The 57,671-nt window shown below is 46.0% G+C and carries 50 protein-coding genes, 2 tRNA genes and 1 pseudogene (2 of these 53 running past the window's edge); 25 read left to right on the top strand and 28 right to left on the bottom strand.

The window, feature by feature from the left end; translation table 11 throughout:
- From ICN16_RS07475 to ICN16_RS07460, 4 genes are all read left to right on the top strand, one after another.
- Positions 1-1,309: the 3' portion of an efflux RND transporter periplasmic adaptor subunit gene (locus ICN16_RS07475; RefSeq protein WP_216136200.1), read on the top strand. The gene continues 38 nt to the left of window position 1, outside the view; 1,309 of the gene's 1,347 nt are visible here — the last part of the coding sequence; the start codon falls outside the window, past its left edge; its stop codon occupies positions 1,307-1,309.
- Between the two features lie 5 nt (positions 1,310-1,314).
- Positions 1,315-4,410, top strand: coding sequence for an efflux RND transporter permease subunit (locus ICN16_RS07470; protein ID WP_216136198.1), 3,096 nt, complete (start codon positions 1,315-1,317; stop codon positions 4,408-4,410).
- Positions 4,407-4,730 (top strand): P-II family nitrogen regulator, encoded by a 324-nt coding sequence (locus ICN16_RS07465; RefSeq protein WP_216136197.1) that lies wholly within the window; start codon positions 4,407-4,409, stop codon positions 4,728-4,730. Before ICN16_RS07470 ends, ICN16_RS07465 begins: the two co-directional genes overlap by 4 nt.
- Before the next feature lie 74 nt (positions 4,731-4,804).
- Positions 4,805-5,203, top strand: coding sequence for a VOC family protein (locus ICN16_RS07460; RefSeq protein ID WP_216136196.1), 399 nt, complete (start codon positions 4,805-4,807; stop codon positions 5,201-5,203).
- 14 nt (positions 5,204-5,217) lie between these two features.
- Here ICN16_RS07460 and ICN16_RS07455 read toward each other — a convergent pair whose 3' ends face one another.
- Positions 5,218-5,919: a haloacid dehalogenase type II gene (locus ICN16_RS07455; RefSeq protein ID WP_216136195.1), complete on the bottom strand. Its 702-nt coding sequence runs from the start codon at positions 5,917-5,919 to the stop codon at positions 5,218-5,220.
- Positions 5,920-6,041: 122 nt separating this feature from the next.
- On the opposite strand from ICN16_RS07455, the gene ICN16_RS07450 reads away from it, so the two are divergent.
- Positions 6,042-8,951 carry an FAD-binding and (Fe-S)-binding domain-containing protein gene (locus ICN16_RS07450; protein ID WP_216136194.1) on the top strand — a complete coding sequence of 970 codons (2,910 nt, stop codon included), beginning with the start codon at positions 6,042-6,044 and terminating at the stop codon, positions 8,949-8,951.
- Between the two features lie 73 nt (positions 8,952-9,024).
- Here the strand turns inward: ICN16_RS07450 and ahpF are convergent, their stop codons facing one another.
- Both ahpF and ahpC read right to left on the bottom strand, forming a co-directional pair.
- Entirely contained in the window at positions 9,025-10,569 is a 1,545-nt protein-coding gene (gene ahpF / locus ICN16_RS07445; protein WP_216136193.1) for an alkyl hydroperoxide reductase subunit F, read from the bottom strand.
- 120 nt (positions 10,570-10,689) lie between these two features.
- Complete coding sequence (ahpC, locus tag ICN16_RS07440; RefSeq protein ID WP_216136191.1) at positions 10,690-11,253, bottom strand: alkyl hydroperoxide reductase subunit C; 564 nt, start codon at positions 11,251-11,253, stop codon at positions 10,690-10,692.
- A gap of 205 nt (positions 11,254-11,458) precedes the next feature.
- Between ahpC and ICN16_RS07435 the strand changes: the two genes are divergently transcribed.
- From ICN16_RS07435 to ICN16_RS07425, 3 genes are all read left to right on the top strand, one after another.
- Entirely contained in the window at positions 11,459-12,088 is a 630-nt protein-coding gene (locus tag ICN16_RS07435) for a glutathione S-transferase (protein WP_216136187.1), read from the top strand.
- Between the two features lie 163 nt (positions 12,089-12,251).
- Positions 12,252-12,782, top strand: a complete 531-nt coding sequence (locus tag ICN16_RS07430; protein ID WP_216136185.1) for a hypothetical protein — start codon at positions 12,252-12,254, stop codon at positions 12,780-12,782.
- Between the two features lie 222 nt (positions 12,783-13,004).
- On the top strand, positions 13,005-13,442 hold the full coding sequence (locus ICN16_RS07425; RefSeq protein ID WP_216136183.1) for a hypothetical protein: 438 nt from the start codon (positions 13,005-13,007) through the stop codon (positions 13,440-13,442).
- A gap of 298 nt (positions 13,443-13,740) precedes the next feature.
- Here ICN16_RS07425 and ICN16_RS07420 read toward each other — a convergent pair whose 3' ends face one another.
- The 5 genes from ICN16_RS07420 to ICN16_RS07400 form a co-directional block, all read right to left on the bottom strand.
- Positions 13,741-14,334, bottom strand: a complete 594-nt coding sequence (locus ICN16_RS07420; protein ID WP_216136180.1) for a Fic family protein — start codon at positions 14,332-14,334, stop codon at positions 13,741-13,743.
- Positions 14,312-14,509, bottom strand: a complete 198-nt coding sequence (locus ICN16_RS07415; RefSeq protein ID WP_216136177.1) for an antitoxin VbhA family protein — start codon at positions 14,507-14,509, stop codon at positions 14,312-14,314. The genes ICN16_RS07420 and ICN16_RS07415 overlap by 23 nt, the downstream gene beginning before the upstream one ends.
- Positions 14,510-14,612: 103 nt before the next feature.
- Positions 14,613-15,002, bottom strand: coding sequence for a 4-oxalocrotonate tautomerase family protein (locus tag ICN16_RS07410; RefSeq protein WP_216136174.1), 390 nt, complete (start codon positions 15,000-15,002; stop codon positions 14,613-14,615).
- Between the two features lie 75 nt (positions 15,003-15,077).
- A complete protein-coding gene (locus ICN16_RS07405; RefSeq protein ID WP_216136172.1) occupies positions 15,078-15,497 on the bottom strand; it encodes a MarR family winged helix-turn-helix transcriptional regulator in 420 nt (139 codons plus the stop codon).
- An 89-nt stretch (positions 15,498-15,586) separates the two neighbouring features.
- A complete protein-coding gene (locus ICN16_RS07400) occupies positions 15,587-16,339 on the bottom strand; it encodes a competence protein CoiA (protein WP_216136170.1) in 753 nt (250 codons plus the stop codon).
- A 152-nt stretch (positions 16,340-16,491) separates the two neighbouring features.
- On the opposite strand from ICN16_RS07400, the gene ICN16_RS07395 reads away from it, so the two are divergent.
- On the top strand, positions 16,492-17,679 hold the full coding sequence (locus ICN16_RS07395) for a hypothetical protein (RefSeq protein ID WP_216136169.1): 1,188 nt from the start codon (positions 16,492-16,494) through the stop codon (positions 17,677-17,679).
- Positions 17,680-17,769: 90 nt separating this feature from the next.
- The gene (locus tag ICN16_RS07390; protein ID WP_216136168.1) at positions 17,770-19,005 is read left to right on the top strand and encodes a hypothetical protein; all 1,236 of its coding nucleotides are present in this window, start codon (positions 17,770-17,772) and stop codon (positions 19,003-19,005) included.
- A gap of 263 nt (positions 19,006-19,268) precedes the next feature.
- Here ICN16_RS07390 and ICN16_RS07385 read toward each other — a convergent pair whose 3' ends face one another.
- Positions 19,269-20,117, bottom strand: coding sequence for an alpha/beta fold hydrolase (locus ICN16_RS07385; RefSeq protein ID WP_216136167.1), 849 nt, complete (start codon positions 20,115-20,117; stop codon positions 19,269-19,271).
- A gap of 225 nt (positions 20,118-20,342) precedes the next feature.
- Positions 20,343-21,488 (bottom strand): linear amide C-N hydrolase, encoded by a 1,146-nt coding sequence (locus tag ICN16_RS07380; protein ID WP_370625618.1) that lies wholly within the window; start codon positions 21,486-21,488, stop codon positions 20,343-20,345.
- A gap of 495 nt (positions 21,489-21,983) precedes the next feature.
- Here ICN16_RS07380 and ICN16_RS07375 point away from each other — a divergent pair, with 495 nt between their 5' ends.
- The 3 genes from ICN16_RS07375 (at position 21,984) to ICN16_RS07365 (ending at position 26,766) form a co-directional block, all read left to right on the top strand.
- The gene (locus ICN16_RS07375) at positions 21,984-23,327 is read left to right on the top strand and encodes an amidohydrolase family protein (RefSeq protein ID WP_216136166.1); all 1,344 of its coding nucleotides are present in this window, start codon (positions 21,984-21,986) and stop codon (positions 23,325-23,327) included.
- A gap of 146 nt (positions 23,328-23,473) precedes the next feature.
- Positions 23,474-25,516: an amidohydrolase gene (locus ICN16_RS07370; RefSeq protein ID WP_216136165.1), complete on the top strand. Its 2,043-nt coding sequence runs from the start codon at positions 23,474-23,476 to the stop codon at positions 25,514-25,516.
- Between the two features lie 125 nt (positions 25,517-25,641).
- Positions 25,642-26,766 carry a linear amide C-N hydrolase gene (locus ICN16_RS07365; protein WP_216136164.1) on the top strand — a complete coding sequence of 375 codons (1,125 nt, stop codon included), beginning with the start codon at positions 25,642-25,644 and terminating at the stop codon, positions 26,764-26,766.
- Positions 26,767-26,985: 219 nt separating this feature from the next.
- On the opposite strand, the gene ICN16_RS07360 is transcribed toward ICN16_RS07365, so the two are convergent.
- The 3 genes from ICN16_RS07360 to tsaE all read right to left on the bottom strand — a co-directional run bounded on the left by ICN16_RS07360 (position 26,986) and on the right by tsaE (position 29,014).
- Positions 26,986-27,061 (bottom strand) — tRNA-Lys (locus ICN16_RS07360).
- Positions 27,062-27,147: 86 nt separating this feature from the next.
- Positions 27,148-28,485: an N-acetylmuramoyl-L-alanine amidase gene (locus tag ICN16_RS07355; RefSeq protein WP_216136161.1), complete on the bottom strand. Its 1,338-nt coding sequence runs from the start codon at positions 28,483-28,485 to the stop codon at positions 27,148-27,150.
- Complete coding sequence (gene tsaE / locus ICN16_RS07350) at positions 28,478-29,014, bottom strand: tRNA (adenosine(37)-N6)-threonylcarbamoyltransferase complex ATPase subunit type 1 TsaE (protein WP_216136159.1); 537 nt, start codon at positions 29,012-29,014, stop codon at positions 28,478-28,480. Before tsaE ends, ICN16_RS07355 begins: the two co-directional genes overlap by 8 nt.
- Before the next feature lie 43 nt (positions 29,015-29,057).
- Between tsaE and queG the strand changes: the two genes are divergently transcribed.
- The 3 genes from queG to ICN16_RS07335 are packed head-to-tail and all read left to right on the top strand — an operon-like array spanning position 29,058 to position 31,323.
- A complete protein-coding gene (gene queG / locus ICN16_RS07345; protein WP_216136158.1) occupies positions 29,058-30,152 on the top strand; it encodes a tRNA epoxyqueuosine(34) reductase QueG in 1,095 nt (364 codons plus the stop codon).
- A 44-nt stretch (positions 30,153-30,196) separates the two neighbouring features.
- Positions 30,197-30,982, top strand: a complete 786-nt coding sequence (locus ICN16_RS07340) for an AzlC family ABC transporter permease (protein WP_216136157.1) — start codon at positions 30,197-30,199, stop codon at positions 30,980-30,982.
- Positions 30,982-31,323 (top strand): AzlD domain-containing protein, encoded by a 342-nt coding sequence (locus ICN16_RS07335; RefSeq protein WP_216136156.1) that lies wholly within the window; start codon positions 30,982-30,984, stop codon positions 31,321-31,323. The genes ICN16_RS07340 and ICN16_RS07335 overlap by 1 nt, the downstream gene beginning before the upstream one ends.
- Before the next feature lie 27 nt (positions 31,324-31,350).
- Here ICN16_RS07335 and ICN16_RS07330 read toward each other — a convergent pair whose 3' ends face one another.
- Together ICN16_RS07330 and ICN16_RS07325 are read right to left on the bottom strand one after the other, a co-directional pair.
- Positions 31,351-34,440 carry an FAD-binding and (Fe-S)-binding domain-containing protein gene (locus ICN16_RS07330; protein ID WP_216136155.1) on the bottom strand — a complete coding sequence of 1,030 codons (3,090 nt, stop codon included), beginning with the start codon at positions 34,438-34,440 and terminating at the stop codon, positions 31,351-31,353.
- Positions 34,437-35,120 carry a GntR family transcriptional regulator gene (locus tag ICN16_RS07325; protein ID WP_216136154.1) on the bottom strand — a complete coding sequence of 228 codons (684 nt, stop codon included), beginning with the start codon at positions 35,118-35,120 and terminating at the stop codon, positions 34,437-34,439. The genes ICN16_RS07330 and ICN16_RS07325 overlap by 4 nt, the downstream gene beginning before the upstream one ends.
- A 179-nt stretch (positions 35,121-35,299) precedes the next feature.
- Between ICN16_RS07325 and ICN16_RS07320 the strand changes: the two genes are divergently transcribed.
- The 3 genes from ICN16_RS07320 to ICN16_RS07310 all read left to right on the top strand — a co-directional run bounded on the left by ICN16_RS07320 (position 35,300) and on the right by ICN16_RS07310 (position 38,443).
- The gene (locus ICN16_RS07320) at positions 35,300-36,484 is read left to right on the top strand and encodes an alanine--glyoxylate aminotransferase family protein (RefSeq protein WP_216136152.1); all 1,185 of its coding nucleotides are present in this window, start codon (positions 35,300-35,302) and stop codon (positions 36,482-36,484) included.
- Between the two features lie 126 nt (positions 36,485-36,610).
- Complete coding sequence (locus ICN16_RS07315) at positions 36,611-37,018, top strand: heme-binding protein (RefSeq protein WP_216136151.1); 408 nt, start codon at positions 36,611-36,613, stop codon at positions 37,016-37,018.
- Between the two features lie 6 nt (positions 37,019-37,024).
- Positions 37,025-38,443 carry a DEAD/DEAH box helicase gene (locus ICN16_RS07310; protein ID WP_216136148.1) on the top strand — a complete coding sequence of 473 codons (1,419 nt, stop codon included), beginning with the start codon at positions 37,025-37,027 and terminating at the stop codon, positions 38,441-38,443.
- Here the strand turns inward: ICN16_RS07310 and gluQRS are convergent.
- The gene (gene gluQRS, locus ICN16_RS07305; protein WP_216136146.1) at positions 38,430-39,383 is read right to left on the bottom strand and encodes a tRNA glutamyl-Q(34) synthetase GluQRS; all 954 of its coding nucleotides are present in this window, start codon (positions 39,381-39,383) and stop codon (positions 38,430-38,432) included. The two genes, ICN16_RS07310 and gluQRS, sit on opposite strands and share 14 nt — an antisense overlap.
- 15 nt (positions 39,384-39,398) lie before the next feature.
- Here gluQRS and dnaE point away from each other — a divergent pair, with 15 nt between their 5' ends.
- Complete coding sequence (gene dnaE / locus ICN16_RS07300; protein WP_216136144.1) at positions 39,399-43,025, top strand: DNA polymerase III subunit alpha; 3,627 nt, start codon at positions 39,399-39,401, stop codon at positions 43,023-43,025.
- Between the two features lie 30 nt (positions 43,026-43,055).
- Here the strand turns inward: dnaE and ICN16_RS07295 are convergent, their stop codons facing one another.
- The 3 genes from ICN16_RS07295 to ICN16_RS07285 are packed head-to-tail and all read right to left on the bottom strand — an operon-like array spanning position 43,056 to position 45,789.
- The gene (locus ICN16_RS07295; protein ID WP_216136142.1) at positions 43,056-44,213 is read right to left on the bottom strand and encodes a glycosyltransferase family 9 protein; all 1,158 of its coding nucleotides are present in this window, start codon (positions 44,211-44,213) and stop codon (positions 43,056-43,058) included.
- A 20-nt stretch (positions 44,214-44,233) separates the two neighbouring features.
- Positions 44,234-45,013, bottom strand: coding sequence for a glycosyltransferase family 2 protein (locus ICN16_RS07290; RefSeq protein ID WP_216136140.1), 780 nt, complete (start codon positions 45,011-45,013; stop codon positions 44,234-44,236).
- The gene (locus ICN16_RS07285; RefSeq protein ID WP_216136138.1) at positions 45,010-45,789 is read right to left on the bottom strand and encodes a glycosyltransferase family 2 protein; all 780 of its coding nucleotides are present in this window, start codon (positions 45,787-45,789) and stop codon (positions 45,010-45,012) included. Before ICN16_RS07285 ends, ICN16_RS07290 begins: the two co-directional genes overlap by 4 nt.
- 10 nt (positions 45,790-45,799) lie before the next feature.
- On the opposite strand from ICN16_RS07285, the gene msbA reads away from it, so the two are divergent.
- A complete protein-coding gene (gene msbA / locus ICN16_RS07280) occupies positions 45,800-47,563 on the top strand; it encodes a lipid A export permease/ATP-binding protein MsbA (protein WP_216136136.1) in 1,764 nt (587 codons plus the stop codon).
- Between the two features lie 7 nt (positions 47,564-47,570).
- Here the strand turns inward: msbA and rng are convergent, their stop codons facing one another.
- The 8 genes and pseudogenes from rng to ICN16_RS07240 all read right to left on the bottom strand — a co-directional run bounded on the left by rng (position 47,571) and on the right by ICN16_RS07240 (position 54,303).
- Entirely contained in the window at positions 47,571-49,034 is a 1,464-nt protein-coding gene (rng, locus tag ICN16_RS07275; protein ID WP_216136133.1) for a ribonuclease G, read from the bottom strand.
- Entirely contained in the window at positions 49,031-49,654 is a 624-nt protein-coding gene (locus ICN16_RS07270) for a nucleoside triphosphate pyrophosphatase (RefSeq protein WP_216136131.1), read from the bottom strand. The genes rng and ICN16_RS07270 overlap by 4 nt, the downstream gene beginning before the upstream one ends.
- Before the next feature lie 7 nt (positions 49,655-49,661).
- Entirely contained in the window at positions 49,662-50,105 is a 444-nt protein-coding gene (gene rlmH / locus ICN16_RS07265) for a 23S rRNA (pseudouridine(1915)-N(3))-methyltransferase RlmH (protein WP_216136129.1), read from the bottom strand.
- Between the two features lie 13 nt (positions 50,106-50,118).
- Positions 50,119-50,505: pseudogene (rsfS, locus tag ICN16_RS07260) on the bottom strand (ribosome silencing factor); the annotation flags it as partial.
- Between the two features lie 54 nt (positions 50,506-50,559).
- Complete coding sequence (locus tag ICN16_RS07255) at positions 50,560-51,264, bottom strand: adenylyltransferase/cytidyltransferase family protein (protein WP_216136127.1); 705 nt, start codon at positions 51,262-51,264, stop codon at positions 50,560-50,562.
- Between the two features lies 1 nt (position 51,265).
- The gene (gene hemF, locus ICN16_RS07250; protein WP_216136857.1) at positions 51,266-52,177 is read right to left on the bottom strand and encodes an oxygen-dependent coproporphyrinogen oxidase; all 912 of its coding nucleotides are present in this window, start codon (positions 52,175-52,177) and stop codon (positions 51,266-51,268) included.
- A gap of 67 nt (positions 52,178-52,244) precedes the next feature.
- Positions 52,245-53,522, bottom strand: coding sequence for a phosphoribosylamine--glycine ligase (gene purD / locus ICN16_RS07245; RefSeq protein ID WP_216136126.1), 1,278 nt, complete (start codon positions 53,520-53,522; stop codon positions 52,245-52,247).
- 61 nt (positions 53,523-53,583) lie between these two features.
- The gene (locus ICN16_RS07240; protein WP_216136125.1) at positions 53,584-54,303 is read right to left on the bottom strand and encodes a YebC/PmpR family DNA-binding transcriptional regulator; all 720 of its coding nucleotides are present in this window, start codon (positions 54,301-54,303) and stop codon (positions 53,584-53,586) included.
- Positions 54,304-54,444: 141 nt separating this feature from the next.
- Between ICN16_RS07240 and ICN16_RS07235 the strand changes: the two genes are divergently transcribed.
- From ICN16_RS07235 to ICN16_RS07220, 4 genes are all read left to right on the top strand, one after another.
- Positions 54,445-54,529: transfer RNA gene (locus tag ICN16_RS07235), tRNA-Leu, on the top strand.
- Between the two features lie 115 nt (positions 54,530-54,644).
- Entirely contained in the window at positions 54,645-55,544 is a 900-nt protein-coding gene (ltnD, locus tag ICN16_RS07230) for an L-threonate dehydrogenase (protein ID WP_216136124.1), read from the top strand.
- Complete coding sequence (gene otnK / locus ICN16_RS07225; protein ID WP_216136123.1) at positions 55,541-56,803, top strand: 3-oxo-tetronate kinase; 1,263 nt, start codon at positions 55,541-55,543, stop codon at positions 56,801-56,803. The genes ltnD and otnK overlap by 4 nt, the downstream gene beginning before the upstream one ends.
- 8 nt (positions 56,804-56,811) lie before the next feature.
- Positions 56,812-57,495: an aldolase gene (locus tag ICN16_RS07220; RefSeq protein WP_216136854.1), complete on the top strand. Its 684-nt coding sequence runs from the start codon at positions 56,812-56,814 to the stop codon at positions 57,493-57,495.
- 19 nt (positions 57,496-57,514) lie between these two features.
- Here ICN16_RS07220 and ICN16_RS07215 read toward each other — a convergent pair whose 3' ends face one another.
- Positions 57,515-57,671, bottom strand: the 3' end of a protein-coding gene (locus ICN16_RS07215; RefSeq protein WP_216136122.1) for a tripartite tricarboxylate transporter substrate binding protein. 773 nt of this gene lie beyond the right edge of the window; 157 of the gene's 930 nt are visible here — the last part of the coding sequence; the start codon falls outside the window, past its right edge — the gene reads right to left on this strand; it ends in the stop codon at positions 57,515-57,517.

Here is a 57,671-nt window from a genome sequence, read left to right as displayed (position 1 = left end):
GAGTTTGTACTCTCACTACTTGGCGATTGCAAAAGTCTATGTGAAGGAGTGGGTCGCAATCGTCATTAAGGCACAGCATGATCTTTATTTGCTGACCCATGAGTGGTTTACCAATCACTTGCCTCGCGTAGCCCAGCAGTACGATAAGGCTCCTCCCTGGACGCAAAAAGGCCTTTTTTACTTTCCTTGGTTTTGTCTGTTCTTGATCATCTTGAATTATTTCAACGTATTTGATCGCAGTCCAGCCATTAAGTCTGTTCAAGATCCTAACGTCGTGATTGTGAACGAAGACCTGCGCAATATGATCACAGATGGCCGCATTTATACCGGCTCCTTTGTTGAGGAGTTGCGTGCATCTGGTCGTGTTGATTTCAATGAATTATTTTTGTCGCGAATTGGTGCCAACGTGACAGGTCGTGTTTCTGAGATCTTGGCAATACCAGGTCAAATTGTGAAGCAAGGCGACATTCTTGCGAAGATTACGTCAACTGAATTGACGCAATCACAGCTATCCTTCTTAAAGGCGAAGAGTGCAAGCCAGTTGGCTGATCAAGCAGCTAACCGTGCCAGAATTTTGTATAAAGAAGACGTGATTGCTTTAGCGGAATTACAAAAGCGCGAAGCAGAGGCTAGTAGCGCAAAAGCGGAGTATCGCGCCGCTAATGATCAGTTACGTGTTCAGGGTATGGATCAACCTAGTATTGATCGCTTAGCAAAATCAGGCGTCATTGAATCAACTAATAATGTGATCGCTACGATTCCAGGCGAAATTGTGGAGCGCAAGATTAACAAGGGTCAGGTGGTTCAGCCTGCTGATGCCTTATTTACGGTTGCTGACTTGAGCTCCTTGTGGGCTGTATCAGAAATTCCGGAGAGCAATGCATACTTAATTCGCAAGGGTCAAAAAGTAAATCTGATTATTCCGGCTTTAAGGAATGCTGAGATTGAAGGCGTAGTTGCACACGTAGATTCGATTGTGAATCCCCAAACTCGTACTGTGGTCGTCAGAATGGAAGTGCCGAATAAGGAAGGGCTGATTAAGCCTGGTATGTTGGCAACCATGATGATTGAAAGCCAGCCAACTGAGCGCTTGTTAGTTCCATCTAGCGCAGTGATTCGTGAAGACAATCATGATCACGTTTTCATTCGGGAAGATGAAGACACCTATCGCATGGTTACCGTTAAGTTGGGTCCTGAGGGCAAGGGTTATCGCCCCGTTATCTCAGGCCTGAAGGAAGATCAAGAAATCGCCATTAATGGTGCCTTCCACTTAAATACCGAGCGTAAGCGACAGTTAAGCGGCGGCTAGTCAATATGATTGAGAAAATTGTCCGCCTTTCACTGCAACAGCGTTTGCTGGTTGTCATCATTGCATTGGTTCTGTTTGTTGCAGGTTTACTGGCAACAAAGCGTCTATCAGTCGATGCATTTCCAGATGTAACTAACGTACAGATTCAGATTGCAGCTGAGGCACCAGGACGTTCCCCTGAAGAGGTGGAACGTTTTGTGACTGTGCCGATTGAACTGGGTATGACGGGTTTGCCAGGCTTAACTGAAATGCGCTCCCTCAATCGTAATGGCCTGTCTGTGATTACCTTGGTTTTTACTGAAAAAACTGATCTCTATTTTGCAAGACAGCTCGTTACTGAGCGCTTAATTGAAGTTGCGTCTGCGATGCCGGTTGGCATTACGCCTGTCATGGCTCCCCCGTCTACCGGATTGGGTGAAGTCTATCAATACACTCTTGATCATCCTTCTGATGGTGATCGTCAACTCACAATTGATGAGCTTGAGGAGCGCCGCACTATTCAGGACTGGGTTGTACGCCCGATGTTGCGCTCTATTCCTGGTGTTGCCGAGATTAATACGCAAGGTGGATACGCACGCGAGTACCAGGTTTTAGTAAATCCTGAAAGATTGCGTCACTACCAAGTCAGCCTCAGGGATATTTATGAAGCACTCGCCAGAAATAATGCGAATTCGGGTGGCGGACAGTTGCCTACTTATGCAGAGCGTTACCTCATTCGCGGTGTTGGTCTAATCACAAAGCCTGAAGATATTGGGAAAATTATTCTCAAGGAAGTAAAGGGTATTCCAGTCTATGTAAAGAATGTGGCTGAAGTCACCATTGGTAGCGAGATTCGGCAGGGTGCTGCGATCAAGAATGGTTATACCGAAAGTGTTGCCGGCATTATTCAGATGATTCGCGGAGGCAATGCGCGAGAGGTGGTTAATCGCATTAAGCTCAAAGTAGCTGAAATTAACGAGGGCAAACTACTGCCTGATGGTCTTCAGATCGTTCCTTTTTATGATCGTACGGATCTGGTCAATGCTGCCATGTACAACGTGGCCAAAGTGTTAATTGAAGGCGTCATACTGGTTGTCATCCTATTGTTTTTATTCTTAGGAGATGTTCGCTCATCCCTGATTGTGGTTGCGACCTTAATTCTGACGCCATTACTCACATTTTTAGTAATGAATCGTTATGGCATTTCTGCCAACCTCATGTCGCTTGGTGGTCTTGCGATTGCCATCGGCATTATGGTTGATGGATCTGTGGTGGTGGTGGAGAACACTTTTGCTAAGTTGGGTGAACGACTTAAAACTGGCGAGTCTAAGATCCGTATTATTTTGGAGGCTGCTACTGAGGTTGGCACTCCAGTGCTGTTTGGCGTGGGCATCATTATTTTGGTTTTCATGCCCTTGCTATCCTTAGAAGGCATGGAAGGAAAAATGTTTGCGCCAATGGCAATCACGATCGCTATTGCATTAACGATTTCTCTGATCCTTTCATTTACCTTGTCCCCAGTTCTGTGCTCTTATATTTTGAAGGGTGGAAGCGAAGACGATACAAAAATTGTGGCTCGTTTACGTGCTCCATATGACCGCTGGCTGCATTGGTGTCTTGCCAATCCTAAATTGGTGGTCAAAAGATCTTTAATCGGATTGGTTGCCAGCATCGTCGGATTTGCCTTGCTCGGGAAAGCCTTTATTCCAGTGATGCAAGAGGGCTCTATTACGCCCGTCATCGTCCGTGCCCCGAATATTTCTTTAGATGAATCTATTAAGTTGGAATTTGAGGCGATCAAACGCATCATGACCATTCCAGATGTGAAGATGGCAGTATCTCGTCTAGGTAAGGGTGAGTCTCCCGCGGATCCGGGGCAACCCAATGAGTCGGATCCTATCGTTACGTTGAAGCCTTTGGGCGATCGAAAATATAGTCAGGAAGAGATTGCACAGCAGATTCGTGACAAGTTAAAAACCCTGCCAGGTATTGAGCTATCGATCTCTCAGCCTATTGCTGCGCGTGTAGATGAAATGGTCTCTGGCGTCCGCTCACAGGTGGCGATCAAAATTTTTGGAGATGATCTAGTTACCCTGCAAAAGCTAGGGGGCCAGATTAGTCAGATCCTGACCAAAATGAAAGGTAGCAATGACTTGCGTATTGAGCAAGCCTCGGGACAAAACTATCTAAACATTAATATCAATCGCGATGCAATTGCACGCTACGGCATTAACGTTTCTGATGTGAATGAAGTGATTGAAACCGCTATTGGTGGTAAGCAAGCCAGTACTGTTTACGAGGGAGAAAGAAGATTCCCATTGTTATTACGTTATCCATCCCCTTATCGCGATAACGTAGATGCGATTAGTAACATCATTTTGCATTCTCCAGATGGAGCTCAGGTGCTATTGCGAGATTTAGCAGATATTTCAATAGTGGATGGTCCAGCACAGATCTCTAGAGAGTCTGGCAAGCGACGTTTAGTGGTTGGTGTGAACGTGGACGGGCGAGATCTCGGGGGCTTTGTTAAAGAGGCGCAAGAGTTGATTGCGAAACAAGTAGAGCTTCCGCAAGGATATTCATTGCAGTGGGGCGGTCAGTTTGAAAATATGCAACGCGCGATGGCGCGCTTGATGATCATCATTCCGCTAACGATTCTGGCAATCTATTTCTTGCTCTTTATGCTCTTCAAGTCACTGCGCTTGGCTGGACTGATTATCTTGGTCTTGCCTTTTGCCTCGATTGGCGGCGTATTTGGTTTGTTCATCACCGGTGAGTATTTATCTGTGCCAGCCGCAGTGGGCTTTATTAACCTCTGGGGTATCGCGGTCCTTAATGGCGTGGTGCTGATTTCATTTATTAAGCAGCTGCGAGAAGATGGCTACTCTATGGAAGATGCTTTATTACATGGCTGCGGACATCGCTTTAGGCCGGTTATGATGACCGCCTCAGTTGCGATGTTGGCTTTGGTGCCAATGCTATTTTCAGGTGGCCCTGGATCTGAGGTAACTCGTCCATTGGCGGCTGTGGTGATTTCAGGGTTGATTACCTCAACCGCATTAACATTGCTAGTACTCCCCGTCTTATATAGATGGTTTGAAGATAAAGAGGTGGAAGCATGATGGAAGTGAAGGCGGTTATTCGCCCAAATAAGTTGGCTGCTCTCAGAACGGCTTTACTGGAAACCCCAGGCTTTCCAGGAATGACCGTGACTAAAGTTGAGGGCTGTAGCGCTCCCAATCGAACAGCAAAGTTCAATATCAAGGATGAATTAACTGACTATTCAGCCAAGGTGAAGATTGAGATTGTATGTAATGATGAAATTGCCCCAGTCTTCATGGATCGTATTGTGACTATTTGTCAAACGGGTCAAGTGGGAGATGGTGTGGTGTGGTGCACCGAGGTGCCTAAGGCCTTCTTTATTTCCAAGACTTCGGTTTAGACGTATTCGTTCATTCTTCGGTATGATGGCTTGAGCGTTTTGCTACTTTGTTGCCAACATTCTTGGAGACTGCTTTGAAAAATATTATCGATCGCATTGACCACATTGTTTTGACGGTGACTGATATTGAGCTCACCACACAGTGGTATGAAAAAGCCTTGGGATTTGAGCGAGAGTTTTTTACTGGACCAGAAGGTCAACCTCGTTATTCATTGCGCTTTGGGCAGTTAAAAATCAATCTGCAAGATAAAGACACCGAGACGCCTACAAAAGCTAAAGTGCCAACGATTGGTTCAGGTGACTTTTGTTTGATTTCAGCAATTCCATTAGATGACTTTATTGCGCATCTTCAGAAAAATCATGTTGCTATTGATGTTGGCCCCGTACCTAGGCGTGGCGCTCTAGGGCCGATTCGCTCGGTCTACTTGCGCGACCCGGATAACAATCTGGTAGAGGTTGCTGAGTACGTCTAATGCTGAACTAGATCTTATGCGCTTAACTGGCGCGCAAGATCTAGAAAGTCTTTTGCATGGTAGTTGGTAAATTGCTCTACGTGGAGATCATCTCGTAGATGGTTCTTACCAAACTCCAAAGGGCGCTCAATAAAAGCGGTTTGTAATCCACAGGCATGAGCAGCCATTAAGTCATCCTTGTGTGCCGCAACGAGCATGACCTCTTCTGGTGAAATATTAAAAGTCTCCGCTACCCCTAGATAGGTTTCTGGATCCGGCTTGTAGTGACGGAAAACCTCAGCCGAGAGAATTAAGTCCCAAGGCAAGCCCGCATTTTTCGCCATATCAGCCAATAAGCCCAGGTTTCCATTAGACAGAGTGACGATCGTGAACTGACTTTTCAGCTTGTGGAGACCTTCGACAGTCTCTGACCAAGGCTTAAGACGGTGCCACACCAGATTGAGGTCTTGCACTTGAGCCTCAGATAGTGAGGTGATTTTGAAAGTTTTGAGAACATCATCCAGAATCATGCGATGTAGATCGTCAATCTTGGTCCAAGGCAATTCACCGGAGCGCACTCGAGCCATAGCCGGCTTGTAACCCTGCCGCCAGGCCGTAGCGAAAGCGTCCGGATCAACCTGTAAGCCCAGTCGAGTGACCTCGGCTGCTATGGAGCCATGCCAGTCAACTACTGTTCCGAATACATCGAATGCTAATACTTTGGGTGCTTTATTCATGAGCTTGATTCTTACGTGCTGTCGAGGTTTTGTCAAACATTTGGGTCATACGAGAATTCTCGGGAATTGATAAAATACTCAATGCCCTTGAAAGGGTCGGTGCATCTGATAAGGAATGAATAATGGGTGGTATTTCTCAGTGGGAGCAGCTCAATATAGAGCTAACAGCGGCTCTTGGAAGTTCTGTTCATTTTGATACGGCTCACCAGGCTGTATACGCCTCCGAAGCGTCAAATTATCGCCAAATCCCGATTGGAGTTGTTACCCCCAAAAATACTGAAGAATTTGTTAAGGGTATTGAGATCTGCCATCGCAATAAAGCGCCGGTTCTCATGCGTGGTGCTGGCACCTCCATGAATGGCCAAACAGTCAACAACGCTGTGGTGTTCGACATCTCAAAGTATTGCAACCATATTCTTGCTTTAGATCCCAATGCTGGCAATGCCATTGTTGAGCCGGGAGTGATTTGTGATTCATTGCGTGATGCCGCTGAACTACATGGTTTAACTTTTGCCCCAGACCCGTCTACCCATAGCCGTTGTACTTTAGGTGGCATGGTTGCCAATAATTCTTGTGGCGCCCATTCAGTGATGGCGGGTAAGACGCTAGAGAATACTGAGGCGCTAGAGATTTTGACCTATGACGGCGAACGTTTTTGGGTTGGCCCCACATCCGATCAGGAGTTGCAAGAAATTATTGCTGCTGGTGGACGTAAGGGTCAGATCTATCAAGATTTGCTGACTTTGCGTGATCGCTATGCTGATTTAATTCGTGCGCGCTTTCCGAATATTAAGCGCCGTGTTTCTGGTTACAACTTAGATCAACTATTGCCAGAGAATGGGTTTAACGTCGCACGTGCATTGGTAGGTACTGAGGGTACTTGTGCGCTCACTTTGGCTGCTAAAGTTCGGTTAGTCAAGAGTCCTGCCAAACGAGTGGTTCTGGTTTTAGGTTTTGATGATATTTATCTGGCGGGTGATGCCGTACCTGAATACCAATCCTTTAATCCAATTGCGATCGAAGGCTTGGATTACAAAATCATCCGTGGCTTACAAGAGCGTAATTTAGCTAAAGCAGAAATTGATTTACTTCCTCCTGGAAATGCTTGGGTAGTCGTTGAGTTTGGTGACGATACTATCGAAGGTGCAATAGCTCAGGCTGAAAAGGCGGAAGCGTACTTCAAGGCAAGAACAAAAGGCCCTAAGCCATCTACATGGCTTGAGCCAGATCCATTAGTGCAAAAACGGATTTGGTCGATTCGAGAAAATGGCGCCTCAGCTACCCATTTATCGATTGACCCAAACTCTCCAGACCCGGTAGTGGGTTGGGAAGATGCGGCGGTTGATCCAGCCCGCCTTGGCGAATACCTACGTGCCTTCCAGGCTCTAGTGGACTCATATGAATATGAAACTTCACTTTATGGCCACTTTGGCGACGGATGTATTCATGCGCGTATTACCTTTAACTTACGCTCTGCAGAGGGTGTTGCTAAATTCAGATCCTTTATTCGGGATGCGGCGACCTTAGTTGTTGAATTTGGTGGATCACTCACTGGCGAGCATGGCGACGGCCAAGCTAGAGCTGAATTCCTTCCCATTATGTTTGGCGAAGAATTGATGGGAGCGATGCATGAGTTCAAACGCATCTGGGATCCACAAAACAAACTCAATCCTGGCAAGGTAGTTCATCCCTATCGCGTAGATGAAAATCTTCGCATGGGCCCAGAGTACAAGGTCGTCAACATGAAGACGCGCCTGAATTTCTTGAGCCAAGAGGGTAATGGATTCCAAAGAGCTGTGGAGCGCTGTGTTGGCATGGGTAAGTGCCGTAGTGAAAAAGTCGGCACGATGTGCCCAAGTTACCGGGCTACTAAGGAAGAGCGTTTCTCCACTCGTGGACGCTCACGACTCTTTTGGGAAATGCTCCAGGGTGAGGTGATTAAGGATGGCTGGGAAAGCAAAGAGCTGAAAGAGGCTCTTGATACCTGCCTATCTTGCAAAGGTTGCAAGAGCGATTGTCCTGCCCACGTGGATATGGCCTCCTATAAAGCAGAGTTCCTATCCCACTATCACGAGACTAACAGTAGACCTCGCCAAGCTTTGACTATGGGGCGTATTGGTGATTGGGCACCGTTAGCGAGCAAGTTCTCTTGGCTCATTAATGGAGTCATGCAAACCCCCATCCTTTCTAGTTTCGCGAAATGGGTTGGTGGTGTAGCGCAAGAGCGCAGCCTGCCGAAGTTTGCAAGCCAATCTTTCAGAAAGCAATTTCAGCAATCGAAGAGTGCGAGCGTTGGTCAGAAGAAGGTCATTCTCTGGGTAGATACTTTCTGTGAGCACTTTCATCCTGAGGTTGCCAATGCAGCGGTTGAGGTACTGTCGCATGCTGGCTTTGAGGCGACATTACCGAAGACGCCGCTATGTTGTGGTCGCCCTTTGTATGACTTTGGTTATTTAGATCTTGCCAAGCAAAAGCTCGAGAAGATTTTGGATGCAATCGGAAGTGAAATTCAAGCAAATCCAAATGCACCTATCGCAGTCGTGGGTCTGGAGCCAGGCTGTATGTCAGTGTTTAAAGATGAGCTATTGAAATTCTTCCCCAATGACCCAAGAGCAAAACTTTTGGCATCTAGTACGTATTTGCTGGGAGACTTCTTGCACGAGCAGGGTTATACCCCGCCGCCTTTAGATTGCAATATCCTGGTGCATTCACACTGCCATCAGAAATCTTTATTCGGTACAAAGGGTGATGTGGCCTTATTGGCTGCTTTGGGTGCTAAGGCGAACTACATTGATAGTGGCTGCTGCGGTATGGCAGGATCGTTTGGCTTTAATCCTGAGCATATCGAGATATCTAAAGCGGTTGGCGAATTAGTATTGCTGCCAGCGATCCGAGCTGCTAACCAAGAAACGATCATTCTCACCAACGGCTTTAGTTGCAGAGAACAGATTGAGCAAGAGACTGGCCGCAAGGTAAAGCATCTAGCAGAGTTGTTGCAAATGGCTCATCAAGCCCAATCCCAAAAGGTGTAATTCAAGATCCTCTGTAACAGGAAAAAAAGCCCCGAGAGATCGGGGCTTTTTAACTTCAGAAGTTTTTAACTATTTATGACCGGATCAAATAGTCAAAGGCGGAGAGTGATGCTTTAGCGCCTTCACCCATAGCAATGATGATTTGCTTATAAGGTACGGTAGTGCAGTCACCTGCAGCAAATACGCCTGGCATAGAGGTCTCGCCTTTAGCGTCAATAATGACTTCACCGCGAGGAGATAAGTCAATCACACCTTTAAGCCAGTCTGTATTGGGTAACAATCCAATCTGAACAAAGATGCCTTCAAGCGCAATGTCATGCATTTGCTTATTAGCGCGATCTTCATATCTCAAGGTAGTGACCTTGCCATTAGCACCCAAAACCTCTTTACTCAAAGCATTGGTAATGATGGTGACGTTTGGCATGCTATTCAATTTCTTTTGTAGCACCGCATCGGCGCGTAACTTGGTATCGAATTCAACCAGGGTGACATGGCTCACAATACCTGCCAAATCAATTGCTGCCTCGACTCCAGAGTTGCCTCCGCCGATCACTGCAACGCGCTTGCCTTTATAAAGGGGGCCATCACAGTGCGGGCAGTAAGCCACGCCTTTGCCGCGGTACTCTTGCTCACCAGGTACATTCATCTCGCGCCAGCGTGCACCGGTACTCAAAATAACAGTTTTGCTTTTGAGAACAGCGCCATTTTCTAGGGTGATGGCAATTTCTTCGCCAGTCTTGCTCAAGCTCTTGGCAGTTTGCAGGTTCATGACATCAACGTCATATTCTTTTACGTGCTGCTCGAGTGCCATGACTAATTTAGGTCCCTCGGTCTCTTTAACCGAGATGAAGTTTTCAATTCCAACAGTATCGGCAACCTGACCGCCAAATCTTTGAGCCACTACACCGGTTCTAATGCCCTTACGAGCTGAGTAGATCGCTGCTGAAGCGCCTGCTGGACCGCCGCCAATAATTAAAGAGTCATAGGCATCTTTAGCGTTCAATTTTTCTGCATCGCGTGCTGAAGAGTTGGTATCGAGCTTGGCAGCAATCTCTTCAACGCTCATACGGCCTTGACCAAACACTTCACCATTCAGAATTACTGTAGGCACAGCCATGATTTGGTATTGATCTACCAAGCCTTGGAAGAGAGCGCCATCAATCATTTCATGCTCGATGTTCGGATTGAGGGCGGCCATGAGGTTCAGTGCCTGAACAACATCAGGGCAGTTGTGGCATGACAAAGAGATGAATGTCTGAAAGCGCTTCTTACCTTCCAGGCCTTTGATGCTTTCGATCACATCCTGCTCCACTTTTGGTGGATAGCCGCTGGTTTGCAAGATTGCCAGGATGAAAGAAGTCATTTCATGGCCCATTGGCAAGCCTGAGAATGCAATACGAGCCACATCATCCACCTTAGCTACGGTGAAGCTAGGAATATTTTTGCTGCTACCTGCAGTCTTTACAGTGATCTTGGTGGATTGCTCGGCAACTTCATTTAAGAGCTCCAGCATTTGAGCGGATTGAGGGCTGTCATCTAAAGTGGCTTCTAAAACAATCGGGCTCTCAATTTTTTCAAAATAGGCCTTGAGTTGAGCCTTGATATTTGCGTCTAACATGATGTATTCCTTGGTATTTAATCTTGATGAGTCTATTGGGCAGGGCTTCTGCTGCTCATCCTGCCCAATAGACTCTCCGAAGAGAGTCTATTGATTACTAGTTACTGCTGACTTCGATTATTAGATCTTGCCTACGAGATCCAAAGATGGAGTCAATGTAGCTGCGCCTTCTTTCCACTTGGCTGGGCAAACTTCACCTGGGTGAGCCGCTGTGTATTGAGCAGCCTTAAGCTTACGCAATGTCTCAGAGATATCGCGAGCGATTTCATTTGAGTGAATTTCAGCTGTTTTGATAACGCCTTCTGGGTTGATGATGAATGTGCCGCGCAATGCGAGACCTTCTTCTTCAATATGTACACCAAAACCACGTGTCAATGTATGTGTTGGATCACCAACCAATGGGAACTTCGCCTTACCTACTGCAGGTGAAGTCTCGTGCCATACCTTGTGTGAGAAATGTGTGTCAGTTGTAACGATGTAAACCTCTGCACCCATCTTTTGGAATTCAGCATAGTTATCAGCTGCATCTTCAATTTCTGTTGGGCAGTTGAATGTGAATGCTGCTGGCATGAAAATCAATACTGACCATTTGCCTTTGAGGGTCTCATCGGAAATAGTGATGAACTTACCGTTGTGGAAAGCTTGGGTCTTGAATGGTGGAACTGGTGTGTTAATTGGTGACATGGTTTCTCCTGTAAAAATGAAATAGTTGATTCACAACAGGAACCATTCTAGAGGCTATTTATTTATTTGCATAATGAATAATTTAGATATTATTGATCTATTTATTAGATAATAAATAACAGCTCGATTTGGGTCTCAGTTAAAGGTTTTGACGACTGGGGATACCGCGGAGCTTCTGATGATGAAGGCGTTATAAACTGCTCTCATGCCTCCTATTTTGTATTCCTACCGAAGATGTCCCTATGCAATGCGTGCTCGCATGGCATTGAAATATTCCGGCATTGAAGTTGAGCATCGTGAGATCGAATTCAGAAACAAGCCCCCATCCATGTTGCTTGTATCACCCAAGGGAACTGTTCCAGTCTTATGCGTAGATGACCTTGTCTTAGATCAGAGCTTGGATATCATGCATTGGGCCCTAGAGCAGTCTGATCCGGATGGCTGGATGGGGTTTGAAGAAGAAGCTTCTCGAGTATGGATTGAAAAAAATGATGGTCCATTTAAGGTGCTACTGGATCAATATAAGTATCCCAATCGGTTTCCAGATTTGCTTCAAGAGGATGTGCTGAATAGCGCTATAGATCTCATGCTTAAGCCGATGGAGTCCAAGCTGCAATCTAGCAACTACTTATTGGCTAACAAAATATCCCTAGCCGATGTGGCTCTCTTTCCATTCATTAGACAGTTTGCCGCCGTCGACCCCCAAAAGTTTGAAGGGTTACCATTTGACTCGCTGAAGAAGTGGCTCAATCAACACCTTGAGTCTGAGTTATTTAACTCGGTAATGGAGAAACATCCGACTTGGATAGATACTGCAGAAAAGACAGGGAGATAGAAGTGCAAATGTCGCGCGTGGGTGATTTTTCTGTACTGCTGGTGAGTTGGGCTTGATTCAGGTGGGTTCAAATATGCCAGTCATACCTAACAACATAAAGTCTGATAGGTGGCAACATGGCTAACTACATTGTATTTATACCCCTCATTCCTCTTGGAAAATAATGATAAAAACTCTTACTCTCATGGTTTTTGTTGTATCGATATTGAGCGCGTGTGCGACTTCAGTTTCGGTTCACTCAAGGCCTGCTGGAGCTTTAATTAGTAGCAAAAATGAGAACTTAGGTATTTCGCCAGTACGCATCAGCTTAGATTCTGAGGTCGGCCAATCTTTCCAAAAATCTGGTGATGGCTGTTACGAGGCCCCTTCATTTACAGCGCATTGGGCGAGCGGGGCAGTCGCCTCATCGCCTGCGTCACTCTTGTGTAGAGGCCGTGATGGAAATTACAAAATTTTCATTAGAAGGCCAGCCAATGCCCCGGACCTAAAAAAAGATCTTGATGCTGCCAATACACCAGAAGCAGTTAAGGCAAGAAGACGGGAATATATGATGGAGAATCATTTGGGTGGATCAAACTATTCAGATAATGAAAATCCTAACTTGCCATCAAATGTATTGTCTGTTGATGATCTTGAAAATGTTGGGCGCATGTGGAAGGAGCGGGATTCAATCCAAGTCGGGCCAAATAATTAAAAGACCAAAATTGCTAAACAATGCCTATAAGTTGCCCCTATTTATAAGTCCATTGTTTAAAAATGGCAGCAGTGATGAGTGCAAAGTGAGGTAAGCCTCAAGATGCATTCATTTGGAGCCTTCGTGGCGATATATCAACTTCCGAAGCGTGAACACGCTATTGCTTTTTTTAGAAGTTCTATTATTGTTGTGTCTTTACACAAGCCAAAAAAAGAGAAAAAAATGAAAAAAGTTCTATGTCTAGCAATGCTATCTACGAGTCTCTCAGTATTTGCACAAGGCTCACCCAATATGATTGGTACGTGGACCGGCATGAGTAATTCAGCGGTATCTGGTGCTGGACACTTCCACCCCACAGAAGCTGGTAAAGAAAAGGCCGTTCGCTTTAGAAGCGTAGAGTATGTAATGGTTATTGATAAAGAAGAGGGTCGAAACTTTGTTGGCTCTATTGGCGCAACAAATAACAAGCATTCAACCGACGTTAAGCGCAAAGAAGTATTGATGGGTTCGTATGCTAAAGATATGAAGAGCGGCGTAATGGTCAATGAAACAGGAAGTTTTACCTTTAAGCTGATGGATCCCAAGAATTTAGAAATTTGCTACACCCAAGTCTCAGCTAGCCCAAAGGTAGCCTCTTGTTTTGAGATGACGAAGAAATAAAAACTTAATAGAGCATCTACCAACCACTCTACGGAGTGGTTTTTCTTCGCCCATATGACCGCTTTGGGTCGATAGAAAACATTCAAAGGCTGATGGATCGTTGGTCTGCTGTTAAGTGGTAGCTGACCAGCGGCCTCACGCGCCGAAGCCGTCTCAGGCAAACTCAGAATTCCAGAAAAAGAAAAAGCCACCCGAAGGTGGCTTTTGGTATTACTGGTGGGTCGGGCGAGATTCGAACTCGCGACCAACGGCCTAAAGAGGTTCAATTGGCCCAGACAGGTCAGTAAATTGCTTAAACCTAGTCACTGTTCTCCAAACGCTCAAGAATGAGATTGGCAAGAATGGATTCATCGCCATTAAATGCCAGTTCCATTGCTAGATAAATTTGCTCCTGCTCAAGGTCGGAGTAGTCGAGTTGATAGCCTGCTGATTGACTAAGTTGCGAGATGAATATGCGTTGTACGCGACCATTTCCCTCTCGAAAAGGGTGAAGGGCATTTATCTCTGATAAATAGTGAGCTAATCTTTTTGATAGGGAGTCGGCATCCAGGCTTTTGAGCCAGTTTTCACGTGCTAGTTTGTTGAATATATCGTTTGCCGCAGATTCTATAAAGCGCACATTAGCAAAACGACTATTGCCACGGCTAATATCTACTGTGCGAATCTTCCCGGCCCAGTCATATACATCTTGAAAGAGTGCCAAATGAATGCGCTGAAGATGAGCAAGGTCAAATTGACCTACTATGGGATTTTCTAGGATCTCAATTGATCGCAAAGTAGATAGCTCACCTTCGTAGGTGTCTAAATCTTGTGCGTTAGTTATTTCTGCTTTGTTTCGAAGTACATCTGTACCTGGGTAGCAGTAGGTGTCATCCGCGTCGTAGCGTGACATAGCGTTGCTTAGTTTCTTCCAATATTTGCGCAATACTCTTTTTGCCGGCAACGTAATCAGTGAGGTTTTGCTCTAACTGCTTAGTTGGAACAATACCTTCAATCCGAGCAGAAGCCACAGCGTTAGAAACGTTGTATTGGCGGGATTGAGATTGGGTGGCAAACTTAGTTGGCATGTACCTATTTTAGTGGATTTGGGGCTGATTTCCTAGGAAATTTTGCCCAATTCTATAGCCGTAACCCCATATATTTCATTGGGTTACGGCGGTATTTGCGGTGTTATTGGTGATATCGATATTCCTGAGTCTTGCCACCATATCCATAGCTAGCAGCCCTGACATCTTGTACGTAGATATAGCTCTCTTCATGAATATTGCCTAGGATGCGTTCAAAACCCTCAAATGCTTCCTTGATGTACTGAGCCTTCTGATCTTTGGTATTGGTCTCATCAGTAATCTTGATATCAAAGTAAAAACTATTCTTCCCTTGCTCGCTTAATAGCTTGCCACCCACAAACCAGCAGTCTGCATCTACGTATTCAATTGCGATAGCGGTAACTTCCTTTTTCTTCCCCAAAATGCGATGGGTAAGGTCTAGCAGTAGTTCATTAATAGCTTTAGTCGTAGCAATATTCTTTTGTCCGCTGACTTTCACGTTCAAGATTGGCATGTAATTCTCCTTTGTAAATAAATCAATTCAATAAGACTAATTAGCTATGCAACTATTAGCAAAATAAAAAAGTCCCTATTCCTTCAGGGCAGATCTAATGCCTCGAAGTAGCCCAACAACATCTTCAAAATGGTTTGTGCCCAATACTTTCTTGAGGCGCTTGGTAACAGCTCCACTGGCCGCATTAATGGCATCTTTCATCTCAACAGCCTTCTTAGTCGGATGAATCTCTTGTTCACGACCATCTTTCTCCGAAGTTAGGCGCTTAATGAGCCCCAGTTTCTCCAAGCCATCCAATCCTCTAGTGGCAGTAGGGCGGCTGATATTCATCTCCAAGGCCAGTTCGCTTTGTAATAACGTGGCTTTATCTAGAACCACTCTAAGCATGAATGCTTGTGAGGGGGTGAGGCCAAAAGGCTTAAATGCGCTAGTCCATTCCCTCTCTAGCTGGCGAGCTAGGCTGGTGGTATTGAAATAGAGGCATTGTTCAAACATGTAGGTAGTCTAGCCGATATTGGTTAGCTATGCAACTAAATTATTTAAAATGTCTCGAAACACGACACTTGCATGTGATTTCTTTAGGTTTAACCCTTTTGAATGTCTTTTAATCTTTGAAGTCGAGGTAGCTCTGGATCGGCTTCACACCTCTTTATGAAGCTCTCAAAGTCATGGATTAGGGCATCAAACCCATTTTTTCCGCTAACACTCTGTTCTTGGAGGCTTTGAATTAACTGGTCTCTTGTAATACTCTGGATATATGCGTAGGTTTCATTGCTTCCGGGATAAATCCACCAAAGTGGATGTTCCTCACCAAAATCAAAGAACACGTGACCTGAGCTTTCTGACCAATTTTTGAGAAGATTCCCTTTGGGGAAAAATGTTCGGTATTTGTTAGGTGATAGTGGGTCAGGGGATTGTCCGTAAATAAATCCCTTTTTAAATGGCTCTATGTCGCCTTTATGTTTTGTGCCATCAACTATCCAAATGAGCTTTTGATAAAAACGCTCTCGCGAAATTCGCTCATCAAAATCAATGGCCGAGTGTTGAAATTCAATTACCCAGCAATTCTTAGTTTTAACGTCAGCAATGTGCTTTTCGCCAGTGTCGCCACGTTGTATGAATTCTTGCCATTCAGCGGGGAATTGATTTTTCCAGCCCCGATGCCACTCGGATTCTGTTTCCCACCATGGGTCACAACGACCTTGATTCGTATGAGCCCAGTGGTGCACGCGGATTCGTCCGCATCTTGCAGTCATAAAAGCACCGCAAGCTGGGCATATGCCTGTTAGCTTAGGCTGGGCTTCCTGGCGTTGTCCGTTAACTAGGGAGAATTTCATGGATTTATGCTACCGCAAAAGGCTGGGTTGTCGTGATACCCGACAACTTAGACGCTGAAGCGTCGGGTTTCGCGACACTCGGATTTGATTTGGCTAGTGGGTAATGGCACCCCAAATCCTTGTAATATGTAGAAAATCTAAAAATTACATATATGCCACTACTTGAAATCTGGAAAGCCACTAAAGATTCAGTCTTAAAGATGAATCTTGAAACCATTGTCAAAATGGCGGGCGATGGCCAGCTCAAGGATGGCAGTGAAACATCTCTTGAATTTAGGCAGTTTCTAACCGAGGTGGATAGCAAAAAGCTGGCTGAATATGCTACTTACTGTACTGACCATGCTTTTACTAATAGTGGTCAGGTGCTTCAGGATGTCGTCAATGAGATTGGTAGAAGACTTGGATTTACTGCGGAAAACGGCCGCTATCAGGGTGTTCGTAACGATATTGGCTACGATGGTATTTGGACATCTGGCTCTGACTGCTTGGTAATTGAGGTTAAGACCACCAATGCTTACACAATTAAGTTAGACGTCATCGCCACTTATCGAGATCGATTGGCTGAAGCGGGGAGGGTTCCCCATGATTCACCAATATTGATTGTTATTGGTAGGGATGAGACTGAATCGCTGGAGGCTCAAGTTCGGGGATCAAGGCATGCCTGGACTATGAGAATTATCGGTATCGAGGCTTTAATCAAATTGATGGAAGTGAACTTATCAACTTCGGGCAAAGAAGTAACGGAAAAGATTCACACTATTCTCAAGCCGATTGAATATACCCGTATCGATAAGATCGTAGATGTGATCTTTACCGCTGCTGAAGATAAGGATCTAGAGATTGACGGGGCAGGTGAGCCCTTGGATTATCAAGATAAGTCAGAGCAAAAAACTTACGCTACACCCCAAACAACCCCCAGAGAAATCATTGAACAGAAGAAGCAAGTGGCTATTGAGGAATTGGGCTTTAAGCTAGATAAGGTCTTAGTCAAGAAGAAATACTCCCTTTATGCAGATCAAAGTGGGGGTGTTCATGCAGCAGTCGCTATATCTAAAAGATACATTCGTTCAGAGATTTTCTACTGGTACGCTTATCACGAGGTTCAGCGTCAATTCTTAAGCGAGGCTGCTTCTGGATACATGCTCTTCGGGATGGTCGATTTGGATGTCAACTTTGCCGTCCCTTATGCCAAGTTAGAAGAATTGAGGGAAAAACTCAGTTCCACTGTTCGTGAGGATGGTCGTGAGTACAAGCATATCTTCATTTATGTGGATGGCGACAAGTACACCATGCGCTTACGAGGTAGTGAAGAGATGGATTTATCGGCTTATAGAGTTTGAAATGTAAATTAATGTGAAACTAGATATTTTTTAATGATTAGCTTTTTCTTATAACTTTAAGTTTGCCTGTCTACACGGTAAAAAGCATTTATGACAAAACCTCCTAAAATCAATAATTCAATTGGAAACGAGATAAATTTGTTTATCCGCCAGATTGAAAGTCTAAAAGAGGTCTTGCCAATCACTCTATTTGGTTTGCATGCAATGCGCAGTTCATCTAAGAAAAGTCTTGATGAGTTTGTAGCAAAACACCAGCATATTGATCGGTCACAGAACCCGCCTAGGATCACTATCCCTGCAGTTGATATAAGAAGATTTTTAAAGGTTCAAGGGCGTCATGAAAATGCGATGCTGGCGCAAACATTAGTGCCGCGTAGCTTATTCGTCACACTTGTTAGTCAATATGATGCGTTTCTCGGACGTTTACTAAAGGCAATTTTAGTTGGACGTATTGAGCTGTTAAATGCGTCAGAAAAAACAATTACATTCGCAGCGGCTACTGCATTTAATTCTATTGAGGCTATTCGAGATCACGTTATTGAAAAAGAGATTGAGGGTGTTCTAAGAACTAGCCATACCGACCACTTTAAATGGATGGAGAAGCGCTTTAATCTCCCCCTGACAAAGGGTCTAGAAATTTTTCCTCAATTTATCGAGCTAACTGAACGCCGAAATCTTTTCGTGCATGCCGATGGAGTCGTTTCAAGTCATTACATTTCGACTTGCAAGGAAAAGCATTTTAGTCTTGGGTCGGAAGTAACTGAAGGCGCTCAACTTCAGGTAACAAAGGCTTATTTTGATGAGTCGGCCTCTTGTTTGCTTGTGCTGGGAATCATGCTTGGTCAAGTCTTATGGAGAAAAATTTTCCCCGAGGAATGTGAGAGTGCCGACCAGTATTTGCTTGAGACGACTTATGGACTCATCGATAGAGGTGATTATTTATCGGCCATTAAGTTGCTGGACTTTGCATGCAATACGCTCAAGAATTTTCATTCTGAATGGTACAGAATTGCTTTAGTTTTAAATCGGGCACAAGCTTACAAATGGGCTGGAGACTCTAATAAGTGCAATGAAATATTAAGCCAATATGATTGGTCTGCACTCATTGATTCGTTTCAGCTTGGGAATGCAGTATTAAAAGGTGACTGGTTATCTAGCGCTTCCTTAATGCGCAATATTGGTTCGAATGGGTCAGTCAAGAAAAGAGATTACGAGGACTGGCCAATATTCCGCGAATTCAGATCAACACCAGAGTTTTTGGAGGTTTATCAAGAAGTCTTTTCCGAGCCATTTGCAATTGAGATTTCTGAAATTCAGCCGATTTAACGCGATTGATCGCAATTACTTAAATTCAAATTAATGGAATATCTAGGACGCTCAGTCTCACCTAGCGCCTTCCATCCCCGCTCGAAACGTCCAATAGATCATCTATTGCGTACCCATAGTGACCAACATATTTCGCCAGCCTACAAAGACAAAACCCCCACTATTGCTAGTGAGGGTTTCTTGATACTGGTGGGTCAGGCGAGATTAGAACTCGCGACAAACGGGCCTAAAGAGGTTTAATTGGCTCAAACAGGGTGGGCTGGTTAGTCATTTTGCAGGAAGATATTTACAGTTTCAGAAAGTTTCTTGTAACTTTGGAATAGGAAGGCATGCCCACCTTCATAAAACGCTAACCAAGCAAAAGGAATTTGAGTGGCAATGACTACTGAGTTCTGTGGATTGTCTATGATGTCCTCGCGGCCATCGGCAACTAACACGGGAATTTTAATTTTCTTTAAATCAAGGTAATTCTGATTGTCGGCATCCCAAAGGGTGATACGAGCTCGAACTTGGCGAGCCTTTGTTTCCTTAGATACTACAAAATCATCAGGGATAGTTCCTGCAGCCTTTGCTGCCATAAATCTTTCATATACAGCCTTAGCAGCCGCTTTACCTTGTGGCGTCATTGGGAATAACAACTCAAAATTCTCCATAGGTGACAAGCTAGGATTATTTAACTCTTCTCCAACTTTTTTATTAATGGCGATCTGATATTTTCCACCTGGGTTAGGAGCGCACAGAATAGCTTTGCTAACCAGATCTGGATGTCTGATTACAAGCTGTTGTCCAACTCGAGCACCCATGGACCATGAGAATACATTTACCTTTTTAAATCCCAATGATTTGACTAGGGCTGCGGCATCATCTGCCATTTGCGGGATAGTCGTATTATTTTCTTTGGTATCGGTGGACAGTCCAGCGCCACGATTATCAAAAATAATGAGTTGGTTATTCTTTGCCAACTCTTCAAGAAGAGCGGGGTCCCATGCACTTAATGTGCCGGCATAACCCATAATCATAATCATCGGGTCGCCTTTGCCTTTTAAGTAGTAGGCTAACTTCACGCCATTCACCGAAGCGTATTTAATTTCAGGTTTATCTTGAGCTTGCACTGAAAAGCTAAGGCCAAACGAGATTAGAAGAGTTGCGATTACTAAATTAACGCCCCGCATCAGGTTGGCATTTAAGCGGCGTAGGGTGTTATTCAAAGGCATCATAAGGTTTGGTGTGCAATGGGTTGCTCAAGGCCTCATATTAGCATTGCAAAATTTGCTCTAGTCCTTGCGGACAAAATAAAACCCGCCGTAGCGGGTTTTATTAATGTACCTAAATTTGAATTATTTCAAAAATGAAGAAGATAAATCCTGAGGGCCGGCATTATTTATTCCATACGCTTGGAGTGCCTTAATCTCTTTTAGATTCTTCAATGCAGCTAGATCAACTACAGCCCAATTCAGGGAATTGTTAATACTACGAATGTAATATTTACCGCGTGAAAGATCTTTCATTACAGTGAAATCAGAAACTTCGCTTGATGATTTACTGCTGCTAGCACCACCATCGCCTTTGCTGCCTGCAGGATCAACAGTAAGACCGTCAGGACGATCAAAATTATTCATAATGTGGCCAAGTTGATTGATGGCCTGATCCGGTGTTGTGCCTTTTGTTACGTAGTTTGCATAAAAAGCTGCTTTAACAAAGCGTCCCTGTGAGGTATTCGCAGCAGAAAGGCCTGCAATTGCATTGCCGGAATCCGCTGTGGCTAATTTCAGTTTCCCTAACTGCCCTGTGTTTTTATCAACATTATTAAATGTATAGTTGTTCAGGTTTTCGAGATGCCATGGGAAATGAGGTCCATTAGTTAAAACGCCAACAGGGTTGTCATAGATATTGGCCAAGCCATTTGCAAACTCAATCACAATTGCGCCGCCACTTTTATCGTGAATTGCATAGTGAAGTGGGACGGGAAGGTTGTCAAACAATTTAACATCTGGTAACCAAACCTGTACGGCATCACTAGATAAAACTTTCCTAACTTCATCAACCGTTTTAAAGTTTCCAAGCACCCAAGTGCTAAAAAGTTGACCGGAGAGAATCTTCGAATTATCCGACCCCAAAGTCATTGAGGTGGTTGGGGTTATCTCGTTACCAGATAAGCTGAGACCTTGGTCATTAAGACCATCTAGAAATAGCTGCTGCTTAACACCATAGCCTTTAGAGCTGCCCGCACCAATAAATGCATATTTTGTATTAAAGGTCATACCTTGCTGACCCGTGGGGGTAGTTGAATCAATTTTTGTGCCTGCAGGCATATACGTCAGCAATGCTGGTGGCCGCGCAGAGTTTTCAAGTGTTCGTCCGTGATACACATTGCCATTTGTGTCGGTGATGACAAGAGACGTACAAGCTATGGCATTGCCAATGGAGGCTGCCATCAAAGATGTAGCCGTGAACAGACTAAGTGTTTTTTTGAAAATATTCACGAAAAATTTTCTTTCTGGATCATTTTGGGTTTTAGTAATAGAGCTGAAACTTAGACTTTTCAATTGCGTACAGGCAAGGCAAAAGTTGATTCTTTGGGAAGGCTTTAGCCAATAATAATCAAATAAAGGCTCAAAAGATGATTTTTTATTCTATAAGCAATACAAGGTTGCTTATGAATCTATAACGTGCACCCCCACCCATTACGGTCCAGTAGATTGACCATAGCGTCGATCAGGCGCGATATTGATTCCGGTAAAAGAAAAAGCCACCCCAAGGTGGCTTTTGTATAACTGGTGGGTCGGGCGAGATTCGAACTCGCGACCAACGGATTAAAAGAAGTTGCGGGTCTTCAAAACCCTATATAAATCAATAGCCTATAAAGCTAAAAAATGACTGTGCGATTGGTCATCCGTTTAATCCATGTATTTATTATCATAAATTTATTGTGTACATTTGAAGATATTATTACGCACCATTAAATTTATAGCTAAATTATGAATCCCTCAATTAAGTTACTCGCGGTTTGTGCCACCCTTTATGCAAATTTGGGTTTCGCTCAAACCAATCTTCAAACAGCTCCCCAGACAGCAACTCTCTATGAAAATGTTCGAGTATTTGACGGCACTGCCAATAAGTTAACTCAACCAACCAATGTTCTGGTTATTGGCAATACCATTAAAACTATATCCAGCAAGCCAATTGAAATTCCGCAGGGCATAGTTGCCACCCGTATTGCTGGTGATGGTCGTACTTTAATGCCTGGTCTTATAGATGCTCATGCTCACTTGTATCTCGGTGTGGCTCAAAGCCTGCTTTTTGATCCAGCCACTACACCAGCGTTGCTTGATCAAAAGGCTTATGAATCTTCAAAAGCTACTCTCATGTCTGGATTTACCACTGTAAGAGATATGGGTGGACCAATGTTTAAATTTAAAAGTGAATTTGATGCTGCTAAAGCACCGGGTCCACGTGTTTACCCAAGCGGCACCATGATTACCCAAACATCGGGTCATGGGGACTATAGTGCACCTGAGGCTCTGCCAAGAAGTTTTGGTGGCCCACTTTCCATAGGAGAGGTATACCGAATTTCCACTTTAGCTGATGGCCGTGATCAAGTCCTAACCGCAGTTCGTTTCAATATTCGCAATGGCGCCTCGCAAATTAAATTAGCAACGGGAGGCGGTGTTGCTTCACCAAGTGATCCTGTAACAGTGCAAGAATATACGGCCGATGAAATTAAGGCTGCAGTAGAGGCGGCTACTGATCTTGGTACTTATGTTTCAACCCATGCATACAACACAAAATCAGTTCGTCGCTCTGTGGATGCTGGGGTCAAGTCTATTGAACACGGACAGCTGCTCGATGAAGCAACAGTAAAGTATTTAAAAAATAAAGATGTATGGCTTAGTACCCAAGTATTTGAGGAGTTCGATAATACATACTCACCACTTCAGCGTCATAAAGAACATCAGGTTGTTATGGGTGAAAGCGATGTTTTTAAATGGGCAATCAAATACAACGTCAAAATGGCGTGGGGCTCTGATTTTTTCTTCGAAACCTATGGTGTTGAGCAAAATAAACAGTTAGCTAAGTTGAAAAAATGGATGTCACCGGCTAGAGCGTTAAAAATGGCTACTCATGACAACGCACAATTGATGGCAATGTCTGGTATCCGTAATCCCTATCCTGGAAAACTAGGGGTAGTTCAAGAGGGTGCTTATGCTGACTTATTATTGGTTGACGGCGATCCTACGCAAAACTTAGACATCATCGTCGATCCCAATAAGAATTTCCGAGTCATTATGAAAGACGGAACAATCTACAAAAACACTCTCTGATATTCACGGGAATGCCAATTCATTGACCCGCTTCGGCGGGTTTTTTCTATCTACAGAGCATTGGCGTTAACAAAATTTCTCATTGAAGTATTGGAATGACGGCGTTTTCGCTGCTTATAATTCAATTATGGTGATACAGGGGCTCTATGAAAGTTAATCAGTATATATATGGTTTGTTATTTGCAGTTGCAAGCATTTACGCTTATGCACACGACGGTCACCGCCCTCGAATTGGTGCGCCAAATCAGCAAACACCTACAGGAGCCCCTGAGACATGGGGCACTTATTGCGTAACAGAATTGGCGCCGCTATTTAGGGAGGCATTAACTGTATACAAACAAGATAATCAATTAATTGACAAGCCTTATGGCGGGCAGTTTCCAAATATTGCGAAATTTCAAAAGGGTGGTGATAAAGACGGGCCTATTTTTAGGGCCAATGTATTACCAAAAATTCCTTATTCGCCAATTCCTGCTGCTGGTAATGTAGATGGAAAAATTACCGTCTTTACAGCGAAGAAAATTGTCACGATGGATCCGGGGTGGCCAACTGCTACAGCAGTTGCGGTTCGCGATGGACGTATTTTATCGGTTGGGACCTTAGATGATTTGAAGCCTTGGTTGGATAACCACCCATATGAAATAAATAACAGTTTTGCCAATAAAGTAATTTATCCAGGTTTTATTGAAGCCCATGGACATCCAGTCATGGGTGGGGTGGCCATTAGCTTGCCTCCCTTAACCTACTATTCACTCCGCAATCCTTATGGACCGGATTTTCCGGGAGTCAAAAATCCCGAGGAGATGATTGCTAAGCTTAAAGAATATGTTGCGGCAGCTAAATCCCCGGATCAAACGATTCTTACATGGGGCTATGACTCGGTAGCGATGGGTAAGAAAAAGCCAACTAATGTTGATTTAGATAAGATTTCTCCGACAAACCCCTTAATACTGTGGGACGCTTCTGAGCATTTCATTTTTGCTAATACAGCTGCCATTAAGAAATATGGTGTAACGAATGAGCAACTTGCCAAGACGGTAGGGGCAGGGCGTAATCCAGACGGCTCTTCTAATGGTCAATTCCTGGGTGCCGAGGCTGCAAAACTCATCATGCTAAAGCCTCTCTCTGAAATTCTTAATCCAACACAAGGTTTATATAGTTTGCGATATATCAGCGCCTTGATGCAGCAAGCTGGAATCACTACAACGGGTGACCAGTTTTATGGCGGCGTTAATCTCGCCTTGGAAGATGCGCTAGTCAAACAGGTTTTTGGTCAGCCAGATTCGAAGGCACGAATTGTGCATGTGGCTGATGGCATTACTTTCATGGGCTTATATGGCAATAAAGCCATTGATCAGGCAGTAGCCTTAAGACAAAGTGGTAATGACCAAATCATCTTTAATGGCGTAAAGTTTTTTGCAGATGATGCATTTACTAGTCTTGGAATGCAGTTAGAGTGGCCTGGATATATAAATCCAGATTTATATAAAGGCCTCTTCATGTTTAACAATAAACAGGATTTCCTTAAGGCAATGCGACCTTGGTGGAATACAGGATTTCAGATACATGTTCATTCAAATGGAAGCGGAGGTAATCAAGTTACTTTAGATGCTTTAGAGATATTGCAAGCAGAGCATCCCCGTTTTGATCACCGCTTTACCTTAGAACACTTTGGAATTTCAAGTACGGCACAAGGCAGGCAAGTCAAGGCGCTAGGTGCATTGGTCAGTACCAACCCATATTTTGTTAGCGATCGTGCGGATATTAATGCCAATCAGATTGGTACGGATCGAGCCTCCTTGGCGGCCCGCATGGCCTCGTTAATAGATCAAGATGTTGTGGTGGCATTGCACTCTGATACCCCGGTTGGCGTTCCATCTCCCTTACTAGAGGTGTGGATTGCAGTCAATCGAGTAGGCAACCTCTCTGGGAAGGTTCATGCTCCTTATGAGCGAGTGAGGGACGTTAATAAGGCAATGAAGATGGTGACGATTGATGCAGCCTATGCTTTGGGCTTAAACGATAGACTAGGAAGCATTGAGACCGGAAAGTTGGCTGACTTTGTAGTTCTTGAGGAGGATCCACAAGATGTGCGTCCGATGAAAATCAAAGACATTGGCGTAGTAGCGACAATTTTAGGCGGTCGCCCAACTTTAACTAGTGAGACGCGCACGCCTGATTGGAAATAGTACTCAATCGCGATGTAAGTCACGTTATGGCGTTAGAAAAGCAAACCCTCATCAGAAAAGGTGGGGGTTTTCTCTGTTGGAGGTGCTATTCTTTAAGTTAGTAAATATTAATTTCAAAGGATTTTATGTTTTCTCATTCAATGTCATTTGCAGCGCGTTGTATTGTTAGCCTCTCACTCATTTCATTTGTGCAAGCCGGAATAGCCTGTACTGCAGTTAATACTATTGCTAAGGATGGCACGGTTGTAGCTGGAAGAAATATGGACTGGGCCTTCGATATGAAGTGGACATTGATGGCCATGCCGAAGGGAACTCCAGTCTTATTGAGCGCGCCAGCAAAAATGAATCTGCCTTCTGAACAGTTATCTAGTAAATATGCTTTTATTGGCGTGAGCCCTGCAATCCTCAAAGGGGGAAATGCATTTCTAGAGGGGCAAAATAGCGCCGGCTTGGGAATGAGTGGAAACTTCTTGCCCGGCTTTACTCAATATCAGTCGGTAACACCCCAAGATAAAAATTATGTTTCTATTGTGAATTTAGGAGCCTTTACTTTAGGCATGTTTTCCACGGTAAAGGAGTTAAAGCAAGAATTACCAAAATACAAAGTATGGTTTGACCCTAGCGAAGTCTCTGGTATTCCAACTGCACCGTGGCTTCATTTTGTATTCACTGATCGCAGTGGATCTAGTATTGTGATTGAGTTTGTGAAAGGTGAAATGGTTATTTACGACAATATTTCCAACACTCTTACCAATGCACCAACTTATGATTGGCATCTTAATAATGCGCGAAATTATTTAGCGCTTTCAGGAACTGCCCCAAAGCCGTTAACTATTAAGGGTAAAAGTATTAACGAGCTTGGCTCAGAGGGTGCTGGAATGATTGGTATGCCCGGGGACTACACAACGCCGGGTCGATTTATTCGCGCTTCTTACTTGTTACAAATGGCTGGACAAGTAAAGACTGGTCAAGAGGCAAATCAATTGATTGGCCATGTTCTCAATAATGTCGACGTGCCTCTTGGAACTTCAATTTCTACAGAAGGTAAAGCAACAGTTTCTGATAATACCCAGTGGGTGACTATTAAAGATTTGACTAATAACAAGTTAAAAATTGCCAACTATCTGAACCGAACAAACTACATTCAAATGGATCTAAATAAGATCTTTGCTAGCAATAAGCAGATGTCTTGGTTGATAGATGGACTTCCATACTCTGATGGGGATTTAACGAATAGATTGATGCAGTAAGAATCTTTTCACTAATCCCAATAAATAAGACCACCTTCGGGTGGTTTTTTGTCGGTTTGCCCGACCAACTGTCGCGTATCGAGACGCTCACGGTCATCCAGCGTCCACCATCCCCACTCGAAACGTCTACAAAATTCCACATTGTTCCGAACAGTCACCACATTTCTCCAGCCTACAAAGACAAAACCCCCACTATCGCTAGTGAGGGTTTCTTGATACTGGTGGGTCGGGCGAGATTCGAACTCGCGACCAACGGATTAAAAGTCCGCTGCTCTACCGACTGAGCTACCGACCCAGTAAGACAGAAATTATAGCAAGAACTTGATTTAACTTCCCTTAGTTTGCTGGGTTTTCCCTCTACGCCTTGTAGTTACAAGAGCGCTACGCATTGGCCCGTCTGGCAACTGGTGGATTTTTGGAGAAATAGTCCTTAATTCCCCTCAAAATCGCCTCCGCAATACGGTCTTGGTAGGCGTCGTCATTGAGGCGCGCCTCTTCTTGGGGATTGCTGATAAAGGCGGTCTCCACCAGGATGGATGGGATATCAGGGGCTTTCAGTACGGCAAAGCTAGCTTGCTCAACTTTTGCCTTATGTAGAGGTGCAAATCCACTAATTTGCTTCAGGATCGATGTGCCGACTTGTAGAGAGTCTTTAATCTGCGCTGTGGTCGACATGTCTAGCAATAAATTAGCTACTTGCTTATCTTGTGTCTTGATATTGATGCCGCCGATGAGATCTGAAGCATTTTCTTTATTGGCCATCCAGCGTGCGGTGGTGCTACTGGCCCCCATTTGAGATAAGGCAAAAACGGAAGCGCCTTTTGCTCTGGGTTCGATAAAAGCATCCGCATGGATTGATACAAATAAATCGGCTTCCACACGGCGCGCTTTTTGCACTCGCGTGTGAAGTGGTACAAAGTAGTCGCCATCCCTAGTCAAAAATGGGCGCATGTAGGGGTCGTTCTCAATCTTGTCATTCAAGCGCTTTGCAATTGAGAGAACCACGTGCTTTTCTTTGGAGCCCATTGCGCCAATAGCGCCTGGATCTTCTCCGCCATGACCTGCATCGATTGCGATGGTAATGAGGCGCCTGGGTTTTGCTGGGGCTGTAGCTTGCTTTACATCTGGTATGGCTTGAGCTACAGGAGCCCTTGGAGCCTCTTTTTCTTTTTTACTAGCAAACTGCGCAATTAAATCGATTTCTTCATTGCTTTTTTCTAGTGCACTCTCTTTGCGAGCACTGCTCTTAACCAATTCCATTAAAGGATCGGGTGGGGTAGTTGGATAGAGATCTAGCACCATGCGGTATTGGTATTCCGCAATCGGATCCAGGGTGAAGAGTTGAGGCTTTACAGGCTCCTTAAGATCAAAAACTAAGCGCACCATTCCCGGTTGAAATTGACCTACTCGAATTTGCGAAATATAAGGATCATTGGGTTTGACTTTGGCTACCAAGTCCTTCAGGGTGGAATTAAATTCCATTCCTTGGACATCTACTACCAGTCGATCGGGGTTGGTGAGTAGTTGCTGAGTAATCGGCAATGCTTTATCTGACTCGAGCGTAATACGTGTGTAATCTTCTGCAGGCCAAATGCGCACACCCAAAATCTTTGCACCCCAAGCAATTTCTGCCTCACTAAAGAATAGGATGAAGCCCAGCATCTTTGCTGAGGTTTTCAGATGCTTTCTTCTATAGGAGTTGATGGGTGCCTTACTCATCTTTAGTGCCATGCATTTTCTCTATGACAACCATTCCCCGGCTGGAGTTCGCGTGAAGACTAATGTTTCTGGCGTCCTCAACATCGTCAGCAAGGAGGCGAATTTCAATATCGAAAGCAGGTAGGGTGCCTTCGGCTTTTTCTGGCCACTCCACTAAGCAAAATCCAGGCTCATCAAAGTGCTCTGCAAAGCCTGCCTCTTGCCACTCTAGTGGATCCCTCATGCGGTAGAGGTCGAAGTGGTGGGCTATAAGGTTTGGAGTAGATGGATTGCTACTGTTGATTTGAATGGGATAGGGCTCACACAAGGTATAAGTCGGACTCTTAACTCGACCCTCGTATCCCAGGGCTTGTATTAGATGGCGGGCAAAGGTGGTCTTGCCGGCTCCCAGATCACCCTCAAGGGAGATATTGAGGTGAGCACTTTGATTTGTTTGAAAAAGATGGCTGAGACTGAGGGCAAGCTTTTGCGCCAAAGCGGCTGTTTCCGCTTCTTGCCTACAATGTTGAGTAAATGAATTCTGAGCCATTTGCCTAGTTTATTCAATTATTAAGCTCCATACTGTATTCCTCATGACTTCTTCCCCGACACTGAGCTCTTTTGACCAGGCCAATCTGCGCGAATGGCTGGATGAGCAGTCACGTCAATTGGGTTTTGATGGTTTACGTATTACCGATACCCATCTGGGCGATGCAAGTGAGCGTCTCAATCAGTGGCTGGCAGAGGGTAAGCACGGCCAAATGGAATATATGGCTAGGCATGCTCAATTACGTTCAGATCCAGGCTTATTAGTTCCGGGAACCGTTAGGGTAATTTGCGTCACTATGAACTACTTATCTCCCGAGGTTCATTTTGATCAAGAGTGGCAGCGCTTATCGGAGCCAACTCAAGCGGTGGTGTCAATGTATGCGCGGGGACGCGACTATCACAAGGTCATGCGCAATCGTTTGCAAGAGTTTGCGCAAATGATTGAAAAGAAAATTGGTTCATTTGGCTATCGCGTATTTACGGACTCAGCACCATTAATGGAAGTGGAGTTAGCCCGTAAGGCAGGCTTAGGTTGGCGAGGAAAGCACACTCTGTTGCTCAATCGTGAATCTGGATCCACATTCTTTTTGGGTGAAATCTTGGTAGATGTTCCGTTACCAGTTGACCAAGAAGAAGAATCACATTGTGGAAGCTGCCAGTCTTGTATCGAGGTATGTCCAACGCAGGCAATTACAGCGCCTTACCAATTGGATGCTCGACGCTGCATTTCTTATTTGACGATTGAAAATCCAGATGCTATTCCAGTGGAGTTTCGAAAGGCAATGGGTAATCGCGTTTATGGATGCGATGACTGCCAGCTCATCTGTCCGTGGAATAAGTTCGCAAAACGTACAGCCTTGCCAGATTTTGCAGAGCGTCATGGTTTGGGTAGGGCCAGCCTCTTGCAGCTCTGGTCTTGGACTGAGGATGAGTTTGAGAGGCGTCACGAGGGTAGCGCTATTCGCCGTATTGGCTACTCTCGCTGGCGAAGAAACTTGGCGGTAGCGATGGGGAATGCCTTGACCGATAGTGGTGTGCCTGAGGTAGACAAAGGTTTGCTTCGAGAGGGTTTGATAAGCGCTTTACCTAAGGCTGATACCCTGGTAGCTGAGCACATTCAGTGGGCGCTCGATTTATGAGGCTATCCAGCAAATCTTGATCCCGTCTCACTTACAATAAACCCATGTCATCTGCCGATCAGCCTTATATAGACCCTAGCGAAATTGCTCTAGAGGCTTCGGCAGCCCAGCGTTTTAAAAACCGTAGTGATGCCTTCTGGACGGGCATTCGGGATGCTGCAGGGGCTCCCGCCATGGTCTTATTTGCCGGCATGGTTGGATTTGGGGCGATGGGCAAAACCAATGGCATGGATGTTTGGTTTACTAGTGCTACCAGCCTCTTCATGTTTGCCCTGCCTGGCCAAGTGGTTTTGCTGGAGATGGCGATTACTGGATCATCGGTGATTGCTATTGCCTTGGCGGTGACCCTCACTTCCACACGTTTCATTACTATGACCGTGACACTCTTTCCTCAGCTGCATGAAAAAGATCGCAATCACAGTCTTTATGCTTCCGTTCATCTTTTAGCAATGACCGCATGGGCAATCTCCATGCGCGAGTTTCAGTCGATGGAGGCCAAGCATCGCTCGAGTTACTTCATGGGTCTTGGTTTGTTGTGTTGGTTGATCTCCGTACCTGGCACTGTTTTAGGCTACTTCTTAGCGGGCATGGTGCCACCGGCAATCACCTTGGGGTTGGTATTCATTAACCCTTTATTCTTTTTACTGACATTTACCGAAGTGAAACCTTGGGTTAACCGCATTGCGATTGGTCTCGGTTTTGTACTGGGCCCATTTTTCTTTATCTTGGATCGCGATACGAGCTTGCTGACTACTGGCTTGGTAGCAGGAACTGCTGCCTATTTATTTGATCGCAAGGTGTTGCGTAAGAAGGCGGGGGTAATAGGTTGATGAATACCGCTCTTCAAGGATGGGGTTTGTGGATTGCTTTAGCTGGCGCCACAATGGGAACCTACTTTTGCCGTGCCATTGGTGTTTTACTGGCCAAAAAAATTAACCAAGAGAGCGAAATCTTTCGTTGGCTTGCAGCTGTAACTTATGCGATGGTCGCAGCTTTGGTTGTCAGAATGGTCTTAATGCCGATTGGCCTTTTGGCAACTGTACCCGTCTGGATTCGGATTCTGATTTGCGTTCTTAGTCTTGGCGTGATGGTTTCCAAACCAACACGCCGACTCGTTCCAGCCTTATTGACTGGAACTCTGCTGATGCTAGCTTACGGCGTGATGCGTTAATCCAATTAATTCACTTATTGGATTAGTTTAGAGGTGGGCCGCCAAAATTTTGGCAATATGTACAGCGTCCCTTTGTGTGCCATCGGCAATCTGATGGCGACAGCTTGTCCCATCAGCTACCACCCAACTATCTGGCGCTTTACGTATAGCTGGTAAGAGGCTGGCTTCTGCCATTTGCTTTGACACTTCAATATGCTCCGCTTCATAACCAAAGCTACCTGCCATACCGCAACAAGATGACTCGATGAGCTTAGGCTCTGCATTGGGGATTAACTTCAAGAGTTCCATTGCTGGTGTAACAGCGGCAAATGATTTTTGATGGCAATGTCCATGAAATAGAACTGGGCGCGAGGCTGGCTTTAATTGAAGTTGAAGCTTGCCAGATCTTGCTTCGCTAGCCAAGAACTCTTCTAAGAGTTGCACATGCTTACTTACAGTAATGGCGCGCTCACCAAAGCCCATGACTAAGGCTTCATCCTTCAAGGTGAAGAGGCAGGATGGCTCGAGACCAATGATCGGAATGCCTTGCTCAGCAAATGGCGCAAGATGATTTACTAATTCATCTAAGCTGGCTTTGGCTTTGTCTACCATGCCCGCGGCCAAGTAGGTGCGACCACAGCAGAACTCTTTAGAGCAGGTGTTGCTTGAGTCTGCTGGAGTGTTTTGTTTACCCAAACTCTTCTGTGGAATATGCACGCGATATCCAGCAGCTTTCAGAACGGCTAGTGCCGCTTGCAAGTTCTCATCTTCAAAGTAGGCATTGAAGGTATCGGCTAACAGGACTACACCCTTATTGCCATTTACATCAGCCTTGCTCAGTTCTGCTGCCGTAAATTGATACGGCGCAATCGCATTCCGATTACTCCAGAATGTTTTTGCTTTCCAGATTGGCAAACTTCTTTGCGCAGAAATTCCCATGACCCATTCTTGTAGTTTGGCAATCGGCGCAATATGGTTGCGAAGATTCAGGAGCGCAGGCAAGCCAGGAATGCTGCTAATGATAGGTGCATATTTCGGTAAATAGGCTACGGCAAGATCTCGTAATGAGTGCCCAACCCGTTTTTTATAGGCTGATAAAAACTCAATCTTCATCTTCGCCATATCAACGCCAGTAGGGCATTCACGGCGGCAGGCTTTACAACTCACACAGAGTTCCATCACCTCTTTGATAGCATCACTGCCGAGGGGCGAACTTTCGTCCTTGATATCCAGTTGATTGGACAGTGCGAGACGTAAAGTATTAGCGCGACCACGGGTGAGGTGCTTTTCATCACGAGTCACGCGATAACTAGGGCACATTACTTCTGCATCAAACTTGCGACAGTGGCCATTGTTGTTACACATCTCAACAGCTTTAGCTAAGCCCATCGCAGGGTCGCCACCAGTACCAGGTGCACTGGTCTCTTCGGTGACGGGGTTATTTTGTACGTTCCAGGCAGACCAATCTAAAGCTGGTTGTAGCGGAATGACCTTATAGCTTGGTGGAAAGCGGAAGTTGCTCGCATCATCCATTTTCGGTGGATTAATGATCTTGCCGGGATTAAATAATCCATTCGGATCAAACGCATGCTTGATTTCAGCGAGGGCTTCGGTAATTTTTGGTCCAAATTGCCAGGAGATCCATTCACCACGGCAAAGTCCATCCCCATGTTCACCGCTATAGGCACCTTTATATTTACGAACTAAAGCAGATGCCTCTTCGGCTACTGCACGCATCTTCTGCGCGCCATCCCGACGCATATCTAAGATTGGGCGGACATGAAGCGTACCTACTGAAGCATGTGCATACCAGGTGCCGCGAGAACCATATTTAGAAAACACATCCGTGAGCGCTTGGGTGTATTCAGCAAGACTCTCTAAGGGGACTGCGCAGTCTTCAATAAAGCTCACTGGCTTACCATCACCTTTGAGGCTCATCATGATATTCAAGCCGGCCTTGCGTACTTCCCACAAGTTCTTTTGTGGGCTGGCATCTGGCATTGCAACTACGGAGCCTGGAAGTCCTAAGTCACCCATGAGACTTTGCAAAGATTTTAATTTTTCAAGCAAGGGTGCATGCGCCTCGCCTGAAAATTCAACCAATAAGATTGCTTCAGGAGTTGGGCCGCTGGCATCAATGAGAGCGGTCTCAATGGTCTTCTTAAAGCTCGGGTTGTGACGCGCTAAGTCAATCATGGTGCGGTCTACTAATTCAACTGCAGTAGGTCCGAGCTTGACGATATGCTGTGCGCTGTCCATGGCTTTAAAGAAGCTCGCAAAGTTCACAACACCCAGCACCTTATGTTGCGGTAATGGCGCCAACTTCAACTCAAGTGATTTGAAATACGCCAACGTACCTTCGCTACCCACCAAGAGATGTGCCAAATTCACGCTGCCGTCTTGTGTGTATGGGCGCTCACTTTGTGGATGGAATACATCTAAGTTATATCCAGCGACACGACGCAATACTTTAGGAAAGTGCGCTTCAATTTCTGGTTGGAGTTTATTGGCGAGGCCCTTTACAAAGCCCCCCAATTGTTTTGCTGCGCCAGAGCTATTGGCGTAATTCCCAAAGCTCGCCACTTGACCATTTGCTAGCCAGGCGTCAACACCTAACACGTTGTGCACCATGTTTCCGTAGGCTATAGAGCGGCTACCGCAAGAGTTATTGCCAGCCATGCCGCCGATGGTTGCCTGTGCAGCGGTGGAGACATCTACTGGATACCAAAGGCCATGCGGCTTTAGTGCAGCGTTGAGGTGATCCAAAACAATGCCAGGTTCAACCACTGCGGTCGCTTTTTCTGGATCAGCATGCAAGAGTTTGCGAAAGTATTTGGTGTTATCGATGACTAGCGCTGTGCCGGTAGTTTGGCCGCACTGACTGGTACCGCCTCCACGAGGCAAAACAGGTACACCCAGGTCGGCTGCAATCTGAATTGCTGTAGCAATGTCTTCAGCAGTTTTAGGAACAAAGACAGCAACAGGCATAGCTTGATAAATGGATGCATCGGTTGCATAACGTCCACGACTGGCCAAGTCCGTCATCACTTCGCCGGAGGTTTCTTGTCTGAGGCGCTTGGCTAACTCGGCTTTGTTGGCAACGAATTCTGGAAGTGGTAAATCGAGTGGCTTGTTCATGCTGCAACTTTCTGTTTGGATTCTGAGTCAACTAATTGGATAACTACATCACGTTTATTCATGACGTGCTGCATCATGACTTTGCGCATGCGCGCACTGTCGCGAGCCTTTAATGCATCTAACATTTCTTGATGTTCACCGACAGCCTTCTCCCATTTCACGCCATCTTGATTGGACCTAAAGCGTAGTGCTTCTATGCGAGCGTTAACCTGGGTAAATAACTGGCTTAAGACGGGGTTATTGGCTGCTTGATTAATAGCTTGATGAATTTTGAGATTGAGTCGGTAGTAGCTCGAGAGATCTCTGCGTGCATATGAGGCCATCATTTCATATTGAAGTGCCTCGAGTTCGATGAGTGCTTGATCGCTAATGTTCTGCGCCGCCAATTCTCCAGAGTAGCCCTCTAAGTTTGCAATCACATCAAAGGTGTGAAGGATGTCATCACGAGTCAGTTGAACTGCGATAGCTCCACGGTTGGCAATCAGCTCAACCAAGCCATCGGCTGCTAAGCGTCGTATTGCCTCGCGGATTGGAGTGCGCGAGACATTGAGTTGCTCTGCTAACTCACGTTCATTCAGTTTGCTTCCTGGCGTAATGGCGCCCTCTACTAATAGGGCTCTGAGCTTTAGGAAGGTAGCTTCATGCAAGTTTTGCGTGTTTGCTGGCGTTGTGAGCATCATTTGAAATGTCTTAATTTTGTATACATATTCACTATAAACCATCAATAGCCATAAATAACGCAATAAAAGGCTTATTTTTTACATATTCCATAAATATTTTGCATACAAAATTGTAAATTGCCAAAAAGTGTCTTACACTGGCCGGCAAGATTAACTACAAAAACCAAGTGAGACTCAGCATGCTAAAACTAGATAACCACCTCTCAGGACGTCATTTTTTACATATTCCGGGACCAAGCCCAGTGCCATCACGCATTCTGCGTGCAATCAGTTACCAAACGATTGATCACCGCGGACCCGAATTCGGTGAATTTGGTCTCAAGGTCTTGCAGGGTATTAAGAAGATTTTTAAGACTGAGCAACCAGTGATTATTTATTCCGCTTCCGGAACAGGCTCGTGGGAAGGTGCTTTGGTCAACGTCCTCAACCCTGGTGACAAGGTGCTCTTTTATGAAACCGGTCAGTTTGCAAATTTGTGGCGTGCTTTAGGTAAACGCCTTGGTCTGGATGTTGAGGTGGTAACTAAGCCTGGCCAAGATACTTGGCGTTGGGGTGTTGATGCTTCTGTAATCGAAGAGCGTTTACGCAAAGATACTGGCCATGAAATCAAAGCGGTTTGCGTGGTCCACAACGAAACTTCTACAGGTGTAACTTCAAATATCGCAGCAGTTCGTAAAGCCATTGATTCCCTCAAGCACCCAGCGCTACTGTTGGTGGATACCGTTTCAGGCTTGGGCTCTGCAGACTATGAGCATGACAAATGGGGTGCCGACGTCACTGTATCGGGATCACAAAAAGGCCTGATGTTGCCTCCCGGTATTGGCTTTAATGCTTTGTCAGCTAGAGCAATTGAAGTGAGCAAAGCTAACAAGATGTCTAAGGCTTACTGGGCTTGGGATGAGATCCTGGAGTCGAATAAAACTGGTTATTGGCCAACGACTCCAAGCACCAATCTCATGTATGGCTTGCATGAAGCGATCGACATGATGATGGCAGAAGGTCTAGATACAATTTTTGCTCGTCATCAACGTTTAGCGGCAGCTTGCCGTGAAGCGGTTAATGCGTGGGGCTTAGAAATCCAGTGCCTAGATAAAGATTGCTACTCTCCGGTGCTCACCTGCATTGCTACGCCCGAAGGCATGGATGCTGATGTGCTGCGTAAGCATGCGCTCGAAAAGTTCAATTTATCTCTGGGCACGGGCCTTGGAAAAATCAAAGGCAAGGCTTTCCGTATTGGTCATTTAGGCGATTGCAATGAACTCAGTCTGATGGCCGCCCTCAGTGGGGTAGAGATGAGTTTGGGTGCGATGGGTTACAAGCCAAAGGCAAGTGGTGTTGTTGCAGCCCAAGAATTCCTAAAATAATCAGTAAGTTGGGTGTAAATGGGGTGTCAGCCGGTAAATCAATCGGCTAACACCCCTTATAATTCAAGTACTTATATAGATAGTACTTTCATCAAATAAAACATATTCGAGACAGAAAGATTTCACATGTTGGCAACTAAACCATATTTAACTCAAGCAGATGTGCAAAAGATTTTGACTGCGGCTGATCAGCATGCAGCTAAAAATAACTGGGCCGTGACTATCGCTGTTTGTGATGATGGTGGACATGTATTGGGTTTAACTCGTCGCGATGGTTGCGCTCCTGTCTCTGCTTACATCGCTCAAGAAAAAGCGCGTACTGCTGCAATGGGTAAACGTGAGAGCCGTGTCTACGAAGAAATTATTAATAACGGACGTATTTCCTTTTTATCTGCCCCACATATTTCGGGCATGTTGGAAGGTGGCGTCAATATCGAGGTAAATGGGTTTACCATCGGCGCAGTCGGCGTTTCCGGCGTTAAATCGACTGAGGATGCCGAAACCGCGAAGGCCGGCATTGCAGCCATTCTGTAAGTTACCTTGACAAATACTGTTCCTGAAATAAATTCCCCTACCGGCGCCACTGAGAGTAGCGCCACCCCGGCAACAATTACCTTTGCTGACTTTGGCTTAGATCCAAAGATTCAAAAAGCGGTATCTGAGCAGGGTTACAACACCCCAACTCCGATTCAAGCGCAATCTATTCCGCACGTTTTGGCGGGTAGTGATTTGATGGGTGCGGCCCAAACTGGCACTGGCAAGACAGCTGCTTTTGTCCTGCCAATTATTCAAAAGATTCTGCGTCATGCGAGTAGCAGTGCTTCACCTGCTCGCCATCCAATTCGTGCCTTAGTGTTAACGCCGACACGCGAGTTGGCTGTTCAGGTTGCTGAGAATGCTGCGAGCTACTCAAAACATACTGATTTGCGTGCTGCCGTTGTTTATGGCGGTGTGGATATGAAGGAGCAAGTTGCTACATTGCGTGGCGGCGTAGAAATTTTGATTGCTACTCCTGGGCGCTTGCTTGACCATATTGGTTCTAAGGTAGCCAACCTTTCTCAAGTAGAAATCCTAGTTTTAGATGAAGCGGATCGCATGCTGGATATGGGCTTCCTGCCTGACTTGCAGCGCATTATTGATTTGATTCCAGCGCAGCGTCAAACACTCTTGTTCTCAGCAACGTTCTCACCAGAGATTAAGAAATTGGCGCAAAGTTATTTACGTACGCCAGTTACGGTTGAGGTAGCGCGCCAAAATGCGGCTGCAGATACCGTCAAGCAAGTGGTGCATATGGTGTCTAGTGCGGACAAGCAACGTGCGATTGTGAAAGTGCTTGAAGCACGTACGCGTCAAGGCTTATCTCGTCAGTGCATCATCTTTACTAATAGCCGTTTGGGCTGTGCTCGATTGGCTCGCTCCTTAGAGCGCGACGGTATTAAGGCTGGAGCTATTCATGGTGATAAGAGTCAGGGTGAGCGTACTCTGACTTTGGATGCATTTAAGTCTGGCGCGATTGAGGCTCTAGTTGCAACCGATGTAGCTGCACGTGGCTTGGATATTCCATCAATGCCTTGCGTGATTAATCACGAGTTGCCGTTTAATGCGGAAGACTTTATTCACCGTATTGGTCGCACGGGTCGTGCAGGTAGCAAGGGTGATGCGATTGCATTGGTTGATGCCAGTGAAAAACGCTTACTCGACGATATCGAAAAGTTGATGAAGCGCAAGCTAGATATTCAGCCATTGCCTGAGGGTAGTCCTAGCTCTGTACCGAGCAGAAGCTCATCAAGATCAGATGCACCAGCCAAAATGTCAGATCCATTTTTCTACAAGCCTTACGAGCCAAGTGCCGTAACTAAGTCATCCTCAGAAACTACAAATCCTGAAGAGAAAAAAGTCGGCATCACTCCTGCAAGACCGGCTGTTGGCGCTTTACTTGGTGGTTTTAAGAAGAAATAATTTTTCTATTCCAAGCCTGGGTGGCAGCTAAAAGCCACTCAGCAATCGAAGTATCTTTTCCATCCGGAAGATCTCTCAATCCTAAATGTTCTGCTGCTTTACGTAACTCCTGTAAAGCCTGTTGTGCATTCTCAGTGTGAATAGCGCTCGCTAGAGTTTGCTTGCTGAGTTTTTCACCATACTCATCCAGCACCAGGGGCAGGTGTAAATAGTTCGGCGTTGAATATCCCAAAACATCTTGAAGATGAATTTGTCGTGCTGTGTTGTTCAGTAAATCTGCGCCACGCACAATGTGCGTTATTCCTTGCTCGGCATCATCGACCACTACGGCAAGTTGATAAGTAAATATGCCGTCTCGACGCCGTAGTACAAAATCACCCACTTCTCGATTGAGATTCTGACTTTGTTTGCCTAGGGCGAGATCTTGGAAATGAAGGGTGAGATCCGGGGGCAGGGCGAGTCTCCAGGCCACTTCGGTTGAGGGGGTATTTTGATTCCCATATGAAGGTATTTCTTGGGGTCTACAGGTCCCTGGGTAGACCATTTCCTGATTTCGATCCGTGATCACGCCACGAGCCTCCAAGGCACTTGCAATGCTTTGCCGAGAGCAGGTGCAGGGATAGGTGGTTTGAAGCTCATTTAAGCGCTCTAAGGCCTTTTTATAGCGCTCTTGATGCTTGGATTGCCAGGTTGGCTCTTCGTCCCATGAGAGTCCACAGGCTAGCAATTGGCGCATGATTTCTTGATCCGCCCCAGAAATACAGCGGGGGGTATCTAAATCCTCGATTCTGAGTATCCATTGCCCTTGATTTTTGCGGGCATCTAACCAGCTCCCTAAGGCGGCAACTAGGGATCCTGCATGAAGCGGACCGGTGGGCGAGGGGGCAAATCGCCCGCGATAGCCGTCAGCTGGGGATGAGGGGTTTTTGAAATTCGGCACAGCTAAAATGATCTCATGGCTTCACCCCGTTTTGTTCATCTGCGCGTCCATTCCGAGTTTTCAATTACGGATGGCGTCGTTCGCATTGATGATGCGGTAGCTGCCGCTGAAAAAGATGGTATGGGAGCGCTGGCGCTCACCGATTTAAGTAATTTATTTGGCCTAGTCCGGTTTTATAGTGCCGCACGATCTGGTGGAATTAAGCCTATTGCGGGCGCGGATGTTTGGGTGAGCAACCCCCAAGACCCAGATCAACCCCATCGTTTATTGCTCTTGGTTCAGAACCACTCCGGTTATCTCAACCTGTGTCAGCTGTTAAGCAAGGCCTCTCTAGAGAATCAATCTCGTGGTCGAGCGGAGGTGGATATCAAGTGGTTTAGTGAGCCAGCCTCTAAAGCGGAAGATAAAGCCGCAAAAAGAACGCTTGCCTATGGATTAATTGCACTCTCGAGTGGCCGCTGGGGTGATGTTGGTGCTGCCCTACTGGCCGGTCAGGAAGAGCAGGCTAAAGAAGCTGCTCAGCGTTGGGCAACATTATTCCCTAATGCTTTTTACATTGAGGTGCAGCGAGGCGGCCATCCTCAGGATGAGAAGCAACTTCAGCTGGCCTGCCATCTGGCTAGCGAATTGGATTTGCCTATTGTTGCTACGCATCCTGTGCAGTTTATGCAGCGAAGTGATTTCACGGCCCATGAGGCGCGTGTGTGTATTGCAGAGGGCGAGCTCTTAGGCAATCCCCGCCGCACCAAAAAATTTAATGAAGAGCAATATTTCTTATCTCAAGAGGAGATGGAAAAGCGTTTTGCAGATTTACCTGTTGCATTGGCTAATTCAGTAGAGATTGCCAAGCGATGCAATCTTTCCTTAACATTGGGCCAGCCACGCTTGCCGGATTTCCCAACGCCGCCTGGTATTACGCTCGACGATTATTTGTTACAGCAATCAGAGATTGGTTTGAAGCGCCATATGGAGCGCAACTTCCCTGATCCAGAAGAGCGTGCCAAGGAAGAGGCTCGCTATCATGAGCGCCTAGTTTTTGAGGTCAAGACAATTGCTCAAATGGGTTTCCCGGGCTACTTCCTGATTGTTGCGGACTTCATTAACTGGGCAAAAAACAATGGCGTACCAGTAGGCCCAGGTCGTGGATCTGGAGCAGGCTCTTTAGTTGCTTACTCGCTTGGTATTACTGACCTGGATCCATTGCGCTACAACTTACTCTTTGAGCGCTTCTTAAATCCTGAGCGGGTATCCATGCCCGACTTCGATATCGACTTCTGTCAGCATGGGCGCGACCGTGTCATTCAGTACGTAAAAGATAAATACGGAAAAGATGCGGTCAGTCAAATCGCCACCTTTGGAACGATGGCTGCCAGGGCTGCGATTCGTGACGTGGGCCGTGTGTTGGAGCAGGGCTATAACTTCGTGGACGGTATTGCCAAGTTGATTCCGAATAAGCCAGGTCAGTACATGACGATTGAAATGGCGAAGAAGGAAGAAAAGCAATTAGGCGAGCGCGAAAAGAATGAAGATGAAGTGCGCCAACTCTTATCTTTGGCGCAACAGTTAGAAGGCATGACCCGTAACGTCGGTATGCACGCGGGCGGTGTGTTGATTGCTCCTGGCCGTTTAACTGACTTCTGTCCGCTTTACACGCAGGAGGCAAAAGATTCTAAGGATCAAGAGAGTGGCTCGGTCATCAGTCAGTTTGATAAAGATGACGTCGAGGCAATCGGCTTAGTCAAGTTTGACTTCTTGGGTCTAACCACACTGACGATTTTGGCAGCGGCTGAAAAGTGGATTAAGACGCTACACGCTGATCGCAAAAACTGGAATATCGGTGAAATTCCGCTCGATGATGAAAAAGCTTTTGAAGTCTTAAAAAATGCCAATACAGTTGCCGTCTTCCAGCTAGAAAGTCGCGGCATGCAAGGCATGCTTCGTGAAGCTAAGCCTGACCGCTTCGAAGATATTATTGCGCTCGTGGCACTCTACCGTCCTGGCCCAATGGATTTGATCCCGGACTTTATTGAGCGTAAGCATGGCCGTCAAAAAGTAGAGTATCCAGATCCACGTATTGAGCCGGTTCTGCAAGAGACCTACGGCATTATGGTCTATCAAGAGCAGGTGATGCAGATGGCGCAGATGATCGGCGGCTACTCACTCGGTGGCGCAGATATGTTGCGTCGCGCGATGGGCAAGAAAAAGCCCGAAGAGATGGCGCAGCATCGTAAGATTTTTAGTGATGGTGCAAAAGCAGGTGGTATTACTGAAGGCAAAGCTAACGAGATTTATGATTTGATGGAACGCTTTGCGGGCTATGGATTTAATAAATCTCATGCTGCTGCTTACGCGCTCTTGGCATATCAAACTGCCTGGTTAAAAGCCTATTACCCTGCTGAATTTATGGCGGCCAACTTATCGCTTGCCATGGATGACACCGATAAGGTGAAGATTCTGTATGACGATTGTTTGGCAAATAATATTCGCGTGTTCTCACCAGATATCAATACTGGCGTTTATGTATTCACACCATTGCGTGCGCCAGATGCAGCTCCAGATTCACCAATTAGCCATATTCGATATGGTTTAGGTGCTGTAAGGGGTACGGGTGAAGCAGCAATTGAAGTGATTGTGAAAGCGCGCGAAGCTGGCGGACCTTTTAAAGATTTATTTGACTTCTGTGCGCGCGTTGATCGCAGGCAGGTGAACCGTCGAGCGATTGAAGCTTTGATGCGTGCCGGCGCCTTTGATAGTTTGTATAAAGACTCTATTCCCGCAGGTGGCAATCCTTACGATATTCGATCCACCTTATTGGCTTCACTTGCACGGGCAATTGAAGCTGCTGAGCAAGCTGAAGCCTCAATCAATCAAGTGAGTCTATTTGAGGTAGCAGGGGAAGAGGATCGCCATCTACCCGAGTTAGTTCGCGAACCGGTGTGGTCGGAGAAGAAACGTCTGCAAGATGAGAAAAGCGCTCTAGGACTTTGTCTTACAGGGCATATGTTTGATGCTTATCGTGATGAGGCAGCACATTTTATTCGCCAACCATTAGCTAAAGTGACCGAGGGTAAGGATCAGTTGATCGCCGGCATCATTACTTCTGCGCGGATGCTGACAGGGCAGCGTGGTCGCATGATGATTGCAACGATTGATGATGGAACTGCTGCAATTGAGGTCACTCTGTATAGCGAGGTCTACGAACCCAATCGTTCGTGGCTTAAAGAGGATGAGTTGCTGGTAGCCAAGGTAAACGTCACGCCCGATAAGTTTTCTGGTGGGATGCGTATCGTGTCTGAGGCGGTGATGGATATCACTGGCGCCCGCATGCGATTTGCACGTAACGTTCACTTATCCATTGATTCCGCAATTGATCTCAAATCCTTGCGCAGTCAAATTGGACCTTACTTGATGAGTAATCGCGTACGAGACCCTAAGCTGGGACCTGCAGCAGCTTCTATACCAAGCGCTAGCGAGGGTTTAAAAGGTTTAATGCTCACGGCTGCTGTCACTACTAGTGGTGGAGCTTGTCTAATGCAATTCCCAGAAGAATTGCGCATCTATCCCGATGATGCTTGCTTGCATGGCTTGAATCAAATTTTGGCTGCTAAGCAATCCAATACTGTTCAGGTTCAGTATCACTAAATCAGTGGCTGCAAAACTACCCAGAGTAAGTTATTTATTTGTAGCAGCTTGAAGCGCTGCAATCACCTGATTTGGTTCTAAGTGATCTAAGCATTCGCTATTACTACTTGCACGGTCTTCGCAGCCTGCTTTACGGCAGGGAACGCATTCACCGGGCCCTTGCAAGATGGTGACATTGCCAACGGTTTGTGAGCGTGCTCTCAATTGATAGGGCTGTTCGCCAATAAAGCCATTAGGCCATGGCCCAAAGTTGGTAGGCGGTGTTGGGCCAAATAAGGCAATGGTGGGCGTATTGCATGCTGCTGCAAGATGGGTGATCGACGTATCCACTCCAACATAGGCAATTGCGCCACGAATCAGTGTGCCCGCTTGTGAGATAGGCAGTAAGCCAGCCGTATCAACTACATGACTACGTGTCTCTTCATCCAGCAAGGAAAGAATGTCCTTATTGAGCTGCAGATCTTGCTTAGCCGGTGATGCGCTAAGCACCACTTGCCAACCTTGCTTTGTAATCCATGTCAGCAAGGTTTGCCAATAAGCTAGAGGCCAGCGTTTATAAGCGGTTAGAGGTCCAGGATGGACCACCACATAGGGTGCGTGAAGTTGACCCGCAATACTGGGGGCAATCGGATCACCAGCAGGAGCGGTAACCGAGATTGATTTTTTAAATAAGTCCGCTGGATTCTTATAAAAGATCTCAAGCAAGCGAAGCTTTTCGGCGATCACATGTTGTGCGAAATAATCTATATCAACTGTATGTAAGCAGATTGCTTTTTTCCAGGCATTTTGTTTATCGCTTTTAGTTCTTTTATTTTTATCTTGCTCTGTGAGGCCTTGAGGGTGACCGCCTAATACGCCCACTCGCTGATGGGCCGCCGCTAAGCCATAGAAGTAAGCGCGATCGCTAGGTTGTGTAACTACCGCGAGATCGTAACGTTGAAAGAGCTTGAAAAATAAGGAGAGATATTCTTTTAGTTTAGGACGGTCTGAAGTTTCGATTGTCTGCGCAATATCAGGATTGCCCTTGAGCATCTCGAGTTTTCCACGGTAACCCAGGAAGTGAAATTCAGCATCAGGCCAGAGTTCACGCGCTTGTGAAATTAGCGGTGTAGTAACAAGGACATCCCCAATTTGGCGAGTCGCAATAAATAAAACTTTTTTAGGTTTTAGTGCTGAAAATGCAGTCATGGGGCTAATGTAACTCAATCCTACTGAGCTTTAGCTAGAATTTTTTCACGTACACGACGCGCATTTTCAGCAGCATTGGACTGGTCGTTAATGCGATGATAGAGGTGAAGCACTTCGGTAGACCATGATCCAGATTTGCGAATCAAGCCCCTGTTCTGCAGCCTGAAAACAAAGTCCGCATCCTCGTGCCCCCAACCAGTCATGGACTCATCAAAGCCGCCAATAGCAAGGGCATCTGACTTCCAGCAGGCCATATTGCACCCCTTAATACGGCGCCACACAAATTTCTTGTAATCGCGCCAGGCGCCATTCCCTAGCTTCATCTTGAGAGGCCAATATTTGTTGATACCGCCAGAAAGTCGATAGCTCAACAACTTACTGATAAATTTTTTGAAATCCCAATGCGACCATGAAAGCAATTCTTTGCTGAGCTCTTGATTGAGTAGGACGCGACTACCTGTAACCAAGTGCTTAGCCTGAGATAGTGTTCGATGTTGGGCGATAAAGTCTGGTTGAACAATACAATCGCCATCGAGAAATACCAAATATTCACCGGCGGATGCTGCTATGGCTTGGTTTAGGATGCGGGTCTTACGAAAACCCTGATCCTCTTGCCAGAGATGCACTATTTTTACTGGGAAACGAGCCTGAGTAGCGGTGATGAGATCTTTGGTGTCTGCACTTGAGCCATCATCAGCAATGATGATTTCAAAATCTAAATCCGTTTGAGTGCCAAGTGACTCAAGGCATAGTTTGAGGGCTTGCGGCCAGTTGTAGGTCGCTAAAAGTACAGAGATCATTTACCGTGATGTTGGTGAAGTGCAGTTTCTTGATGCAGTTGCCATAACTTCATATAGCGATAGTAGGTTCCTTGACCATTAGAGATTGCTAATGCAAAACCCTGGGGGCCATCCAAGAAACCAAGGCGAATGAAGTAGGTGCGTATAAAAGCCCAGATACCATGAAGTACTGCTTTTAATGGGCTACTCTTTTTCCCTTTAGCAAAAGCTTGCTCTGCTGAAGCAGTTGAATACCGATCTAACTTCTGCAGTACCTGTGAATAGTTCATAAAGCTGAAGTGCAGCATTGGGTTCTCGAGTTTTGCTACTTGACCAGCAGGGATCAGACGCTCATGAACTAGGTCATCCGAAAAGCGAGCTGTGCCACGTTTGAATAATCGATCAACATAATCTGGGCTCCAGCCTGAGTGGCGAATAAAGCGACCGCAATACCAGGATAGGCGTGGAATGGCAAAACAGTCGACATGGGCCGAATGATGCATTGCCGTCAGAATTTCATTTCTGAGGGCTGGGGTGAGGCGCTCATCGGCATCCAGGGATAGCACCCATTCACTAGTTGCCAGATCAAGTGCGCGGTTCTTTTGGGGTCCAAAACCAGGCCAATCTGCTGGCTGGCTAATGACCGCCCCATGGTTTTTAGCGATTTCTAGAGTGCGATCTGAGCTGTTGGTGTCCACCACCACGATTTGCTGGGCAATCCCGTCCAGAGAGGCCAAACAGTCGGCCAAATTGGCCTCTTCATTACGAGTGATGAGTATGACGGATAAGGTGGGCATAATTCATTATATGAATGCTCAAGACCGTACCGCCCTAAATCGCTTAATTCAGTACCTCAAGCCCCATATTGGCTTAATTATTGGCTCTTTATTGGCTATGGCGATAGTTGCTGGCGCCGAAACCTCTATTCCCGCCCTCATGAAGCCATTATTGGATCGCGGTTTTACCGGGCAAATGAATGACAAGCTGTGGCAGGTGCCAGTTTTCTTGGTGGGCTTAGCTTTTGTTCGAAGTTTGGCTCAGTTTCTATCGAATTATTTGCTCACTCGTGTCATTAATTCAGTTTTGCTGAAATTGCGTCAGCAGATGTTCCAAACACTATTAAATGCATCAACTACTTTTTTTCAGAAGAACTCTGCATCGAATTTAATTAACGCAGTTGTTTTTGAGGTAAATAACGTCCTCTCCATCATGGGCGGTATGTTGATTAGCCTGGTGCGAGATTCGCTTACTGTGGTGGGCTTAATTGGTTATCTCATTTATTTGAATTGGCAGCTGACTTTAGTGGTGTTGGTGATCTTCCCGATCATTGCCTTCATCATGAGCAAAATCAACAAGCGTCTGCGATCTTTAAATCGTGAGCAACAGACTCTGACTAGCGAGTTAGCCTATATCGTTGAAGAATCAGCGGCTGGGTACAAGATTGTGAAGGTGCATGGAGCAGAAGAGTACGAGATGCGTCGCTTTATGGAAAAAGCGGATCGCCTGCGTCAATTTGCCTTGAAATCGGCGGTAGCTGGAGGCTTAAATCAGCCGATCACTCAACTCATAGCCTCTATGGCGCTATCACTCGTCTTGGTCATTGCCTTGATGCAGTCAGCTTCAGAAGGGACTACAGTCGGTGGCTTCGCCTCTTTTATTACTGCCATGATGTTGGTGATTTCACCGATTAAACATTTGGCCGATATTAACCAGCCCTTGCAGCGTGGATTAACTGCAGCAGAGATGATTTTCGCTCTTATGGATCAGCCTTTTGAAGAGGATGAGTCCCGTAAGGAGAATATGAAGTCTTTAGGTAAGGCTAAGGGCGGAATTCGATTTGAAGATGTTGGCTTCTCTTACCAGCAAGAGGTTGGGCGTAAAGATGCCCTCACTGGAGTGAACTTAAATATCAAGCCAGGTGAAGTGGTTGCTTTTGTCGGGCCCTCTGGCGGTGGGAAATCAACGCTGGTCAATTTATTGCCTCGCTTCTTTAAGCCGACAAGCGGACAAATCTTCTTGGATGACATCCCGCTTGAAAACATTGTTCTTGCGGATGTGCGTAAACAAATTGCTTTTGTGAGCCAAGATGTCATTTTGTTTAACGACAGTATTGCGGCCAACGTAGCATATGGTGCAGTCGGCCCAGAAGGCGTTGATCGTGGGCGCGTGATGGAGGCGCTTGAGGCGGCAAACCTATCTTCACTCATAAAAGAAATGCCGGAAGGAATTGATGCGCAAATTGGCGATAACGGTAATCGCCTATCTGGTGGTCAGCGTCAACGTTTAGCAATTGCGAGAGCGATTTACAAGGATGCGCCTATTTTGATTTTGGATGAAGCAACTTCAGCGCTTGACTCCGAGTCAGAGCGTCAAGTTCAAGATGCTTTAGAGCGCTTGATGGCGGGTAGAACCACTCTGGTGATTGCTCATCGTCTTTCAACTATTGAGCATGCCAATCGAATTGTGGTGCTAGAGCATGGTCATGTGATTGAGAATGGCTCACATGAAGAGTTGATTGCCAAAGATGGCTTGTACGCCAATCTGCACCGCATTCAGTTCTCAAACGCTTAATCAGCGATTAACTGAGAACGATATCGTATTGCTCTTGTCGGAAACTACCTTCAGCTTGTAGTTTGATAGGCTTGCTAATAAAGTCGCCCAACTGTGCCAAGAATTGGTTTTCTTCTTCAAGAAAAAGATCAATCACATCCGGTGCAGCAACAATCCTAAATTCTCGAGGATTAAATTGGCGATGTTCACGCACAATCTCCCGCAAAATCTCATAGCAAATAGTCTGAGCGGTTTTGACTTCACCCTTACCTTGGCACGTAGCACAAGGCTCGCAAGTGATGTGAGCAAGGGATTCTCGAGTACGTTTACGCGTCATCTCCACTAGGCCTAGCGAGGAAAACTCGCTCACCGAAGTACGGGCATGATCCCGCTCTAAATTGCGATTGAGCTCGTGCAAAACAGACTCTTGATGGTCTTTGCTTAACATATCAATAAAATCAATGATGATGATGCCGCCAAGATTGCGTAAGCGGAGTTGACGAGCAATCGCCTGAGCAGCTTCAAGATTGGTTTTAAATACGGTGTCATCGAGATTGCGTGCGCCTACATAACTTCCGGTGTTGACATCAATCGTAGTCATCGACTCAGTTTGGTCAATCATGAGATAGCCGCCGGACTTGAGATCAACCCTTCTACCAAGTGCCTTATTGATTTCAGCATCCACATCAAATAAATCAAAGAGGGCGCGCTCACCGCGATGCAGTGTGAGTTTGTCCAAGAGATTGGGCATATACAAGGTGGCGAATCCTTTGAGCTTTTCAAAGTTTTCAGCCGAATCGACTCGAATTTGAGTGGTTTCTTCACCAGCAACGTCACGCAATACACGTTCAGCTAGACTGAGATCCTGGTAAAGCAAGCTAGGGGCGGCCTTGTGATTTACAGCTTCCCGAATTTTTTCCCAAGTGGTCCGTAGGTAATGCATATCGTGCTCGAGCTCAGTATCGCTAGCATCTTGCGCGCTGGTGCGCACAATGATTCCACCTTTTTCATCCACAGGCATGAGTCCTGCAAGGCGCGCCTTGATTGCCTCGCGCTCTTCAGGTTGGTCAATTCTTTGCGATACGCCAATATATTTTTCAGTAGCTGCATCTGTCCCGGCTGGCGGTAGGTAAACTAAATTGCGGCCAGCAATACTCAGTTGAGTGGTGAGACGTGCGCCTTTTGTTCCTAGGGGATCCTTCAGGACCTGCACTAGAACATTTTGTCCCTCAAAAAGGAGTTTCTCGATTTGCGCCTGAGGATTGTTTTGGGTGATATCAGCAACATGCATAAATGCAGTGCGCTCTAAGCCGATCTCAATGAAGGCAGATTGCATGCCCGGCAGTACTCTTACCACTTTAGCCAAATAGATATTGCCAACGATGCCGCGTTGACGCGTACGCTCAATCTGAAGCTCTTGAACAGCCCCTTGCTGAATTAATGCCACCCGTGTTTCCTGTGGGGTGATGTTGATTAGGATTTCTTCATTCATATACGGGCAACTTTAGCGAAATCTAATAATTGGTTAACTTCGAAAATAGGTAATCCCATGATACCGCTATAGCTGCCTTTAATTGAGGGAATAAAAGCCCCTCCCAAGCCTTGAATGCCATATGCGCCAGCCTTACCAAAGGGCTCACCACTCTGAATGTAATTATCAATCTGGGTTTGAGTTAAGTGGGCAAATTCCACTTCAGAAACCTGCACCAAGCAAAGAGGGTTTGTTTTGGGATCAATTGTGAGTACAACCGCGGTGAGTACTTCATGCACTTTGCCGCTGAGCATTTTGAGAATGCGTTCAGCATCAGCAGCATCATTCGGCTTTCCCAGAATCTCGCCAGCTGAGCTGCCGGGCAAGCTGACAGTGGTATCTGCACACAAAATGGGTGCCCACGGTTTACCGCTGTTTTGCCATCTGGCTAATGCAACAGCACTTTTGGCAAAAGTGACCCGCTCAACATAATCACGGGCTCGTTCATGGGGTAGGGGTGCCTCAAGAGTTTCTGTATCTTCACCCGGTGCTGCGATCAACATTTCAAACTGGACGCCAATCTGTTTGAGTAACTCTTGGCGACGTGGACTTTGTGAGGCAAGGTAAATATAAGAAAACATGAATGACTTACTCGCGGTGATAAGGGTGGCCTTGCAAAATGGTCCAAGCTCGATAGAGCTGCTCAACTAGCAAGACTCTTGCCATAGCATGGGGTAGCGTGAGGCTTGAGAGGCGCCACATCCCTTGAGCGCCTTCTTTGAGACTTGGATCAAGCCCATCGGCGCCACCAATTAGGAAGGTGATATCAAAACCCTCCTGTCGCCAGCTTGCTAGCTGAGTGGCTAGATTTTGAGTAGTGTGATCTTTTCCTCGCTCATCCAGCGCAATAACGCGAGAGCCCTTCGGAATGGCTGCCGCAATCTTGATTGCCTCTTTAGCTGGTGTGAGATCAGGCTTAATCTCTTTGATTTCGATACTGCAGTCTGCGGGCATGCGCTTAATGTAATCATGGGTTGCAGTTGCAACCCATTCTGGCATTTTGTGACCAACAGAAACAATCGTTAGACGCATTGCTAAAGCATTAATCTTCGTCGTCGGGTTCGCTTGCTTTCACAAGACCTTTGTCTGCCGCTAATTTGACGCGAACAGGCTTAGCACCCCACATACCTTCAAGCTGGTAGTACGCGCGCAATGCAGGTTGCAGAATATGAACCACGATATCGCCGCAGTCGACGAGTACCCATTCACCAGTCTCCAAGCCTTCGACGGAGATCACTTCACCACCTTTGGCGTTGACAGCCTCTTTAACCGACATGGCTAAAGATCGAGTTTGACGATTAGAGGTACCGGTGGCAATGATCACGCGATCAAATAGCTCGCTCAATTTGGTCGTGTCATAAACACGAATATCTTGTGCCTTGACGTCTTCTAGGGCATCGATCACGACACGTTGTAATTTTGTTAAGTCCATAGTTTCTTTAATATTTTTCTGAGATTTTTGAATATAGGGGTGATCTTAGCCTGATTATTTGTACAGACCCAGATTTGTAATGATTTCCAAAGCGTGAGACGGAATATGCTCGGAAGCAATAGCGCTACGAGAGGTGCTTTTAAGCTGGGCTCGAAGCTCGGTTGATGAAAGATCTACTGAAAGACTGTTATCTAGATAGATGCGGCCAAATGGGCTTTTTTCAAGGCTGCTTGCATCAATAGACTGATATTTTTCCAATAAAGCCTGAATTTCAGGGCTCATTTCTGTGGAAAGTTCATGGTGGGGTCTACTGGCCACTGCAAAATTCACAAAATGAAGCAATTGATCCCACGAGTTCCAGGAGGGGATGTTTAAGAGGGAGTCAGCCCCCATTAACCAAGTCAAGCTGACGAGAGGGCCAAAGCGATCTCGCAGTGCTTTGGCAGTATCAATGGCGTAGCTCGGCCCCGCCCTATCAATTTCAATGCGATCAATCCCAATTTGAGTCGGTATTTTTAAATAGAGAAATGCTCGAGCAAGATCAATACCGGCCGCTTCAGTGAGTTGCAGACGAATTTGTGCGGATGTTATGTCCGGGTCTTTTTGCCAAGGTTCGCCGCTAGGGATAAGGAGTAGGGCATCGAGATGCAATACCTTTGCAAAATGCGTAGCCAGTTTGAGGTGACCAAGATGTGGTGGGTCAAAAGTGCCACCCAGAATGCCAATTTTTTTGGGAGTGTCTAAATGCGCTGAGGTCAATTTAGGCTAGCCAGTCTCGTGGCTTTAGGTAGTAGTCATAAAGCTTTGCCTCGGGTGTTCCTGGCTTCGGTTGCCAGTTGTACCACCACTGCACTACCGGTGGCATGGACATCAGAATAGACTCGGTGCGTCCGCCAGAGTGAAGGCCAAAAATGGTGCCGCGGTCGAATATGAGGTTGTACTCCACATAGCGGCCACGACGGTATTCTTGAAATGCTTTTTCTTCAGCGGTAAAGCTGTCTTTATAGCGACGCTCCACAATCGGTAGATAAGCGTCAATGAAAGCGTCACCAACGGCGCGCGTCATAGCAAAGCTTTGTTCAAAGCCAAGGCTATTGAAGTCATCGAAGAAGACGCCGCCAATACCGCGTGGCTCTTCTCGGTGTTTTAAGTAGAAATACTCATCACACCATTTTTTAAAACGTGGATATAAGTCTTCGCCAAATGGATCTAAAGCCTCTTTAGCAGTTTGATGAAAGTGTTTGCAATCTTCATCAATGCCGTAATAAGGGGTGAGGTCAAAGCCACCACCAAACCACCACACCGGCTCTTTATCAGGAGCTTGTGCAATAAAGCAGCGCACATTCATATGTGTAGTCGGGACCTTGGGATTATTTGGATGAAAAACTAGCGAAACCCCCATTGCTTCAAAGCTACGTCCCGCAACCTCTGGGCGATGATGTGATGCGGAAGGGGGCATTTGATCACCGCGAACGTGTGAGAAGCCTACGCCACCCTTTTCAAGAATATTGCCGCCATCCAAAATGCAGGTGCGCCCATAACCCTTAAGCTTGCTATCCTCGGGCTTCTCCCAGACATCCACCATAAAGGCTTTGCCATCAAGCGCACTCATTGCGGTAGTGATGCGATCTTGCAAACCTAAAAAGTAATCTTTTAAGTCTGCAATGTTGATTTGAGTATGTTCAGTTGATGACAAGAGTGAAAGGTTCTTCGTGTTTGGGTAATATAAATTGGCTTAATTATTTCACTGCACGATAGCCAATATCTTTTCGATATTGCATGCCATCAAATTGGATTTTAGAAATTGCGTCGTATGCTTTTTGTTGTGCACCACGAACGGTATCTGACAAGCCCACCACGCACATTACTCGACCACCCGAGGTGACTAGCTTGCCATCTTGCAATTTTGTGCCGGCATGAAAGGTCAACTGATCATCGGTATCGGCTGGTATGCCAGTGATGACATCGCCGTTACGCGGAGTATCTGGGTAGTTGTGTGCAGCAAGTACTACGCCTAGTGCAGTACGACGATCCCAATCGAGCTCCACTTCATTAAGCGTGCCATCAACAGCATGATCAAGAGCGTTTACTAGATCGCTGCGGAGGCGAGCCATGATTGGCTGTGTTTCTGGATCACCCATGCGGCAGTTAAATTCCAAAGTCTTAATTTTTCCATCGGGAGAAATCATGAGACCGGCGTAGAGGAAGCCAGTGTAAGGAATGCCATCAGCTTCCATGCCCTTCACGGTGGGCATGATGACCTCACGTAAGGCACGTGCATGAATTTCTGGGGTGACGACTGGGGCAGGTGAGTAAGCACCCATGCCGCCGGTATTAGGGCCCTGATCGGCATCGAGTAAACGTTTGTGGTCTTGGCTGGTAGCAAGAGCTAAAACATGCTTACCATCTACGAGCACAATGAAGCTAGCTTCTTCACCAGTCAGAAATTCTTCAATCACTACCCGTGCACCAGCATTGCCTAGTTTGTTATCGGCGAGCATCATGTCGACCGCTGCATGAGCTTCCGCTAGATCCATTGCTACAACTACCCCTTTGCCAGCAGCTAGGCCATCCGCTTTAATGACAATAGGCGCACCTTTGGCGTCAATGTACGCATGAGCCTCTAATGCGTTTGAGAATGTTTGGTATTCCGCAGTTGGGATGCCATGACGTTTCATAAATGCTTTGGAGAAATCCTTTGAGGATTCCAATTGAGCAGCCAGTTGTGTTGGTCCAAAGATACGCAATCCCTGATTGCGAAACACATCTACGATGCCGGCAGCTAATGGCGCTTCAGGGCCAACTACTGTGAGATGAATCTTTTCGCGCTTAGCAAAGTCTGCCAACCCTTGAAGATCGGAGATGGGAAGATTTTGAATGCCGGCTGCAGCTTGTTTTGCAGTCGCGGTGCCGCCATTACCTGGGGCTACATATACGGTTTGAACTTGTGGAGATTGGGCTAACTTCCATGCCAATGCATGTTCACGACCACCGGATCCAACTAAAAGAATTTTCATAAAGAGCTAAGAGATAGGTTGATGAAGAGTATTAAATGAATGGAATTGATTTGTTGACTAATTACAAAGAGGCATTCGTAAAGACTTCCTGAACGTCATCCAAATTCTCAAGAGCATCTAATAGCTTTTGCATGCTCTCGGCTTGCTCGCCCTCGAACTCAGTTTCAGTCTCAGGACGCATTGTTACGGTAGCTATCTCCGCTTTCAAGCCTGCTTGTGTCAGTGCATCCTGTACTTTAGGAAAGTCGGGAACGGGAGTAAGTACCTCAAGCGAGCCGTCATCATGGGTAATGACATCTTCAGCGCCTGCATCAAGCGCAATCTCCATGAGTTGATCTTCATTGGTGCCAGGGGCAAATATCATTTGGCCGCAGTGCTTGAACATAAAAGCAACAGAACCTTCGGCACCCATATTGCCGCCATTTTTCGCAAATGCATGGCGCACTTCAGCAACAGTGCGAGTGCGGTTATCCGTTAAGCAATCAACGATGATGGCTGCTCCATTGAGGCCATAACCTTCGTAACGAATTTCTTCGTAGTTCACGCCTTCCAGCGAGCCTGTGCCACGCTGAATTGCCCGCTGCACGTTGTCATTAGGCATATTCGCATCTTTAGCTTTATCGATTGCTAAGCGCAAACGCGGGTTGGTGGCGATATCGCCGCCGCCTAATTTAGCTGCAACGGTGATTTCTTTGATGAGTTTGGTCCAAATCTTGCCGCGCTTTTCGTCTTGACGTCCTTTGCGGTGCTGAATATTGGCCCATTTCGAATGGCCGGCCATACGGGTAAGTCCTTTTGAATAATGTGGCTTGAAGACCTCATTTTAAGGGCTTCTGAGGTCAAGAATGGGGGTGCTACAACTTTTTTGTTACACTCTCACCTCTTAGTAAGCTTCAATGCAGTTTTTCCACTGCAAACACCTGCCCCGGTGATGGAATTGGTAGACGTGCCGGACTCAAAATCCGGTGCCGCAAGGCGTGGCGGTTCAAGTCCGCCCCGGGGCACCATCTCCTTATCTTATTTTCAAGCCCTGACCAATGCGGTGCACGGGTAGCCTTTGCTATGATTGTTGCCAATAAAAGCTTCTAGCAAGCGTAAAAATAAACTAAACGAGATCAAATAATGAAAAAAGTAGGATTAATTGGGCTGGGTGCCATGGGCTCCGGTATGGCCTCATCCCTCCGAAGGGCAGGCTTTGATCTATATGTATTTGATGTACGTTTAGATCATGCTCGTCAATTTTGCGAAGCTGGTGGTACGGCTTGTAAGTCTATAAATGAACTCGGTTCAATATGTGACGTGGTTGTCTCGGTTGTGGTGAATGCTGCTCAGACGGAAGAAGTTTTGTTTGGCTCGCCAACTAGCCCTGGGTTAGTGGATACTTTAAAGCCCCAGAGTGTTTTCGTGATGTGCTCCACTGTAGACCCTAATATCTCAATTTCATTTGAGTCGCGTCTCGCTGAAAAAGATATTCTTTATGTCGATGCCCCCATATCTGGTGGGGCAGCCAAAGCCGCCTCTGGCGAAATGACTATGATGACTTCAGCATGTGCAGCTGCATATGAGCGGGTCAATCCCATTCTTGATGCGATGGCGGGAACTGTTTATCGTTTGGGCGATAAGGCAGGTATTGGCAGCAAAGTGAAGGTCATCAATCAACTACTTGCTGGTGTGCATATTGCTGCCGCTGCAGAAGCAATGGCACTAGGTTTGAGGGAGGGCGTGGATGCAGGCGCACTCTACGAAGTGATTACCCATAGTGCAGGTAATAGTTGGATGTTTGAGAACCGCATGGCGCATGTGCTTGCGGCTAACTATGAGCCTTTATCTGCAGTAGACATTTTCGTTAAGGATTTGGGAATAGTTCTAGATATGGCCCGTGCGAGCAAGTTCCCCTTGCCTCTCTCATCCACCGCACATCAAATGTTTATGCAAGCATCAACTGCTGGTTTTGCTAAGGAAGACGATAGCGCTGTCATTAAAATCTTCCCTGGTATTGAGTTGCCGAAAGCTACAAAGTGAGCATTCTTTTAGGTTGCATTGCGGATGACTTTACGGGCGCCACCGATCTGGCGAATAACCTGGTGCGCAATGGAATGCGCGTTTCACAAACGATAGGTATTCCGCAGCACAATTTAAATTCCGAGTTGGATGCAGTGGTGGTAGCACTTAAGTCCAGAAATCTTGAGCCTGAGGCCGCTATAGCCCAGTCTTTAGAAGCGTTAGAGTATCTGCTTGCGCAAGGAGCTCAACAAATCTTCTTTAAATACTGCTCTACATTTGACAGTACGCCAAAAGGAAATATTGGCCCTGTAACAGAGGCTCTGATGAGGGCTTTGGGGACTGACTTTACTATTGCAACCCCGGCTTTTCCGGATAATGGGCGGAGTGTATTTAAGGGTTATTTATTTGTCGGTGATCAATTGTTAAGCGAGTCTGGAATGCGTGATCACCCCTTAACTCCAATGACTGATGCAAATCTGGTTAGAGTAATGCAGGCTCAATGTCAGCATCAGGTGGGGTTAATTGAGTATCAAACCGTTCTTGCTGGTGCCGATGCGATCTCCTCCAGGATCACTCACTTAAAAGCATCAAATGCAAAAATTGCAATCGTTGATGCGGTGACTAATGATGACTTGTATCGTATTGCACCCGCACTAAAAGATCTTCCCCTAATTACCGGGGGGTCTGGTATTGCCATTGGACTTCCTGCCAACTTTGGACTGCGTGCGCATCCAGCATCTAGCAAGCTTCCACCTGCTAGCGGATATCAGGCGATTGTTTCAGGTAGCTGTTCGCAGGCCACCAATCTCCAGGTTAAAAGTTTTAAAAGTTCGGGTGGCGAAATGTACGCTGTGAATCCGCTTACATTAAACGAGAAATCTGTAGAGCAAATACTGCAGGAGATCTTAACTTGGGCGGAGCCTCGACTCTCACGTGGTCCAGTCTTGATTTACTCATCAGCAAGCCCTGACCAAGTTAAAGAAGTGCAATCACAGCTTGGAGTTCAGGCTGCTGGTAGCGCAATTGAGAATCTTTTGGGGCTGGTCGCCAAAGGCCTTGTTGCTCTTGGTGTTCGGCAATTGTTGGTTGCTGGCGGAGAGACCTCCGGCGCATGTGTGAAAGCTTTGGGTATTGATCAAATGCAGATCGGTCAGCAAATTGACCCAGGTGTACCGTGGTGTTACGCGGAGGTTCAGAATAGGCCTCTACATATTGCGTTAAAGTCTGGGAACTTTGGCGCAGCAGATTTTTTTACAAACGCCTTCTCAAAACTGTGAGCAAAATGATGATTGAGCAATTGGCAAGAGAAGAGATTTGTAGGGTTGGGAAAAGTTTGTTTGATCGATCCTACGTCCATGCAACTGCAGGCAATATCAGCGTTCGTATTGAGGATGGTTTTTTAATTACACCCACAGATGCCTGTCTTGGATTCCTTGAGCCGGATCGATTGGCTAAGATTGATATTCATGGGCAGCAGCTGAGCGGTGATAAGGCCAGTAAGACAATGGCCTTGCATGCTGCCATTTACGATAAAGCAAGGCAATTTGATCAAGATGTCTCTTGCATTATTCATACTCATAGTACCCACTGTGTAGCTTTGACGCTTGAATCCAATGTATATGTTGGTAATGGAGTTTTGCCTGAGCTATTACCTGCGATCACGCCGTATTTTGTAATGAAGGTAGGTCATGTGCCAACAATTCCCTACGCTAGCCCTGGTTCAGTCAAAACGATTGAATGTGTTGAGAGGGCAATTGAGGCTTACGGTCTGGCTGGAACACCTCTGCGGGCTTGTATGCTGGAACGCCTGGGGCCGTATGCATGGAACAGTTCACCCAGCTCAGCAATGGCTACCTTAGAAGAGTTAGAAGAAACGGCAAAACTTTTCTACCTCAAAAATACTCCGATAAAGTCGCTCACGGATGCTCAATTAAATGAATTGCGGACTGCATTTGCAGTCCGCTGGTAATTGCTAAATATAGATTTAATTAATCTAGTTCGATTTTGGCGAAATCAACTACCTTTTTCCACCTTTGTGCATCGGCCTTAATAAATTCAGCGGACTTTGTTGCATTCATAAAGTCTACAGTGGCTCCAAGTCTAGTGAGTGAATCAGCCACTTCCTTTTGAGACACTGCCTTTTGA

Origin of the sequence: Polynucleobacter sp. es-MAR-4 (genome assembly GCF_018882055.1) — a bacterium.
In the GTDB taxonomy this organism is placed as follows: domain Bacteria; phylum Pseudomonadota; class Gammaproteobacteria; order Burkholderiales; family Burkholderiaceae; genus Polynucleobacter.
Note: the sequence above shows the minus strand (reverse complement) of the source record. Positions and strands in the feature narration are given on the sequence as shown.

What these genes read in the sequence shown, in the direction of transcription:
- purD (WP_216136126.1), bottom strand. Translation starts at nt 53,522, where the DNA reads ATGAAAATTCTTTTAGTTGGATCCGGTGGTCGTGAACATGCATTGGCA.
- ICN16_RS07330 (WP_216136155.1), bottom strand. Translation starts at nt 34,440, where the DNA reads ATGAACAAGCCACTCGATTTACCACTTCCAGAATTCGTTGCCAACAAA.
- ICN16_RS07335 (WP_216136156.1), top strand. Translation starts at nt 30,982, where the DNA reads ATGAATACCGCTCTTCAAGGATGGGGTTTGTGGATTGCTTTAGCTGGC.
- ICN16_RS07355 (WP_216136161.1), bottom strand. Translation starts at nt 28,485, where the DNA reads ATGAGTAAGGCACCCATCAACTCCTATAGAAGAAAGCATCTGAAAACC.
- ICN16_RS07365 (WP_216136164.1), top strand. Translation starts at nt 25,642, where the DNA reads ATGTTTTCTCATTCAATGTCATTTGCAGCGCGTTGTATTGTTAGCCTC.
- ICN16_RS07295 (WP_216136142.1), bottom strand. Translation starts at nt 44,213, where the DNA reads ATGACTGCATTTTCAGCACTAAAACCTAAAAAAGTTTTATTTATTGCG.
- dnaE (WP_216136144.1), top strand. Translation starts at nt 39,399, where the DNA reads ATGGCTTCACCCCGTTTTGTTCATCTGCGCGTCCATTCCGAGTTTTCA.
- ahpC (WP_216136191.1), bottom strand. Translation starts at nt 11,253, where the DNA reads ATGTCACCAATTAACACACCAGTTCCACCATTCAAGACCCAAGCTTTC.
- ICN16_RS07240 (WP_216136125.1), bottom strand. Translation starts at nt 54,303, where the DNA reads ATGGCCGGCCATTCGAAATGGGCCAATATTCAGCACCGCAAAGGACGT.
- ICN16_RS07430 (WP_216136185.1), top strand. Translation starts at nt 12,252, where the DNA reads ATGATAAAAACTCTTACTCTCATGGTTTTTGTTGTATCGATATTGAGC.
- queG (WP_216136158.1), top strand. Translation starts at nt 29,058, where the DNA reads ATGACTTCTTCCCCGACACTGAGCTCTTTTGACCAGGCCAATCTGCGC.
- ICN16_RS07470 (WP_216136198.1), top strand. Translation starts at nt 1,315, where the DNA reads ATGATTGAGAAAATTGTCCGCCTTTCACTGCAACAGCGTTTGCTGGTT.
- ICN16_RS07465 (WP_216136197.1), top strand. Translation starts at nt 4,407, where the DNA reads ATGATGGAAGTGAAGGCGGTTATTCGCCCAAATAAGTTGGCTGCTCTC.
- ICN16_RS07400 (WP_216136170.1), bottom strand. Translation starts at nt 16,339, where the DNA reads ATGAAATTCTCCCTAGTTAACGGACAACGCCAGGAAGCCCAGCCTAAG.
- ICN16_RS07290 (WP_216136140.1), bottom strand. Translation starts at nt 45,013, where the DNA reads ATGATCTCTGTACTTTTAGCGACCTACAACTGGCCGCAAGCCCTCAAA.
- ltnD (WP_216136124.1), top strand. Translation starts at nt 54,645, where the DNA reads ATGAAAAAAGTAGGATTAATTGGGCTGGGTGCCATGGGCTCCGGTATG.
- ICN16_RS07395 (WP_216136169.1), top strand. Translation starts at nt 16,492, where the DNA reads ATGCCACTACTTGAAATCTGGAAAGCCACTAAAGATTCAGTCTTAAAG.
- ICN16_RS07420 (WP_216136180.1), bottom strand. Translation starts at nt 14,334, where the DNA reads ATGTCACGCTACGACGCGGATGACACCTACTGCTACCCAGGTACAGAT.
- ICN16_RS07285 (WP_216136138.1), bottom strand. Translation starts at nt 45,789, where the DNA reads ATGCCCACCTTATCCGTCATACTCATCACTCGTAATGAAGAGGCCAAT.
- ICN16_RS07340 (WP_216136157.1), top strand. Translation starts at nt 30,197, where the DNA reads ATGTCATCTGCCGATCAGCCTTATATAGACCCTAGCGAAATTGCTCTA.
- ICN16_RS07220 (WP_216136854.1), top strand. Translation starts at nt 56,812, where the DNA reads ATGATTGAGCAATTGGCAAGAGAAGAGATTTGTAGGGTTGGGAAAAGT.
- ICN16_RS07315 (WP_216136151.1), top strand. Translation starts at nt 36,611, where the DNA reads ATGTTGGCAACTAAACCATATTTAACTCAAGCAGATGTGCAAAAGATT.
- ICN16_RS07270 (WP_216136131.1), bottom strand. Translation starts at nt 49,654, where the DNA reads ATGTTTTCTTATATTTACCTTGCCTCACAAAGTCCACGTCGCCAAGAG.
- ICN16_RS07435 (WP_216136187.1), top strand. Translation starts at nt 11,459, where the DNA reads ATGCCTCCTATTTTGTATTCCTACCGAAGATGTCCCTATGCAATGCGT.
- ICN16_RS07455 (WP_216136195.1), bottom strand. Translation starts at nt 5,919, where the DNA reads ATGAATAAAGCACCCAAAGTATTAGCATTCGATGTATTCGGAACAGTA.
- ICN16_RS07415 (WP_216136177.1), bottom strand. Translation starts at nt 14,509, where the DNA reads ATGCCAACTAAGTTTGCCACCCAATCTCAATCCCGCCAATACAACGTT.
- ICN16_RS07405 (WP_216136172.1), bottom strand. Translation starts at nt 15,497, where the DNA reads ATGTTTGAACAATGCCTCTATTTCAATACCACCAGCCTAGCTCGCCAG.
- ICN16_RS07370 (WP_216136165.1), top strand. Translation starts at nt 23,474, where the DNA reads ATGAAAGTTAATCAGTATATATATGGTTTGTTATTTGCAGTTGCAAGC.
- ICN16_RS07410 (WP_216136174.1), bottom strand. Translation starts at nt 15,002, where the DNA reads ATGCCAATCTTGAACGTGAAAGTCAGCGGACAAAAGAATATTGCTACG.
- ICN16_RS07375 (WP_216136166.1), top strand. Translation starts at nt 21,984, where the DNA reads ATGAATCCCTCAATTAAGTTACTCGCGGTTTGTGCCACCCTTTATGCA.
- ICN16_RS07325 (WP_216136154.1), bottom strand. Translation starts at nt 35,120, where the DNA reads ATGATGCTCACAACGCCAGCAAACACGCAAAACTTGCATGAAGCTACC.
- rlmH (WP_216136129.1), bottom strand. Translation starts at nt 50,105, where the DNA reads ATGCGTCTAACGATTGTTTCTGTTGGTCACAAAATGCCAGAATGGGTT.
- ahpF (WP_216136193.1), bottom strand. Translation starts at nt 10,569, where the DNA reads ATGTTAGACGCAAATATCAAGGCTCAACTCAAGGCCTATTTTGAAAAA.
- msbA (WP_216136136.1), top strand. Translation starts at nt 45,800, where the DNA reads ATGAATGCTCAAGACCGTACCGCCCTAAATCGCTTAATTCAGTACCTC.
- ICN16_RS07425 (WP_216136183.1), top strand. Translation starts at nt 13,005, where the DNA reads ATGAAAAAAGTTCTATGTCTAGCAATGCTATCTACGAGTCTCTCAGTA.
- ICN16_RS07320 (WP_216136152.1), top strand. Translation starts at nt 35,300, where the DNA reads ATGCTAAAACTAGATAACCACCTCTCAGGACGTCATTTTTTACATATT.
- rng (WP_216136133.1), bottom strand. Translation starts at nt 49,034, where the DNA reads ATGAATGAAGAAATCCTAATCAACATCACCCCACAGGAAACACGGGTG.
- ICN16_RS07390 (WP_216136168.1), top strand. Translation starts at nt 17,770, where the DNA reads ATGACAAAACCTCCTAAAATCAATAATTCAATTGGAAACGAGATAAAT.
- tsaE (WP_216136159.1), bottom strand. Translation starts at nt 29,014, where the DNA reads ATGGCTCAGAATTCATTTACTCAACATTGTAGGCAAGAAGCGGAAACA.
- ICN16_RS07450 (WP_216136194.1), top strand. Translation starts at nt 6,042, where the DNA reads ATGGGTGGTATTTCTCAGTGGGAGCAGCTCAATATAGAGCTAACAGCG.